Source organism: uncultured Lactobacillus sp., assembly GCF_946477725.1.
Classification (GTDB): domain Bacteria; phylum Bacillota; class Bacilli; order Lactobacillales; family Lactobacillaceae; genus Lactobacillus.
In genome coordinates, this window is record NZ_CAMKZC010000001.1 from 115,343 (window position 1) to 172,373 (window position 57,031).

The 57,031-nt window shown below is 36.2% G+C and carries 64 protein-coding genes (2 of these 64 cut by a window edge); 43 read left to right on the plus strand and 21 right to left on the minus strand.

Translation table 11 applies throughout. The annotated features are described in order from the left end of the window. The 3 genes from Q0R51_RS00555 to pplA all read right to left on the minus strand — a co-directional run. Positions 1-937, minus strand: partial view of a UbiA family prenyltransferase gene (locus tag Q0R51_RS00555; protein ID WP_294755927.1) — the 5' portion only. Its footprint begins 77 nt before the window's first position; the window shows 937 of its 1,014 coding nt (coding positions 1-937); it begins with the start codon at positions 935-937; its stop codon lies off the left edge, out of view. A 45-nt stretch (positions 938-982) separates the two neighbouring features. After that, entirely contained in the window at positions 983-2,068 is a 1,086-nt protein-coding gene (locus Q0R51_RS00560) for an FAD:protein FMN transferase (protein ID WP_294755928.1), read from the minus strand. 69 nt (positions 2,069-2,137) lie between these two features. Continuing rightward, positions 2,138-3,055, minus strand: a complete 918-nt coding sequence (gene pplA / locus Q0R51_RS00565) for an extracellular electron transfer flavoprotein PplA (RefSeq protein WP_294755929.1) — start codon at positions 3,053-3,055, stop codon at positions 2,138-2,140. Positions 3,056-3,299: 244 nt separating this feature from the next. On the opposite strand from pplA, the gene Q0R51_RS00570 reads away from it, so the two are divergent. From Q0R51_RS00570 to Q0R51_RS00585, 4 genes are all read left to right on the plus strand, one after another. Further along, positions 3,300-5,195 carry an FAD-dependent oxidoreductase gene (locus Q0R51_RS00570; RefSeq protein WP_294755931.1) on the plus strand — a complete coding sequence of 632 codons (1,896 nt, stop codon included), beginning with the start codon at positions 3,300-3,302 and terminating at the stop codon, positions 5,193-5,195. A 74-nt stretch (positions 5,196-5,269) separates the two neighbouring features. Continuing rightward, a complete protein-coding gene (locus Q0R51_RS00575) occupies positions 5,270-5,647 on the plus strand; it encodes a NusG domain II-containing protein (RefSeq protein ID WP_294755933.1) in 378 nt (125 codons plus the stop codon). 11 nt (positions 5,648-5,658) lie between these two features. After that, entirely contained in the window at positions 5,659-6,204 is a 546-nt protein-coding gene (locus Q0R51_RS00580) for a Gx transporter family protein (RefSeq protein ID WP_174794822.1), read from the plus strand. 1 nt (position 6,205) lies between these two features. Next, positions 6,206-7,165 (plus strand): polyprenyl synthetase family protein, encoded by a 960-nt coding sequence (locus Q0R51_RS00585; RefSeq protein ID WP_294755935.1) that lies wholly within the window; start codon positions 6,206-6,208, stop codon positions 7,163-7,165. Between the two features lie 124 nt (positions 7,166-7,289). Here Q0R51_RS00585 and Q0R51_RS00590 read toward each other — a convergent pair whose 3' ends face one another. Beyond that, positions 7,290-7,604: a hypothetical protein gene (locus Q0R51_RS00590; RefSeq protein WP_294755936.1), complete on the minus strand. Its 315-nt coding sequence runs from the start codon at positions 7,602-7,604 to the stop codon at positions 7,290-7,292. A 455-nt stretch (positions 7,605-8,059) separates the two neighbouring features. On the opposite strand from Q0R51_RS00590, the gene Q0R51_RS00595 reads away from it, so the two are divergent. From Q0R51_RS00595 to Q0R51_RS00620, 6 genes are all read left to right on the plus strand, one after another. Next, positions 8,060-9,262 carry an ABC transporter substrate-binding protein gene (locus Q0R51_RS00595; protein WP_122037203.1) on the plus strand — a complete coding sequence of 401 codons (1,203 nt, stop codon included), beginning with the start codon at positions 8,060-8,062 and terminating at the stop codon, positions 9,260-9,262. Between the two features lie 25 nt (positions 9,263-9,287). After that, complete coding sequence (locus tag Q0R51_RS00600) at positions 9,288-10,166, plus strand: branched-chain amino acid ABC transporter permease (RefSeq protein ID WP_110445506.1); 879 nt, start codon at positions 9,288-9,290, stop codon at positions 10,164-10,166. An 8-nt stretch (positions 10,167-10,174) separates the two neighbouring features. Continuing rightward, positions 10,175-11,131, plus strand: a complete 957-nt coding sequence (locus tag Q0R51_RS00605; RefSeq protein WP_045927446.1) for a branched-chain amino acid ABC transporter permease — start codon at positions 10,175-10,177, stop codon at positions 11,129-11,131. Between the two features lie 2 nt (positions 11,132-11,133). Beyond that, complete coding sequence (locus Q0R51_RS00610; RefSeq protein ID WP_174794828.1) at positions 11,134-11,916, plus strand: ABC transporter ATP-binding protein; 783 nt, start codon at positions 11,134-11,136, stop codon at positions 11,914-11,916. Next, positions 11,917-12,627 carry an ABC transporter ATP-binding protein gene (locus Q0R51_RS00615; protein WP_294755938.1) on the plus strand — a complete coding sequence of 237 codons (711 nt, stop codon included), beginning with the start codon at positions 11,917-11,919 and terminating at the stop codon, positions 12,625-12,627. Positions 12,628-13,007: 380 nt separating this feature from the next. Continuing rightward, complete coding sequence (locus Q0R51_RS00620; RefSeq protein ID WP_294756148.1) at positions 13,008-14,180, plus strand: ABC transporter substrate-binding protein; 1,173 nt, start codon at positions 13,008-13,010, stop codon at positions 14,178-14,180. 86 nt (positions 14,181-14,266) lie between these two features. Here Q0R51_RS00620 and Q0R51_RS00625 read toward each other — a convergent pair whose 3' ends face one another. From Q0R51_RS00625 to Q0R51_RS00650, 6 genes are all read right to left on the minus strand, one after another. Then, positions 14,267-14,989 (minus strand): GntR family transcriptional regulator, encoded by a 723-nt coding sequence (locus Q0R51_RS00625; RefSeq protein WP_294755939.1) that lies wholly within the window; start codon positions 14,987-14,989, stop codon positions 14,267-14,269. A 94-nt stretch (positions 14,990-15,083) separates the two neighbouring features. Beyond that, positions 15,084-16,511, minus strand: a complete 1,428-nt coding sequence (locus Q0R51_RS00630) for a PTS sugar transporter subunit IIC (RefSeq protein ID WP_294755940.1) — start codon at positions 16,509-16,511, stop codon at positions 15,084-15,086. Continuing rightward, positions 16,511-17,893, minus strand: a complete 1,383-nt coding sequence (locus Q0R51_RS00635; protein WP_294755941.1) for a glycoside hydrolase family 1 protein — start codon at positions 17,891-17,893, stop codon at positions 16,511-16,513. Before Q0R51_RS00635 ends, Q0R51_RS00630 begins: the two co-directional genes overlap by 1 nt. A 152-nt stretch (positions 17,894-18,045) precedes the next feature. Beyond that, positions 18,046-18,900, minus strand: coding sequence for a bifunctional 2-polyprenyl-6-hydroxyphenol methylase/3-demethylubiquinol 3-O-methyltransferase UbiG (locus Q0R51_RS00640; RefSeq protein WP_294755943.1), 855 nt, complete (start codon positions 18,898-18,900; stop codon positions 18,046-18,048). A 28-nt stretch (positions 18,901-18,928) separates the two neighbouring features. Continuing rightward, positions 18,929-19,573: a histidine phosphatase family protein gene (locus Q0R51_RS00645; RefSeq protein ID WP_294755945.1), complete on the minus strand. Its 645-nt coding sequence runs from the start codon at positions 19,571-19,573 to the stop codon at positions 18,929-18,931. 23 nt (positions 19,574-19,596) lie between these two features. Continuing rightward, a complete protein-coding gene (locus Q0R51_RS00650) occupies positions 19,597-20,241 on the minus strand; it encodes a matrixin family metalloprotease (RefSeq protein ID WP_294755947.1) in 645 nt (214 codons plus the stop codon). Positions 20,242-20,451: 210 nt separating this feature from the next. On the opposite strand from Q0R51_RS00650, the gene helD reads away from it, so the two are divergent. Continuing rightward, the gene (gene helD, locus Q0R51_RS00655) at positions 20,452-22,746 is read left to right on the plus strand and encodes an RNA polymerase recycling motor HelD (protein ID WP_294755949.1); all 2,295 of its coding nucleotides are present in this window, start codon (positions 20,452-20,454) and stop codon (positions 22,744-22,746) included. Between the two features lie 8 nt (positions 22,747-22,754). Further along, entirely contained in the window at positions 22,755-23,204 is a 450-nt protein-coding gene (locus Q0R51_RS00660; protein WP_294755950.1) for a GNAT family N-acetyltransferase, read from the plus strand. Between the two features lie 14 nt (positions 23,205-23,218). Here the strand turns inward: Q0R51_RS00660 and Q0R51_RS00665 are convergent, their stop codons facing one another. Beyond that, positions 23,219-23,791 (minus strand): GDSL-type esterase/lipase family protein, encoded by a 573-nt coding sequence (locus tag Q0R51_RS00665; RefSeq protein ID WP_294755951.1) that lies wholly within the window; start codon positions 23,789-23,791, stop codon positions 23,219-23,221. 95 nt (positions 23,792-23,886) lie between these two features. Between Q0R51_RS00665 and coaA the strand changes: the two genes are divergently transcribed. From coaA to Q0R51_RS00700, 7 genes are all read left to right on the plus strand, one after another. Further along, positions 23,887-24,801 carry a type I pantothenate kinase gene (coaA, locus tag Q0R51_RS00670; protein ID WP_294755952.1) on the plus strand — a complete coding sequence of 305 codons (915 nt, stop codon included), beginning with the start codon at positions 23,887-23,889 and terminating at the stop codon, positions 24,799-24,801. 72 nt (positions 24,802-24,873) lie between these two features. Beyond that, entirely contained in the window at positions 24,874-25,863 is a 990-nt protein-coding gene (locus Q0R51_RS00675) for an ornithine cyclodeaminase family protein (protein WP_294755954.1), read from the plus strand. Between the two features lie 181 nt (positions 25,864-26,044). Further along, complete coding sequence (gene efp, locus Q0R51_RS00680) at positions 26,045-26,617, plus strand: elongation factor P (RefSeq protein ID WP_110445521.1); 573 nt, start codon at positions 26,045-26,047, stop codon at positions 26,615-26,617. Between the two features lie 247 nt (positions 26,618-26,864). Then, positions 26,865-27,356 (plus strand): PTS glucose transporter subunit IIA, encoded by a 492-nt coding sequence (locus Q0R51_RS00685; RefSeq protein ID WP_294755957.1) that lies wholly within the window; start codon positions 26,865-26,867, stop codon positions 27,354-27,356. Between the two features lie 19 nt (positions 27,357-27,375). After that, entirely contained in the window at positions 27,376-28,227 is an 852-nt protein-coding gene (locus Q0R51_RS00690) for a PRD domain-containing protein (protein WP_122025579.1), read from the plus strand. Beyond that, entirely contained in the window at positions 28,217-29,632 is a 1,416-nt protein-coding gene (locus Q0R51_RS00695) for a PTS transporter subunit EIIC (protein ID WP_294755959.1), read from the plus strand. Before Q0R51_RS00690 ends, Q0R51_RS00695 begins: the two co-directional genes overlap by 11 nt. A gap of 9 nt (positions 29,633-29,641) precedes the next feature. Then, positions 29,642-30,406, plus strand: a complete 765-nt coding sequence (locus tag Q0R51_RS00700; RefSeq protein WP_294755961.1) for a ChbG/HpnK family deacetylase — start codon at positions 29,642-29,644, stop codon at positions 30,404-30,406. A gap of 200 nt (positions 30,407-30,606) precedes the next feature. Here Q0R51_RS00700 and Q0R51_RS00705 read toward each other — a convergent pair whose 3' ends face one another. Further along, positions 30,607-31,407, minus strand: coding sequence for a MurR/RpiR family transcriptional regulator (locus Q0R51_RS00705; protein WP_294755963.1), 801 nt, complete (start codon positions 31,405-31,407; stop codon positions 30,607-30,609). Positions 31,408-31,573: 166 nt separating this feature from the next. On the opposite strand from Q0R51_RS00705, the gene Q0R51_RS00710 reads away from it, so the two are divergent. Genes Q0R51_RS00710 through Q0R51_RS00730 form a run of 5 tightly spaced genes read left to right on the plus strand, consistent with a single transcriptional unit; the run spans position 31,574 to position 35,224 of the window. Next, a complete protein-coding gene (locus Q0R51_RS00710) occupies positions 31,574-32,665 on the plus strand; it encodes a tyrosine-protein phosphatase (protein WP_294755965.1) in 1,092 nt (363 codons plus the stop codon). Next, on the plus strand, positions 32,655-33,104 hold the full coding sequence (locus tag Q0R51_RS00715; RefSeq protein ID WP_294755966.1) for a PTS sugar transporter subunit IIA: 450 nt from the start codon (positions 32,655-32,657) through the stop codon (positions 33,102-33,104). Before Q0R51_RS00710 ends, Q0R51_RS00715 begins: the two co-directional genes overlap by 11 nt. Beyond that, positions 33,085-33,561: a PTS sugar transporter subunit IIB gene (locus tag Q0R51_RS00720; protein WP_294755967.1), complete on the plus strand. Its 477-nt coding sequence runs from the start codon at positions 33,085-33,087 to the stop codon at positions 33,559-33,561. Before Q0R51_RS00715 ends, Q0R51_RS00720 begins: the two co-directional genes overlap by 20 nt. Continuing rightward, positions 33,558-34,379 (plus strand): PTS sugar transporter subunit IIC, encoded by an 822-nt coding sequence (locus Q0R51_RS00725; RefSeq protein WP_122037219.1) that lies wholly within the window; start codon positions 33,558-33,560, stop codon positions 34,377-34,379. The genes Q0R51_RS00720 and Q0R51_RS00725 overlap by 4 nt, the downstream gene beginning before the upstream one ends. After that, complete coding sequence (locus Q0R51_RS00730; protein ID WP_110445528.1) at positions 34,376-35,224, plus strand: PTS system mannose/fructose/sorbose family transporter subunit IID; 849 nt, start codon at positions 34,376-34,378, stop codon at positions 35,222-35,224. The genes Q0R51_RS00725 and Q0R51_RS00730 overlap by 4 nt, the downstream gene beginning before the upstream one ends. A 131-nt stretch (positions 35,225-35,355) precedes the next feature. Here Q0R51_RS00730 and Q0R51_RS00735 read toward each other — a convergent pair whose 3' ends face one another. Beyond that, positions 35,356-35,937, minus strand: coding sequence for a hypothetical protein (locus Q0R51_RS00735; protein ID WP_294755968.1), 582 nt, complete (start codon positions 35,935-35,937; stop codon positions 35,356-35,358). A gap of 12 nt (positions 35,938-35,949) precedes the next feature. Then, positions 35,950-36,555, minus strand: coding sequence for a hypothetical protein (locus Q0R51_RS00740; RefSeq protein WP_294755983.1), 606 nt, complete (start codon positions 36,553-36,555; stop codon positions 35,950-35,952). Between the two features lie 206 nt (positions 36,556-36,761). Here Q0R51_RS00740 and Q0R51_RS00745 point away from each other — a divergent pair, with 206 nt between their 5' ends. Continuing rightward, entirely contained in the window at positions 36,762-36,980 is a 219-nt protein-coding gene (locus tag Q0R51_RS00745; RefSeq protein ID WP_294755984.1) for a hypothetical protein, read from the plus strand. 198 nt (positions 36,981-37,178) lie between these two features. Here the strand turns inward: Q0R51_RS00745 and Q0R51_RS00750 are convergent, their stop codons facing one another. The 4 genes from Q0R51_RS00750 to Q0R51_RS00765 are packed head-to-tail and all read right to left on the minus strand — an operon-like array spanning position 37,179 to position 41,484. Further along, a complete protein-coding gene (locus Q0R51_RS00750; protein WP_294755985.1) occupies positions 37,179-38,477 on the minus strand; it encodes an ABC transporter substrate-binding protein in 1,299 nt (432 codons plus the stop codon). Next, complete coding sequence (locus tag Q0R51_RS00755; RefSeq protein ID WP_294755986.1) at positions 38,461-39,150, minus strand: response regulator transcription factor; 690 nt, start codon at positions 39,148-39,150, stop codon at positions 38,461-38,463. Before Q0R51_RS00755 ends, Q0R51_RS00750 begins: the two co-directional genes overlap by 17 nt. Further along, a complete protein-coding gene (locus Q0R51_RS00760; protein WP_367178599.1) occupies positions 39,143-40,471 on the minus strand; it encodes a sensor histidine kinase in 1,329 nt (442 codons plus the stop codon). Before Q0R51_RS00760 ends, Q0R51_RS00755 begins: the two co-directional genes overlap by 8 nt. Next, entirely contained in the window at positions 40,471-41,484 is a 1,014-nt protein-coding gene (locus Q0R51_RS00765; protein ID WP_294755989.1) for a sugar ABC transporter substrate-binding protein, read from the minus strand. The genes Q0R51_RS00760 and Q0R51_RS00765 overlap by 1 nt, the downstream gene beginning before the upstream one ends. A 197-nt stretch (positions 41,485-41,681) precedes the next feature. On the opposite strand from Q0R51_RS00765, the gene Q0R51_RS00770 reads away from it, so the two are divergent. Genes Q0R51_RS00770 through Q0R51_RS00790 form a run of 5 tightly spaced genes read left to right on the plus strand, consistent with a single transcriptional unit; the run spans position 41,682 to position 44,731 of the window. After that, positions 41,682-42,122 carry a PTS sugar transporter subunit IIA gene (locus Q0R51_RS00770; RefSeq protein WP_294755991.1) on the plus strand — a complete coding sequence of 147 codons (441 nt, stop codon included), beginning with the start codon at positions 41,682-41,684 and terminating at the stop codon, positions 42,120-42,122. Between the two features lie 17 nt (positions 42,123-42,139). Then, the gene (locus Q0R51_RS00775; protein ID WP_294755993.1) at positions 42,140-42,643 is read left to right on the plus strand and encodes a PTS sugar transporter subunit IIB; all 504 of its coding nucleotides are present in this window, start codon (positions 42,140-42,142) and stop codon (positions 42,641-42,643) included. Between the two features lie 60 nt (positions 42,644-42,703). Beyond that, positions 42,704-43,570, plus strand: coding sequence for a PTS sugar transporter subunit IIC (locus tag Q0R51_RS00780; protein WP_294755997.1), 867 nt, complete (start codon positions 42,704-42,706; stop codon positions 43,568-43,570). Positions 43,571-43,572: 2 nt separating this feature from the next. Then, positions 43,573-44,415, plus strand: a complete 843-nt coding sequence (locus tag Q0R51_RS00785) for a PTS system mannose/fructose/sorbose family transporter subunit IID (RefSeq protein WP_294755999.1) — start codon at positions 43,573-43,575, stop codon at positions 44,413-44,415. Positions 44,416-44,434: 19 nt separating this feature from the next. Beyond that, positions 44,435-44,731 (plus strand): DUF202 domain-containing protein, encoded by a 297-nt coding sequence (locus Q0R51_RS00790; RefSeq protein WP_294756001.1) that lies wholly within the window; start codon positions 44,435-44,437, stop codon positions 44,729-44,731. Positions 44,732-44,798: 67 nt separating this feature from the next. On the opposite strand, the gene Q0R51_RS00795 is transcribed toward Q0R51_RS00790, so the two are convergent. Next, positions 44,799-45,479, minus strand: a complete 681-nt coding sequence (locus Q0R51_RS00795) for a hypothetical protein (RefSeq protein WP_294756003.1) — start codon at positions 45,477-45,479, stop codon at positions 44,799-44,801. 56 nt (positions 45,480-45,535) lie between these two features. On the opposite strand from Q0R51_RS00795, the gene yaaA reads away from it, so the two are divergent. From yaaA to Q0R51_RS00850, 11 genes are all read left to right on the plus strand, one after another. Then, the gene (gene yaaA, locus Q0R51_RS00800; protein WP_294756005.1) at positions 45,536-46,303 is read left to right on the plus strand and encodes a peroxide stress protein YaaA; all 768 of its coding nucleotides are present in this window, start codon (positions 45,536-45,538) and stop codon (positions 46,301-46,303) included. A gap of 50 nt (positions 46,304-46,353) precedes the next feature. Further along, a complete protein-coding gene (locus Q0R51_RS00805) occupies positions 46,354-46,959 on the plus strand; it encodes a histidine phosphatase family protein (protein ID WP_294756008.1) in 606 nt (201 codons plus the stop codon). A gap of 137 nt (positions 46,960-47,096) precedes the next feature. Then, on the plus strand, positions 47,097-47,618 hold the full coding sequence (locus tag Q0R51_RS00810) for a TetR/AcrR family transcriptional regulator (protein ID WP_294756010.1): 522 nt from the start codon (positions 47,097-47,099) through the stop codon (positions 47,616-47,618). Next, positions 47,618-48,679: an ABC transporter permease gene (locus Q0R51_RS00815; RefSeq protein WP_294756012.1), complete on the plus strand. Its 1,062-nt coding sequence runs from the start codon at positions 47,618-47,620 to the stop codon at positions 48,677-48,679. Before Q0R51_RS00810 ends, Q0R51_RS00815 begins: the two co-directional genes overlap by 1 nt. Position 48,680: 1 nt before the next feature. Then, on the plus strand, positions 48,681-49,355 hold the full coding sequence (locus tag Q0R51_RS00820) for an ABC transporter ATP-binding protein (RefSeq protein WP_294756015.1): 675 nt from the start codon (positions 48,681-48,683) through the stop codon (positions 49,353-49,355). 453 nt (positions 49,356-49,808) lie between these two features. After that, positions 49,809-50,030: a hypothetical protein gene (locus Q0R51_RS00825; protein ID WP_046324227.1), complete on the plus strand. Its 222-nt coding sequence runs from the start codon at positions 49,809-49,811 to the stop codon at positions 50,028-50,030. Between the two features lie 105 nt (positions 50,031-50,135). Further along, positions 50,136-50,741, plus strand: coding sequence for a TetR/AcrR family transcriptional regulator (locus Q0R51_RS00830; protein ID WP_122025605.1), 606 nt, complete (start codon positions 50,136-50,138; stop codon positions 50,739-50,741). A gap of 155 nt (positions 50,742-50,896) precedes the next feature. Continuing rightward, entirely contained in the window at positions 50,897-51,436 is a 540-nt protein-coding gene (locus Q0R51_RS00835; RefSeq protein ID WP_046324229.1) for an NADPH-dependent FMN reductase, read from the plus strand. A gap of 11 nt (positions 51,437-51,447) precedes the next feature. Continuing rightward, the gene (locus tag Q0R51_RS00840) at positions 51,448-51,996 is read left to right on the plus strand and encodes an NADPH-dependent FMN reductase (RefSeq protein WP_046324230.1); all 549 of its coding nucleotides are present in this window, start codon (positions 51,448-51,450) and stop codon (positions 51,994-51,996) included. 82 nt (positions 51,997-52,078) lie between these two features. Next, on the plus strand, positions 52,079-52,870 hold the full coding sequence (locus Q0R51_RS00845; RefSeq protein WP_294756020.1) for a tyrosine-protein phosphatase: 792 nt from the start codon (positions 52,079-52,081) through the stop codon (positions 52,868-52,870). 10 nt (positions 52,871-52,880) lie between these two features. After that, complete coding sequence (locus tag Q0R51_RS00850; protein ID WP_294756023.1) at positions 52,881-53,810, plus strand: FAD:protein FMN transferase; 930 nt, start codon at positions 52,881-52,883, stop codon at positions 53,808-53,810. Between the two features lie 61 nt (positions 53,811-53,871). On the opposite strand, the gene Q0R51_RS00855 is transcribed toward Q0R51_RS00850, so the two are convergent. Continuing rightward, positions 53,872-54,942, minus strand: coding sequence for a C39 family peptidase (locus Q0R51_RS00855; RefSeq protein ID WP_294756026.1), 1,071 nt, complete (start codon positions 54,940-54,942; stop codon positions 53,872-53,874). A gap of 228 nt (positions 54,943-55,170) precedes the next feature. Further along, complete coding sequence (locus Q0R51_RS00860) at positions 55,171-55,707, minus strand: CvpA family protein (protein ID WP_110445543.1); 537 nt, start codon at positions 55,705-55,707, stop codon at positions 55,171-55,173. Positions 55,708-55,864: 157 nt separating this feature from the next. Here Q0R51_RS00860 and rsmG point away from each other — a divergent pair, with 157 nt between their 5' ends. After that, positions 55,865-56,587, plus strand: coding sequence for a 16S rRNA (guanine(527)-N(7))-methyltransferase RsmG (gene rsmG, locus Q0R51_RS00865; RefSeq protein ID WP_294756028.1), 723 nt, complete (start codon positions 55,865-55,867; stop codon positions 56,585-56,587). A gap of 15 nt (positions 56,588-56,602) precedes the next feature. Next, positions 56,603-57,031 carry the 5' portion of a nucleoid occlusion protein gene (gene noc / locus Q0R51_RS00870; RefSeq protein ID WP_198202303.1) on the plus strand. Its footprint extends 420 nt past the window's final position, so the window shows 429 of its 849 coding nt (coding positions 1-429); it begins with the start codon at positions 56,603-56,605; its stop codon lies off the right edge, out of view.

Consider the following 57,031-nt stretch of genomic DNA (forward strand, 5'->3'; position numbering starts at 1 on the left):
CAAAAGTTGTGGGCACTCTGTGCTTGATATTATCTTCGTCAACCCAAAAAGCCATATCCTTGGTCTGCTTTTGTCTGAATGCCTGCACGTTTTTGTATAACTTAGGTAAAGTTACAAAAATTAATAGTTGCCAAATGGGTAAAAAGCGAAATATGACACTGATAGCGACTATTGCAAATGGAGCCAAGGTTAAAAAGCTAAATAAGTTTAAGGAATTCTGAACTCCAATGTATGAAGGTAGGGTGTGACGGCCATTAGCCAAGTCCTGCTTCAAATCGCAGGTATTGTCCGCCAGCATCGTTGCTGCGTTAAAGAAAGCTTGTGGTAAAGCTACCCAAAAAATTAATAACAGATTGGCCAAGTTACCTCCAATTATAAAGTGAGGCCAGTCAAAGTTTAAATAGGCTAATTGGGTTACTGGTGAATTGATGTAAACGGCTAAGAACATAATCCCCAGTCCTTCGAATAAACCGGCAAGAATTTCTCCTAATGGTACTCTTGAAAAAGGAATCGGACCATAGGTATAAAATACGGCGACAAAAAGTCCGGGGGCACCGATTAGTAAAATAAAGAGATTAGTTCGGACAGTTAGCCAAATGCCTAAGACCGCCGCAATTAAAAGCAGGCTAAGCATAACCGCCATTGCAGTTGCTGGTGATAAATTACGCTTACCAATTAAATTGTGTTCTTTTTGATAGTCCCGGCTTTTGGCTAAGCGATAATCTTGGACATTGTTAAAGCCAGTAACAAATAAAGCGATTGCTCCTTGAGCAATTAAATATATTAAAGAATTCTGCCAACTAAAAGTATGAAAATAAAAATAAGCAAACAGTATTCCTAATAAATACGGCATTAAACTGTTTAATTTGGTATTAAGCCGCACCAGTTCAAAAAAATCAGTTATTGTGAAATGACTGTACTTCGTTTTAGCTTCCATTGCGTTTCCCTTTCAGAACATCATTTAACAGAGAAAAGTTAATTACTAGTTTTTAAGTTTTGCAAGTCGGTAACCATTACCTGAAAACAATTTGAATTTATTTTTCAAGCCGGAAGTAATATATACTCTTTTCTTTTTGGTGATAAATATTGCTTCTACACCAGGTTTATGCTCTACATAGTCGTAGCCTTTTTTCAAGCCGCGATTAAATACAGCAGTTGAAAGACCATCGCCAGTGGTTGACCGCTTGGCAATAATTGTGACACTTAACAAGTTGTTTTGACAAGGATAACCCGTTTTAGGATTCATTAAGTGGCTATAAACTTTATTACCGACTTTGAGGTATCGTTCATAAATACCTGATGTTACTGCAGTTGCATTCTTTTGCGGTAAAGAGCCGATGGCATCACCACGCGCAGCGCTGGGATCCTGAATACCTACCGTCCAGTTACTGTTATTCGTAGGAGAATTGCCCAGAACATAAACGTTTCCGCCTAAATCAATAATCGCGCTGGTCACACCATTTTTTTGTAAAACTTTCATGACTTCATCAGAAATAAATCCTTTGGCCATGCCACCTAAATCGAGCATCATTTTCTTTTTCTTTAAGAAAACGGTGCGTTTTTGGTCGTTAAAAACCACATTATGGTAATTAACTAATGGTAGCCGTTTTTTGATGGTATTTGCCTTAGGTTTATGGGCATCGGGGAAACCTATTCGCCATAAGCTGGTAATTGGTCCAATTGTTAAGTCGAATGTACCAGCAGAAATTTTGCTGTAATGATAGGCGTCTTTACACATACGGTAAATAGTAGGGGTAACTTTGACCGGTTTAATTCCAGCATATCTGTTAATTTTATCTATTTCACTGCCTTTTTGATTAACGGTAGTTTCAGTGGCTAACTGTTTAATGCGCTTAAAACCCGCTTTTAAGGCTTTTTGCTGATGTTTATTGTAAATTTTAATGGTGCAAACTGTTCCCATTAGAAATTGAGTATCTGAAGTAGGGGTAGTGGTAACAGCGGTTTTGGCCGGCGTTGTGTCTTTACTCTGAGTTGAGCAAGCTGTCAGGTTGAAGCTTGCTAATAGTGATACGAGTATCAGCAAAAACTTGTTTGTTTGCTTCTTCATATAATTTATTTCTCCTAATAAAAAAGAGCGGCTAAATGTCACTCTTTTTGTGATTAACTAATTATCTTTTTATTCCTGGTAAACGATATTGTCAACCTTGATAGTTCCGCTTTTACCTTTTTGAGCGGCATTAATTAGTTGTTCAGCATAAGCAATAAATGAGTAGGAAGACTCTGTTGCTCCGGAAACAGCTTGTACTTTTTCGGTGTTGCCCTTAGCTTTGATGAATTCCTTTTGTAATTTTGGAATGTATTCTTTAGGGCCAATCTTGTTAACCTTCTTCATTTGCTTTTCATAAGAAGCATTTTTGGTCTTGGAAACGCCCTTGTTGTTTACTTGGTCGTAAGTAAAGTCACTGATTTTACCGTTTTTAACTACCATAGTTAAAACTTGGCGATAACCGTGACTATAGTTCTTTTCAGCCAGTTTATACGTACCATCTTTCATCTTCTTATTGTTATTGATGTGAATGGTAGCTGTATCACCTTTTTGTGCAGCCTGAGTCAGCTGGTTGACATAATTCTTTAAAGTGGTGCTGGAACTGGTGGCTCCAGAAACAACTTGAATAGCGCTAGAATTAGCACCATTTGCGGCAAATGATTTTTGTAGTTGTGGAATGTATTCCTTAGGACCAATCTTTGCTTGAGAATACTTCTTCATTTGTGATTCGTATTTAGCATCCTTAGCCTTGGACTTGCCGCTCTTGTCTACATTATCGTAACTGGTATCAGTAACTTTACCATTTTTAACGGTCATAGATACTTTAACACGGTAACCGTTGAAATAGTTGTCTTCTACCAATTTGTAAACACCGTCTTGCAGTTTACCACCGGCAATCTGCTTAGGAGTTTTCTTTTTCTCAACTTTGCTTACCTTTGGCTTAGAATCGCTTGAAGAACTTTTCTTAGCTGTTGTTGAACAAGCACTTAATAAAAGTGTAGAGAGTGCCAGAATGGCAGTACTATATATTAAATTATTCTTTTTCATAATATCTCCCTCAGTAATAATAAAAGATTATAACATTGTGTACGTGTTCACTTACTATAATTATAAGATAGAGCTCTACTTTGTGCAACTACAAAATATGAAAGCGGAAACTTATAATGATAGCAATTAAATCGTATAAGTAAAATATTACGAACATAGTTTGTGAAAGTGACCACTTTACCATAGTCCAAAACACTAGTATAATATAATATAACTAGTATATTCGCATTAAGGAGTGTTAAAAGTGGCTGAAACAAATATTGTAGTTATTGGCGGCGGCTATGGTGGTCTGTATACGACTAAGCACCTTGCCAAGAAATTAAAAAAGCGGCATGATATCAAAATCACGCTGATTGATAAAAATCCTTATATGACTATGATGACTTCACTTCATGAAGTTGCGGCTAACAGGGTAGAAGCCAAAAGTTTGAAATATGATCTGCAACGTTTATTTTCGCGGAGAAAAAATGTTGATGTTGTAACTGACAATGTTACCAAAATTGATCAATCTGCCAAAAAAGTTATTGGCGATAACGGCAGTTATCCCTACGATTATGTCATATTAGCTATTGGTTCGCAGCCTAATGACTTTAATACTCCTGGTGTTAAAGAAAACGGCTTTGTTTTAGGCAATCTGGACGATGCAGAGCAATTACGTGACCACATTGATCTGATGGTTCATTTAGGTTCTAAAGAACGCGATCCTGAAAAGCGGGCACAGTATCTTAACTTTGTCGTTGTTGGTACCGGGTTTACTGGCACTGAAATGGCCGGAGAATTGAATTCTTGGCGTGGTGATTTAGCTAAAAAATATAACCTGCAAAAAGATGATATCAAGATAACCATGATGGAAATGGCACCAACGGTTATGAATATGCTTGATCGTTCTGATGCTGATAAGGCAGAAAAATATCTCTTAAAACAAGGTGTGGAAATTAAAGTCAATACTGGCGTTGTTGGAGTTCATGAAAATTATATTGATCTTAAAGATGGTTCAACATATCCGACCAGAACTTTAATTTGGACTGCTGGTGTTAAAGCTGTTGATACTGCTAAAAACTTTGGTTTTGAGACTGGCAGAGCCGGCAGAATTATAGTTAATGAATATTCCCAAATTCCAACCGATCCCCATGTTTACGTCATAGGAGATGTTGCTCTTTATGATGCTAACGGTAGCGGCCGTGGTGAACCACAAGTGGTTCAGGGAGCTGAATCTGCTGGTAAGTGTGCTCTAAGAAATATTTTGAGTCAGATTAACGGCGGTGAACCCGTTAAGTTTAAAGGCACCTATTCAGGATTTATGGTTTCTTTAGGGCCTGCTTGGGGTGTGGCCTCTCTTGTTAATACTTTTCATCTGAGCGGCTTTTTCGCAATCTTAATGAAAGACATAGTGGACATGATTTACTTTATGGAAATCTATTCTGGTCACTATCTCTTCCATTATATTATGGATGAATGGTTCAGAATTAAGCGCCCAACTTTATGGCGCGGTAATCTTAACCGGTATGGCAATGTCTTATGGACTGTACCTTTGAGAATTTACTTAGGCTTAATGTGGTTAGTAGACTGCTGGTATAAAGTTCAAGGCAGTGGTTCTTGGTTTACCAACAAATTGCAACTGCATTTTCCATGGCTTGTGCAAGCTGCAACCAGTGGCGCTTCACAAAAAGCTGCCGCTACTACAGCAGCAAGTGGCAAGGCAGCGACTTCTGCTGCTCCTGCACTATTTTCCCTAAACTATGACTATGGTCACTCACCAATGGCTGTTTTTGATAAAATGCCAAACTGGGTACAATCAATGACTAAAGTCATGATTCCTAACAAGGATGCGGCATTAGTTGCTCAAAAGACAATGACGTGTTTGGAAATTGCATTAGGAATTATGCTGGTTTTAGGATTATGCACCTGGTTTGCCGGTGGCATGAGCGCAATTTTTGTAGCTATTTTCTGTTTATCAGGAATGAACTATTGGGTAAATGTTTGGATGATATTTGCGGCAATAGCAGTTATGAACGGCTCTGGTAGAGCATTTGGTCTGGACATGTGGTTTGTTCCGTGGCTAGAAAAGAAGCTTACTAAGCTGAGATATGGTGTCTTGAAGCCAATTTATCATGTCGATAAAAACGGAGTAAAGAACTAACAATGGTAACTCTAAAAAGTCCTATGGTTTTATCTGTAAGACTTTTTTAGTTTTAATTGTTAGTGAGGTAATACATGAAAATTTTAAAGAAGCTTAAACTTGGTGATTTTTTAATAATAGTAGTTTTATTAATCATTAGTTTTACTCCTTTTTATATGTTGCACAATCAGGAAAAAGCTGACGATCAAATTATAGGAATCGTCAAAGTTAATAATCGTGAAGTGAAAAGACTTTCTTTGGCTAAAGATCAGAAATGGCATTATCAAAAAAATGGTAGAATTAATATTGTACAAATAAAAAAGCACAAGATTCGGGTAATTGATGCCAATTGTAAGGATCAAGTATGTGTTAAAGAAGGCTGGAAAAGCGAAAGCGGGGATACAATAGTCTGTCTGCCACATAAATTTTTAATTGAGCTAAAAAATAAAAATCAAATTGACGATAATAAATAGATTTAAATATTATGACTGAAACAAATAATTATTTACGCACATATGTGTTTACAGGAATTCTATGCTCACAAGGAATTATTCTTAGTGTTGTTGAGCAAATGTTTCCTTCGCCCTTTTTCTTTGCACCTGGTGCCAGGCTTGGTTTAACTAATATTATAACGATGATCGCATTAATGATTTTACCTTTTAATAATTGTATTTTACTGACATTTTTGCGCCTGGTACTAACTGCTCTGATGACAGGAGGTACTGGTACCTTTTTATTTGCTGCAGCAGGGTCATTTTTAAGTCTGTTTTTAATGAAATTATTTTTACCGCTGGTTCCCAGATTTATCAGCATAATGGGGGTATCAATTCTTGGCGGCGTATGTCATAATTTTGGTCAATTATTAATTGCAGTGCTGCTAGCACATAGTAAATATATTTTATTGTATTTGCCTTTATTGACAGTATTCGGAATTCTTTCTGGAACAATAGTTGGTCTTGTCAGCAGCTACTTATTGCATTATGTTGATGCATTGAGTTTTATCAAAGGAATAATTAATAAAGGTAATTAACATGTCAAGGCTAGAAAAAGAGTTACAGCAAGTCCAAAATACAATTCAAAAAAATATCCGGAGGCCAAAAGGTAAACTGGGAGAAGCAGTTAGATATGCATTTTCTAAGCCTGGCAAGCAATTACGTCCTAGTTTTGTTTTATTATTTGGAGAAATGGGTGAAAGCAACAGGGAACAGAAATTAATTAATATTGCCGGTTCGATTGAAATACTGCACAATGCCACTCTAATTCATGATGATATCATTGATAATTCAAATGTTAGAAGGGGCAGGGCATCGGTTCAGGCTAAATATGGTAAAACTATAGCATTATATGCCGGAGACTTCTTATTTGCTTTGTCATTACAACTGCTAAGTGAAAACACTTCAAAGATAACGAACTTGCGTGCAAACGGCAGCACTATGCAAAAAATACTTGCAGGTGAAACCACTCAGTTTGGTAATGAATATGATATTACAATTACGGAAGAAGAATATCTTGAACAAATTCGGGGCAAAACGGCTAGTTTGTTTGGTTATGCCTGCTATATTGGAGCACTCGAAGGGGGACTTAGTAAAAGACTGGCCAGAAGTGCTCAGCAAGTAGGTGTGCTATTTGGTCAGGCATTTCAACTGCGGGATGATATATTAGATTACACCGCTTCTACTGCTGAATTAAAAAAGCCGGTATTATCAGATGTAGTTAACGGTGTTTATACTGGGCCGCTAATTTTTGCACTGAAAAAAGATTCTTCTGGTAAATTGAAAGATTTAGTGAAGAAGGGTAAGAAACTGAATTCTGCTCAATTGGAGCAAATTGACCTTCTGGTGAGTGAATTAGGTGGAATTAGGCATGCACAAGATTTAGCAAATGACTTTACAAATAGCGCATTGGCGCTACTTGAGAAAAACTTTGCCGAGTATCCTGGATATGAAAAGGTCGCTGATATTGTCCGTAAAATGCTTACCAGAAATTGTTAATTATAAAAAAAGAGGTTGACTTAATGTTTGCTATGACCTCCAAATTAGGAGTCAAAACAGTTCAACCTCTTTTATTTTGATGAAAATATTTAAAAGTTAGCTAAATTAATTGTTAATTTTAGATCTATGCCTTTTTAGGTTTACGAGTGAAACCAAATATGACTTGTAAAATCACCAGAGCGCAGTAAGCCAGCAGCATGTAAACCAAAAGGCTAATGTCTGCTCTAGTGGAAGCAAACCAGTACCACTGATTCCCTTCAGTACTATAGATTAAATCAGCCAGACCTATTAAAGCTAGAATCAAAACATTAATAATTGCAAAAATCCATAAGTTGCCATTTTCATGTTTAGCAACATATATAATCGACCAGGCTGCTGACCATATTCCCCAAAGACCGGTAGCAGCAATTATAATCCAGTAAAAAACCGTAGCAAACATATTTATGCCTCCTCAATAATTCTATTTTACCATAAAGCTCACAAAATCACATGTTTATTTGGCACTATTTATGATGGTGATTAATCAACAATTTTTTCTAAGAATAAATTTAATAGAAAAGTCTTAAAGCTTTGCTAAAAATAATTGTAAATTTATCTTGACATGCTAATGTTCTTTTTTTATAATTCTAAGTATTAAATTAAATTTTGGGAGGTGATTTTAATGAAAGCTAAATATTTAAATATGCGAAGTAATGCTGAAAATATTATTGCCCAAAATTTAATTGCCTTGTTGTTGTCGCGTAGGACTTAGCTTGAATAGATTACTTCTAGTGATTTTACATGTTGAGCCCTTGTTTGCGTCTAATGAATGGGGCTTGACTAATAACTAATTTAAGCCTCATTCATTAAGTGAATGAGGTTTTTGGTTACCAAGCTATTTATAAGGAGAAAATGATGAATAAATTTTCAAAGAGAATGTTGCGTGTCCTGACGTTGGGAATGGCTGGCTTAGCGTTAGCAGGCTGTTCAGTAGCAAAAAGCGGGGGAGGCAAGGGTACACACCAAGATAAAGATACAGTCAAGGTCGGGATTAATATTGAGTTGTCTGGTACTGCTGCCGGCTACGGCAGTGCCGAAAAACAAGGTATAGTTCTAGCTGCCTCCGAAATTAATAAGGCTGGTGGAATTAACGTCAACGGGCATAAAAAGAAGCTTAAGTTGCTTATCCGTGATAACAAGTCCTCAATTGCTACTTCGGCTTCAGTCGCTGCACAATTGGTAACCAAGGATAAAGTGGCTGCAGTTGTAGGGCCAGCTACTACTAACTGCGGTACGGCAGAAATTCCTAATGTTACCAAGGCTTCTGTTCCCTGCGTTAGTCCATCCGCAACTGATCCAAACTACACTAAACAGAAGGACGGCAAAGTGCAACCTTATGCCTTCAGAGCCTGCTTCCAAGATACATTCCAAGGAAAGAGCGCAGCTAAGTTCGTCGACAATAAGCTGAAAGCCAAACGGGTAGCTGTCTATGCTGATAACTCAAGTGATTATGGTACAGGTTTAGCTAAAGCCTTCAAGGAAACTTATAAAGGCAAGATTGTGGACAGTCAAACATATTCTGCCGGTGATAAAGACTTCAACGCTGTTTTAACTTCATTTAAATCTAAGAAGATCGATGCTATTTATGTACCCGGCTATTACACAGAGCTGGGTTTGATCATAAAGCAAGCACGTCAGATGGGTCTTAAAGCTCCAATCGTTGGCGGTGACGGCATGTGTGATCCTAAATTAGTTCAAATAGCAGGTGCTAAAAATGCAACTAATATTTATTACACAACGCCATTTTCAACTAATGTAGCTGCTAAAAACCCAGATTCAAAAGCTGCTAAGTTTATCAAAGCATATAGAGCTCGTTACCATTCAGAAGCGCCAACGTTTTCAGCTTTAGCTTATGATGCAGTTTATTTAGTAAAAGCGGCGATTGAGCAACAAAAATCTGATGATTCCGTTAAAGTTGCTGCAGGTCTGGCTAAGATAAAAGACTTTGATGGTGTTACCGGTAGAATTACCATGGATAAGTTCCATAATCCTGAAATGCCAATCGCTATTGAAAAATTGACTAATGGTAAAGTAAGCGACTCATTTCGTGTTGAGTAAATAAAAATAAAAGGAGTGCTTAAATTTGCAAACAGTTTTACAGCAAATCATTAATGCCTTGTCACTGGGATCAATTTATGCCTTGCTGGCATTAGGCTACAGCATGGTTTATGGCATTATTAACTTAATTAACTTTGCTCATGGCGATATTTATATGTTAGGTGCATTCTTTGCCTACTATGTGATTAATGCTTGGCATTTTAACTTTATTACAGCACTGCTTTCTGCAATGATTATTGGTGCAGTTTCCGGTGTAGTGATTGAATATTTTGCTTATCGACCACTACGTAAATCACCTCGAATAGCAGTATTGATTACGGCTATTGGCGTTTCGTTCTTACTGGAAAATGGTATGTCATATTTTGTAGGTTCAAATGCTCGCAGTTTTCCGCAAGTAATTGAACAGGTTAATTACAATATTGGTGGGGTACAGATTTCAAACGTTCAAATTTTGATTTTGGCTACTGCTTTGATTTTAATGGTTTCATTACAATTGATTATTCAAAAAACTAAGATGGGGCGGGCGATGCGGGCAGTTTCTGTCGATCCTGCTGCAGCTGAATTAGTTGGTGTTAATGTTAATCATACAATATCATTTACCTTCGCTTTAGGTTCTGCCTTAGCTGGTGCTGCAGGTATTTTAATTGGAATGTATTATAACCAAATTGATCCTTTAATGGGAATGACGCCTGGTATTAAGGCGTTTGTGGCTGCCGTTTTAGGTGGAATTGGTTCAGTACCTGGAGCATCTCTTGGTGGCTTCTTAATCGGAATTTTAGAGACATTTTTCCAGTCAATTGGCTTGTCGGCATATAAAGATGCAGTCGTTTATCTGGTATTAATAGTTATTTTGCTTTTCTTACCTGCTGGCATTTTTGGCAAAAATACTAAAGAGAAGGTGTAGGTGGCAAAATGAAATCGAATTGGAAATACATTTTGTCGTGGCTGTTATTAATGGTAGGCGGATTTTACCTAATCAATGCGCTGATAATGGTTGGCGTCATAGATGATTTTATTGAAAACATGCTGGTCACGATTGGAATAAATATTATCTTAGCAACTGGCTTGAACCTGATTATCGGCTTCAGTGGTCAATTTTCTCTTGGTCATGCAGGTTTTATGGCAATAGGAGCATACGCTACTGCAATTATTACTCAGCGTATGAGTAGTGAAGCTGGCTTTTTAATCTCAATGCTCGTAGGTGTGCTGATAGCCATTGTAATTGCTGCGGTTATTGGTACGGCTACCTTCATTCGCTTAAAGGGTGACTATTTAGCAATCGCAACTCTAGGAGCAGCTGAAATTATCCGCAATGTCATTAATAATTTGAAAATTACTGGTGGAGCAGCCGGATTGTACAATATTCCGCAATTATGTTCATGGCCTACTGTTTATATCTTGGTTTGTGTAACTACAATTATCTTGACGAATTTTATTCGTTCGAAAAATGGTCGAGCAATTAAGGCTGTGCGGGAAGATGAAATAGCTGCTGAAGCAATGGGTATTAATACTACCAAATGGAAATTAGCTGCTTTTGTCTTAGGAGGCGCGACAGCTGCAATTGCCGGCAGTCTCCATGCTTCATTCTTACAAACAATCTCACCTTCAAACTTTGGCATTATGGAATCAATCTCTATATTAGTTATTGTTGTTTTGGGTGGTGTTGGCAGTATGACTGGCACATTTGTAGCAGCAATCGTTTTAGGAGTTTTAGACACCGTTTTACAAAGCTTTGGTGCATTAAGAATGGTGATCTATGCTATAGTTTTAATACTAATCATGATTTTCAAGCCATCGGGACTTTTAGGTAATTGGGAATTCTCCCTTAAAAATTTAACCCGCCATTTCGGTAAAAAGGAAAGGAGCTAGATATGCCACACTTATTAGATGTTGACCACGTAGTGCGAAAATTTGGTGGGTTGACTGCCGTTAATGATGTTTCACTCCATCTGGACAAGCACGAACTAGTTGCCTTGATTGGACCTAATGGTGCCGGTAAAACCACACTATTTAATTTGCTAACCGGTATGGTGCAAGTTACTAGCGGAAAGATTAATTTACAAGTTGATGATCAAAACTATGATTTAACCCATAAAAGTGCAGTTCAAATAGCAGATTTAGGACTGTCCCGTACATTTCAAAATATTCGCTTATTTAAAGACTTAACAGTAATGGATAATGTTTTAACTGCAATGACAAATGAATATAAGGAAAACTTTTTAACAACAGTTTTTCGCTTACCGAGTTTCTATAAAACCGAAAAGGAAATGAGGGCAGCCGCACAAAAATTACTGGCAATTTTTGATTTGACAGAGAATGAGCAAACTCTAGCCAAAAACTTGCCCTATGGAACGCAAAGACGTCTAGAGATAGTTCGGGCATTAGCAACACATCCGCAGATTCTTTTCTTGGATGAACCGGCGGCGGGGATGAACCCTGAAGAAACGGCAGATTTAACTAATCTTATTAAGTATATTCAAAAAGAATTTCAAATCACGGTTTTGCTAATTGAACACGATATGTCTTTGGTCATGAACCTGGCGGAAAGGATCTACGTACTTGATCAAGGTGAAATACTGGCTACCGGATCACCTGAAGAAATCAAAGCAAATCCTAAAGTTATAGAAGCATATCTAGGAGAGGGTGATGACTAGATGGCAATGTTAGAAGTTCGTGACCTGTCTGTAAATTATGGTGTTATTCAGGCTGTCAAGAATGTCAGCTTTGAAATTAACCAGGGTGAAATTGTAACCCTGATTGGTGCAAATGGTGCCGGTAAATCAACTATTGTTAAAACCATTTCTGGTTTACTTAAACCTAAAAGCGGTCAAATTTTTTACCTTGGAAAAGAAATAGATCATAAAAGTGCACCACAAATTGTGAGTACAGGCATTTCACAAGTAGCTGAGGGTCGTCATATCTTTGCTGGCATGACTGTAATGGAAAACCTGCAAATGGGTGCATTTTTACAAAAAAATCATGACGAAGTTTCTAAGACGTATAAAGAGATTTTTGAACGTTTCCCAATTTTGCAAAAAAGACGAAGTCAGGATGCTGCCACTTTATCTGGTGGTGAACAGCAAATGTTGGCAATGGGGCGTGCCTTAATGGCTAAGCCTAAATTGTTACTACTTGATGAGCCTTCAATGGGTTTATCACCCTTATATATTCAAGAAATTTTTAAAATTATTAAAGAACTAAACGAAAAAGGTACGACTATTTTGTTAATTGAACAAAATGCTAAACAAGCATTGTCAATTGCAGATCGGGGCTATGTGTTGGCTACCGGTGTAGTGCAATTAAGTGGTACCGGTCAAGAACTATTAGCTAACCCAGAGGTGCAGAAAGTATACTTTGGTGGCTAGTACATAATAAAACTGTTGTAATGACTGTGAGAGTAATTCATTATTAAGTCACACGTTCAAACGCATAAAGTTTACTTAAAATTCTGAGGAGGTAATTTTGATGACAACGAAATATTTAAACAAACAAAACAATATTAATATCTTTCAAACTCAGAATTTAGTTGCCTTGTTGTTGGAGCGCAGGACTTAACGTGTATGAATTACATGATGTAATTTAAAAGCAGTTAAGCCCTAGTTTGCGTGTCAATGATTGGGGTTTAACTAATTAATAATTTAAGCCTCATTCATTGAATTGAATGAGGTTTTTTGTTGGCATTTTAATTAATTTTAGAGAGTAAAGGAACTAAAAGATGGATAATATTAGTGGTATTAAAAAAATAATGAGTGTTGTTGTTACTGGTGTGGCAGCTTTCATGCTGGCAGGCTGTACTGTAGCAAAAAGTAGTGGTAATACTGGTACTAAACAGGATAATAAAACTGTCAAGATTGGCGTTAACATGGAATTGTCTGGAGCTGCAGCTGGTTATGGCAATGCTCAAAAGCAGGGAATTGAACTAGCCGTTAGTGAAATTAATAAAAAAGGCGGCATTGACGTTAACGGTCAAAAGAAGAAAATTAAGCTCATTGTGCGTGATAATAAAACAGCAATTGCCACGTCTGCTTCTGTTGCAGCCCAACTAACTAATAAAGATAAAGTTGCGGCAATCGTGGGACCGGCCACCACCAATGCGGGTACAGCCGAAATACCAAATATTACTAAAGCAAAAGTGCCAAGTGTCAGTCCTTCAGCGACGGATCCGAATTACACTTTACAAAAGAATGGCAAAGTACAGCCATTTGTTTTTAGAGCATGCTACCAAAATAACTTTCAAGGTAGCAGTGCTGCCAAGTTTGTAATGAATAACGTTAAAGCAAAAAGAGTAGCCGTTTACAGTGATAACTCAAGTGATTACGGCAATGGTCTGGCTAAAGCATTTAAGAAAGCATATAAAGGTAAAATTGTTGATAGTCAAACTTTTTCAGAAGGTGACAAGGACTTTAACGCTGTTTTAACTTCGTTTAAAGCAAAGAAGGTTGATGCTATTTATGTTCCTGGTTATTACACTGAAGTGGGTTTAATCATTAAACAAGCACGTCAAATCGGAATTAAAGTGCCAATTATTGGCAGCGATGGCATGGCTGATCCGAAACTGGCTCAGATAGCTGGAGCTAAAAACGCAAGCAGAATCTACTACACAACACCATTTTCAACTCAAGTAGCTGCTAAAGATCCGACAGCTTCTAAATTTATGCAGAATTTTAAGAAGCGTTACCATGAAGAAGCACCAACCTTTTCAGCTTTAGCTTATGATGCTGTATATATGATCAAAGAAGCAATCGAAAATGAAAAATCTGATGATTCAGCCAGAATTGCTAAAGGGTTAAGCAATATCCAAAACTTTACTGGTGTAACTGGCAAAATTAATGTTGATAAAAATCATAATCCTGAAAAGCCACTGGCAGTAGAGGAATTAGTTAATGGTAAAGTAGGAAAAACTTTTAAAACTGAATAATTTTGTTGAAAAAATAATAAAAGGCTCACTGATGTGAACCTTTTTGTTTTTAAAATATTAACCCTATGGAAATTAGTAATTCAGACTTAAAACCTGGTATTTTCAATAATCGTATAATCTCGTTGATCGTATCGGTTGCGACTAATCGAATATTCAATGGGCTTACCATTGGTTAGCCAAACTATTTGTTCTAGTTCAAGCATAGGGTCATCTTTTTTGGCGGCCAGATATTTCTGATCATATTCATCAGATTTGGTAGCCTTGATTTTGCGATACGCATGACCAAATTTTAGCTTTAATTTTTGGTGGATGTAGTTATATATGGATGAATGCAAAATATCAGTATTTAAGTTGGGAACTAAATTGACGGGCATATAAGTATGCTCAATGACAAGAGGATTATTATCTACAAGTCTTAGGCGAATGATATTATAAACCGGTTCAGAGCTAGTCAAATTAAGGTTTTTTTGAATTTGCTTATTAGGGAAACCAACAGAGAACTTAATAATTTTACTTTTAATATCATCTGTTTTCATCAATTCCATTAAGCCGGTAAATACATTGGCCGGGGAATCAATTTTGCTGCGAATAGGGATAGCACTCGATACAAAAGTGCCTAAACCAGACTGCTTATAAATTATCCCTTTTCTCTCTAAGCCGTCTAAAGCTTTTTTGACGGTTAATCGACTAACTCCTAGTTCATTAGCTAATGTTTGTTGATTAGGTAACAAGTCCCCAGGTTGATAGGTGCCAGCTTTAATTCTACTAACAATAGTTTGGACAACTCCTAAATATTTTGCCTTTGCCATTTTTTAGTCACCACTATTCTGCTAAATTTTTTGGATTTTTATTATAAAAAAGATGTCACATATAAGTTTAGCATTATTTGTGACATCTTTTTACTTATTTATTTGATACTTGTTCTTGTTCTTGCATTAATAACATTTTATCGTACTTCTTTGCAAACGGCCAATAGACGGCTGTCGAAATTAATAATGTGCAGGCCTGCCAAATTGCCATTTTCCACCCGCCTATTAAGAATCCGGAAATAATTGCCGGTGTTGTCCACGGTGCGGCTACTCCGTTAAGAGGAGGTACAATTCCCAGTTTGATTACGAAATATGTTGAAGCTGCCACTATTACTGGCGTTAAGAAAAATGGCACTGCCAGCATAGGATTCATCACGATAGGTATACCAAACAAAAATGGTTCATTAATGTTAAAAATACCAGGAACTAGTTCCAGTTTACCAATTGATTTTAGTTGTTCTGATCGTGCTGCTACTAAACAGAATACGATCAAGCCGATTGTTATTCCTGAACCGGTCAGATTAATGAAGTTGTTATAAAACTCATTAGTAACAATATGAGCACCATTAGCAAATGTTAATTTGCCTGCTGCAAATAGTCGAGCATTGTCAGCAGTATTGGCTTGTAGCATTGGTGCAACTAAAGAACCCATGATTAAGCCACCATGAACTCCAAAGAACCAGAAGAACGGAACTAAAAATCCGATTGCTAGTGCTCCACCAAATGAGTCTGATATTCCTTGCAGTGGGATTTGTAATGTGTTGTAAATCCAGTTCAAAAAGTCGGTGTGTGCAAACGAACTAAAGCCAGCGAAAATTAACATTGCTCCAATGAGAATAATCCCAGCTGGAATCATTGCAGTAAACTGATTGGATACTGCGGGTGGGACAGATTCGGGCATCTTGATAGTCCAGCCGGCTTTCATAATTTTGCTGTAAATCCAGCCAACAAGTAATCCGATAATGATAGCGGCAATCATCCCGTCGCCACCGAGCCATTTAGTATTAATAACGCCAGTAACCGGTGACTGCAAAAATGCTTGTAAAGCATGTGGTAATTTATCAATGTTTTCAGTCACAGCCTTACCAGTCATGACTGTGGCATTGCCGTTAGTAATTCCGCCAGCCAAAGCAGCTTTGAGGGGATTATCTATACTTAAATTCTGTAACATGATAAATACAGCTGCAGAAGTTAAGGCAGGTGCTAAAGGTTCAAACTTTTCGTTTTTAACATAGACATAAGCTATACCAATAGCTGCCCATAAACCCATCAACTGAAAAGTAGTGTTATTTGCCTGAGCAAAGAAAGCACCCCAGCCTGATGCATTAATTGCATTAGCAACTGCAGGGATTGGAATATTGCCGAGAATTAAAAATATTGACCCGATAATGATAAACGGTAGTGAATAGACCATACCATTTTGTAAGGCAACTATTGCTTTAGTGTTAACGAATTTCATTATTGGAGGCAATATCTTTTTGTTAATAAAGGCACTGAAACCTGATTTTTCTTGCTTAGCCATTATAATTCATCTCCATTATTTTTAAATGTTTTTTGAAACCAATAAAATGATTTTTTGGGTACTCTTTTTAAATCTTTTAAATCATGATTTGATCTATTGACGTAAACCGCTCCGTAGCGCTTTTCCATATCGCCCTGAGAGCTGGGAATATCTATTAACCCCCAGCCTAAATACCCTAAAACTTGAGCACCATCTATAAAAATTGCATCTTTCATAGCCTTGATGTGCTCTTGGTGATAGTTGATACGTTGATCATCCTGAATCATGTGTTGCCCGTCCCACTTTTCTCTCAGGCCAATGCCATTTTCAATCGGAAAAATCGGAATATGGTAGTGATTGTACATAGTAGTGATCGCATTTCTAAAGCCAAGGGGGTCGATTGCCCAGCCCCATTCATTTGTCTTAACGTATTTTGCCGGTATACCACCTTGTAATAAGTAGCGGTTAGGTGCTTCACCTTTTGGAAGATGTTCACTTGACAATACCCATGAAGAATAATAAGAAAAAGCGAGGAAATCAGCTTGTGCCTTTTTCATATCAGCTATGTCTTCTTCAGTTATGTCCATACTAATGTCATTATTTTTAGCATATTGTAGGACTTCTGGGGAGTACCCCCGACCCGTATCAGCATCATAAATATTAAAATTTAAAAATTCTTGCACTTGTTTAGCTGCCCAAACATCTTCGGGCTTACTGGTCTGCGGGTAAATTTGTTGGTAGGCTAACATCCCGCCAATCTTGACATCAGTATAGTTTTCATGAATATAGTTGGCTAACTTTATATGACACATCATTGTATGATGAAAAATGGTATACATGTCAGATAAGCTTTTATCGCCATTTTGGTATCCAGAAATATTGAAGGCTTGGTCTTGGAAATATAAGTTATGCTCATTGAATACAATCCAATATTTAACGCGATCAGAGAAATGATCAATCATTTTTTTGCCAAATCTGATAAAAGCATTAACAACATGTTTTGAAATAAAACCATTGTATGCTTGAGCTAATTTAAGCGGCATATCAAAATGATAGAGACAAACCATTGGCTCGATTCCTCGCTCCAGCATAGCGTCAATTAAATGATCATAAAATTCTATCCCCTTCTCATTAAATGCACCATCTCCGTCTGGACAAACTCGTGACCATGAAATTTGAATACGATACATATTCATATTCATTTCTTTCATGATGTCGAGGTCTTCTTTATATCTATGGTATTCATCGATTGCTACATGCCAGTCTGACGTGTTGGCAGAAGGCTGGCGAATATCATAGACTGATAAACCTTTTCCATCTTCGTTCCAAGCGCCCTCAGTTTGCATACTTGAAACGGAATTCCCCCAAAAAAAGCTTTTTGGCAACTTTCTTTGTTCTTTCATTCAATCGCACTCCTTTTATGTAAGTGTTTACAAATTACGAATAAAGTATATATCTTTAAAATGATAAAATCAATATTTTATTTATAAAAATATATATTTAAAAGCAAAATAAAAATACTTCGAAAAAATTTCGAAGTATTGAATAGCAGTTATTAAGGCTTTTGTGCTACTACTGAAAAGGTCAATGGCACTTGCGGTAAATTTGTTGGTTGTATCCAGCCTTCTTGGTCTTTATCATAGATTAACGAAGGTAAAGACTGCCAATCACTAACCTGGTGTTCTCCGACATTTTTAATAGTCAAACCAGCATTAATTAATGTATTAATAATTTCTGCAAAATCATGCGCCCAATTATGATTAGTTTGATGTTTAATTTTTCCAGTAGAATTTGAGGTATATGAAGCATCTGATTCGTAGGTATTTTCAGTGCCACTAAAGTAATTTAACTTAATTTCCAGTCCAGCATTATCTAGTGCAAACAGTAGTGGATGATTATCGCGAATCATAAAAATACCACCAGGCGCTAATAATTGCGCAATTGATTGTGCCCAAGACTTTAGTTCAGGTAGCCAGGTAATCGTACCGGCACTGGTTACAATTATATCAAATTTGCCCGTTTTTTCGGGTAAGGCTTTTGCGGCATAACGCGCGTCACCTTCTACATAGGTGATTGGAGTATTAGCCTCATTAGCTAGCTTGCGAGCATATTTTAAAGCGACAGGTGAAAAATCAAGGCCATATACATCTTTAGCACCTAAACGTGCCCAGCTAAGAGTATCATCACCAATGTGGCATTGCAGATGAAGTAGCCGTTTGTTTTTAACCGTATTATGAGATAAGTATGGCTTGAGTACAGCGAGGTCACGCTTAACAGTTGTAGTAACAGCACTCTTATCTTTAACAAACTGAGTGAGATCGCCATAGCCACCATTTGCATGTACAACAGCACGGTCATTCCAGTTGTTTAAATTGTCAGTGATTTCCGAGTGCTCATTTTCTAATTGCATAAATTTTCTCCTATAATTAAAGAAAATACTACAGTTTCAGTTTGTCATATGAAACAATTTTCATTTCTTTATCCGTCATATTCATTATGGTAATTGAAGCGTTACGAGGCCGCTTTTTAATTTCAAAATCACCATAGCGGTCAGCAATGCTGTGGATGGTAAAGCCATGAGTAACAAGTAAGATGTTTTCTGCGCCATCTAACTGGCTGATTAATTTAAAACCCTTATCTAGTCTTTGCCAATACTCATGGGCATTCTCAGCGTCATGAAACGGGTCAGCTTCTTTAATCCAATCTTTAACAGTGTTTAGAGATTCATTTTTAAGCATTTCTGCGTGGCTGGTGTAACCATGTGGGCCGCTAATCATTTGCCAAGCAGCATCCGAATCCATACCTTCAAAATAGCCGTAAAAATGTTCACGGAAAAATGGGCTGGCAATGTGTTGAATTTCATTATGATTAACGTTGTGCTTAATAATTATATCGCAAGTATCACTTGCTCTCTTAAGATCACTTGACAAGGCAATATCAAAAGGAATGTCTTTCAAAACTTTTCCCACTTGTTCGGCTCCCGCAATTCCTTTTTCTGTTAGTGGTGTGTCACACCAGCCCTGCATTTTGTTATAGCGATTAATATAGGTTTCACCGTGACGCACAATATATATTCTTTTCATTTTATTCCTCGCAATTTTTCAACTTATTCCCCGTATAATTTTTCAACCTTGGCAACATCAACGGGTTCAATTGAGTAGAGCGAACCAGTTGGATACATTACCGAAACGCCATTATTATGTTTCAAACCTATTGCATGTCCCAATTCATGTTCAACAGTATTAAGAATGCGTTGATACGTATAATTATATGGTGAGAAATTTTGTAAATAATAAGTGTTTAGCCTGGTTAAAGCAGAGTACATAATCCCGGTTTTAACGTAATAATGAAAGGTAGTATAACCGGCATAGTTTGTGTTGGGACTGTAAATCTGCTCTATCACAATCTTAGCATTTTTCTTGCTTTTGGCTTGGGTAAAAGTAAAAGCTTTAGTATCATTCCATGCTTTAATCGCGTCATTGGTAACGGAAATCAGTTCTTGATTATCATTAAGATCAATGTAGACCGAAGCTGTAGGCTTTTTCCACCGCCAAGAAGCTGTGACAGCGGCATGCTTCTTTTTAGCTTTTTTGTGTTTTTTAGTTTTCTTTTTAGCCTTTTTAGCGTAAACAGTCTGAGAAGGCCAGTTAGTTAAAGGGTTATCAGCAACGGGAGTTATTGCACTTCCAATTGTCAGAATTGCAACTAGTGCACACGCTAATTTAGAGAAAAAATGACGAAAATTTTTCATACTTTAATCACTCCATTATCTTACATTATATAAGAAAAATGGTGAAAGTATCATATTTTACTAACTTTAGCATATTAAATTATAGTCATAAACCGCCTAAATTATCTTAATTGCCCCTATTTTACTGGTTGAAAAAATAAGTGCAGGATTTTAATATAAACCGATTTCATGGTAAAATAGAATGCAAGTTTTGAAAAAATAGGTGAGTTTATGACAAAAGCGATGGATGATAAAGAATTTGAGCAAAAACATCTCGACCGGATTTTGAAAATGATTAGAGCTAAAAAGTCCGAGTTGTCTTCGTCAATTAAGTCCGCTGAAGGTGAGGCCCAAGATCTTAATTCACACTTTTTTGATGATGTAAAACTAGATTATGACGGTTATTCAACGTCAATGGAAACTGCATTGTCTATTCACCAACAGCAGCAACTGCTTGATGAACGTCAAAATGCCTGGCAGCATGCCGCAAAGCAACTGAGTACAGTGCAAAAGTTAGAACAAAGGCCATATTTTGCCAGAGTAGATTTTAAAGAGAACAAGGAGAAACCAGAGACTATTTATATTGGTTTGGGCTCCTTTGCCGATAAGAATAACCATTTTCTGATTTATGATTGGCGGGCACCAATTTCTTCAATTTATTATGATGGGAAAATTGGGAAAGTTTCTTATATGTCTCCTGAGGGTGAAATTACCGTTGATATGACTAAAAAGCGGCAGTTCATGATTAAGGACGGCAAGATCGTTAATATGTTTGATACCAATGAGTCCATTGGCGATCAGATGCTGCTGGAAGTTTTGGGTGAAAAATCCGGCACCCAGATGAAATCAATTGTCACGACTATTCAGCGTGAGCAGAATAAGATCATTAGAAATACCAGCGCTGACCTGCTTTTTGTTCAAGGTGCAGCTGGTTCTGGTAAAACTTCTGCCATCTTGCAAAGAATTGCTTACCTGCTTTATCGCTATCGGGGCAACCTCACTAGTAGTGATGTCATTATGTTCAGTCCAAACCAATTGTTTAACGATTACATCAAGAACGTTTTGCCTGAAATGGGTGAGCAAAACATGGTGCAAATGACCTATTGGCAGTTTGTGGCGAGGAGACTGCCGGGAATGACAGTTGAAAACTTGTTTGACCAATTTGAAGATAGTGCAGCTGATTCTGCTATCAGTCAGTTTAAGGACTCTACCAGCTTCTTTAATCTGTTACATCATTATGCTAAGCACCTTAATAATCGGGGGGTAATTTTTAAAAATATTTACTTCCGCAATAAAAAGAAACCATTTTTTACGAAAGAAAAAATCAGTGAGCTCTACTATTCATTTAATTCCAACTATAATTTAAGTAACAGAATTGATGCTACACGTGAAGAATTAATTAAGTCACTTAATCGCAAAATTAATGGTGAAACTAAAAAAGCATGGGTATCTGACGCTATCCAAAACTTGAGCCAAGAGCAATTGAATGCTTTGTATGATCGACCGGACCAAGAATTTGAATCTGAAGAAAAAGAGGAAAAATTCCTCAGCCGTAAAATCGTTGTCAAAGCACTAGAAAAAGTTTTCCAGCAAATAAGACGCAATAATTTTATTAACATGCGTGCCCAATATCTGAGCTTTTTACGTGTAGTTCCTAAAATGACTGATTTAGCTAAGTGGCAAATTAGCGAAAAAGACTGGGAAAAACATGTTGAAAATGTCAAGCAAAGCTTTATGAAGCATTATATTCATATGAATGATGTTTCAGCTTACTTGTATCTTTATGATTTAATTACGGGTCGTCACGTAGATTATGAAATGCGTTATGCTTTTATTGACGAAATTCAAGATTATACTCCGTTTCAACTTTGTTATCTCAAGTATAATTTTCCCCGTGCCAAATTTACTATGCTGGGTGACTTAAATCAGGCTATTTTTACTAAAGACGAAAGCAGGAGCCTGCTTAAGCAGATTAGTGGTCTATTTGATCCTGAAAAAACTGATGTGGTGCAATTAACCAAATCATATCGTTCAACTAAGCAACTGACAGAATTTACCAAGCAAATTCTGCGTCAAGGTGAAAAAATTGAATCATTTAACCGTCAAGGACCTAAACCAGTTCTGTGGGAGCGGTCCAGTGATACTGCTGCTATGCAGGCACTAGAACAAATTTTAAGTGAAAATGATCAAGCCAAATTGACAACGGCGATCATCACCAAAGATTTAGCCAGCGCAAAAATTGTAGCGCAGAAACTAAAAGAGGATAAGGTGAAGGCGACGCTGATTGCTACTGCCAATCAACGTTTGGTAGATGGTACTCTTGTCATCCCGTCATATTTAGCTAAGGGTCTGGAATTTGACGCAGTCATTATGTGGGCTGCTTCAAAAGAAAATTATCATCGCGCTGATGAAACACAACTTGTCTACACAATTACTTCGCGTGCAATGTACAAGCTTGATATTATTTATACAAATGAAAAGAGTCCACTTCTTGAAGTAGACCCGGAAACTTATGTAGAAAAATAGGTGATGCTATGACTGAAGGGGAAAAATTTACGTTTAAACCAGTTGCGCAAATGACTGGGCGGGAAATGTTTTGCGTTGCTCGTTTGCGGATAGATACATTTGTAACGGAACAGGAAATTACTGTACCCGAGCTGGATGACGAAGATTTGGCTGCCATTCAAGTCTATTTACTGAATGATCAAAAAACTAACGCTCTGGCTGTTTGCCGCATTTTTCAAGAAAAAGGCAAGTGGTTGTTAGGCAGAGTAGCAGTTGCTAAAACGGCTCGCGGGCAAAAACTAGGTACCAAAATGATGACTCAGGTTCATGAATACTTGCGTAATCAGGGAGTTGACCGCCTTTATTGTCATGCACAATGGCAGGCTAAACCCTTCTATGACTTTTTAGGCTACCATACTAAAGGTGAGCCTTTTACGGAAGCTGACATTAAGCATGTAATGATGTATAAGGATTTATAAGATGAAAACTTGCACTATAATTGTGCAAGTTTTTGTTTAATTGCCGCTACTACCAGGTTAATTAAGATTTGATTTCCTGCAGCTGTAAGATGCTGTCCATCTTCTTGGTAATATGAAGATAAATTTTTTAACTGACAAAAATTAGCGATCAAGTTAATGAAAGGAATGTTATATTTGCGGGCACAATCTATAGCGATTTGATTATAAATTGTCATATTTTGGTGATTGTAGTATTGCATAATATACTTATTATTAGGATCCTCATAAGCAGGACCTAAAATAATCATTTTCGAAGCACCAATACTTTTCACCATGTCGTTAAGATTGGCGGCATACTCAGCACTACTGATTCCCCAACCAGTAGACATGTCGTTTGTACCATATTCAAGGACCACTATGGCAGAATCTGTTGGAATTAAGTTTAAACGCTGCTTGCCTTGAGCTGTTGTGGCACCACTTAAAGATAAGTTGCTAATTTGAGCTTGACCAGCAAACTCTTTTTGCACTCCAGTAGTTACTATTTTAGTATCATGACCAGCACGATAACCATTAAACAGGGAGTCACCAAATAAGATTATTTTTTTCATAGTTTTGCCTTTCTGTATGATTAAGGAAATTAATTAAAGAACTTTATGTTTTTATTTTACTATATTATAAGAATTAAAATTCAAGGATATCGAGAATGAAAAATTATTTACAGTTTAATAGAGAAGAATGGCAGTCATTGTCTGCCACTGAACCGGTTAAAATAACTCAAGATGAATTGGCTAAGATTAAATCTTTAGGAGATATTATCAATTTAACTGATGTACAAGAGGTATACGGCAGTTTAATCAAATATCTTTATTTAGTCTATCAAGAAAAGCGGACTTTGCAGCAAAAGCAAGGGCGTTTTTTACACCAAAAAGTTGCAAGCGCCCCCTTTATTATTGGAATTTCAGGTTCCGTAGCAGTGGGGAAGTCAACTACTGCACGGCTTTTGCAAATATTACTTAGTCGTTCATATCCAGGTTTAAAAGTGCATTTAATGACTACAGATGGTTTTATTTATTCCAATCAAGAATTAACCAGGCGCAATTTAACCGACCGCAAAGGTTTTCCCGAAAGTTATAATATGAACTTGCTTATTAATTTTTTACAAGATGTCTTAAGTGGCAAGAATGACATTGTTTACCCCCTATATTCTCAGGAGTTAAGTGATATTGTTCCCGGAAAATATGGTCACGTATGTGAGCCTGATATTTTAATTATTGAGGGAATTAACACGTTGCAACTACCTACCAATGGTCAAATTGTAACCAGCGATTTTTTCGATTTTTCGATTTATATTGATGCACCAGAAGACCTGATTGAAAAATGGTTCATGCAGCGTTTTGTCAGATTGCTGGAGCTAAATAAAAATAATCCACATAACTTTTATTATGAAATGGCTAATGGACCACGGGATGAAGCTCTTAGGTTTGCACAAGAAACTTGGCAAATGGTAAATTTGGTTAATTTGCGGGAATATATTGCCCCTACCAAGCCGCGTGCCAGTTTGATTTTGCATAAAACTGCTGGCCATGTTATTGACAAAATTTATCTCAAACAAATCTAGCGTGTAGCGGGGATAACTTTAATTTATAAGAGGCTTTAAAATAATGATATTGGGAGATAGCAGGAGAAACAAATGTTACTGTTAAACAGAAGTGATATTGAAAAATGTTATTCACTAAAAGATTGTATTGCTGCGGTCAGTGACGCTTTTCGTTACTTTTCTGCCGGCAAAGTAGATGTACCATTAAGAACTCAAATTCTTAAGCAAAATGGTAAGGATACTTTCTTATGTATGCCCGCTTTTTGTGAAGATTACGAAGCTGCCTGCGTGAAAGTATTGAATATGTTTCCTGAAAATATTAGTCAGGGAGTACCTTCTATTAATGCCCAAGTCTTAAATATTGATGCTCAAACCGGTATAGTTAATGCTATATTGGACGGTAATTATGTGACCCAATTGCGCACGGGTTCTGCTGCGGGAGTTGCACTCAAGTACTTGGCAAAAAAGAATTGCAGGAAGGGTGCCTTAATTGTAACAGGCGGACAGGCTGCAACTCAGCTTGAGGCTATGCTGATTGTGCGTCACTTAGATGAGGTGGCCGTGAGTGACCTTGATTTTGAACGTGCTCAAAAGTTTGCTGTGAAAATGCAAAAGGACTTGGCCCAATACCACACTAAAATCACGGCGGTTGAGACTGGTAATGAAGCGGTACAGGATGCAGATGTAGTCATATCTGTCACACCGTCAACTAAACCAGTTTATGACGCTCACTTTATTAAGCAAGGTGCTACTATTTGTGGCGTAGGTGCCTATCAACCACAGATGGAAGAAACACCAGCAGAACTAGTTGCTAAAGCGGATAAAATTTACTTTGATTCTAAAGACGCTGTTTTGGCAGAGTCAGGTGACATAATTATTCCGTTAAATAAAGGCTTGATTTCTAATGCCGACTTTACTGGTGAAATTGGTCAAGTCGTGAGCGGCGAATTACCAGGACGCGAAAATGATAACGAAGTAATTTTCTTTGAAACGGTTGGTATTGCGGCCCAAGACTTGATGGCCGCAAAGTCTATTTATAATAACGCTGTAAAGCATAACGTTGGAACTCAAGTTAACATGTAAGTCTCAACTTTTTAGTTTATTTAAAATGATTGATTTTATGGTGTTGATAAAGTCCAAATTTTGCTATACTAATCATTATGAATGAGATTTATTTATTATTGATAAAAAAGTTTGCTTTACCTCCGGCGTGGTTTCCTGAAGTCAATAATTAATTTAATAAATGGATTTAAAGGAGTAAAAAATGGTACAAGCAATAAACTTAAAAAAAGGTATGGTTTTTAGTCAAGACGGCAAATTAATTCGGGTTTTGAAAGCTAATCACCATAAGCCCGGAAAGGGCAACACCGTTATGCAAATGGATTTGCGCAACGTTGAAAGTGGTGCTGTGGTTCATAAGACTATGCGTCCAACTGAGAAAGTAGATTTAGTTGATATCACTAAGAAAAACGCACAATATCTTTATAATGAGGGTGATATTTATACTTTCATGGATACTGAAACTTACGAACAATATGAAGTTTCAAGTGAACAATTAGGTGATGACAAACTTTATTTGATGCCTAATATTGAAGTTCAGTTGGAATTTGCCAATAACAGTAAATTGCTGGGTGTGGAATTGCCATCAACTGTAACGATGAAAGTAACCCATACTGAACCAGGCATTAAAGGTGCTACTGTTACTGGCTCTGGTAAACCTGCCACAATGGAAACCGGATTAGTGGTTCAAGTTCCCGACTTTATTAAAGAAGGGGAGGAGCTGGTTATTAATACAGCTGAAGGTTCCTATAAGTCGAGAGCTGAAGGAAGTAAATAATTATAGTAAAAGGGTGCAGCCGCAACGACTGCATTTTATTTTTCTTGTTTAACGGTTGTAATTCTGCATACTCTCAAGTATTTTCCAAACATAAAAAGCGCTTGCAGAAAAATATCTAATCGTGTATAATATTTTACATAAATAAAAATGGATTGTTACTCTTTGAGGCATTACCATTAGTCGAAGTATTTTTGAATACTTACTAATTGTTGTGCTTCAAAGAGTTTTTTTTGTTAAGGGGGAAATTGTGTTTAATTTTTTCAAGAAGAAAACTACCAAATTTACTGTTACTGCACCTGTTCCAGGAATATTGAAAAATTTAAGCGAAGTAAAAGATCCAGTCTTTTCACAAAAAATGATGGGAGATGGCTTTGCAATAAGCTTATCTTCCACAGCGACCAGTGTTTTTGCACCAGTGGCCGGAAAAATTGTTTCATTACCTGAAAGTCACCATGCAGTTGGGATAGTTACACAGGATGGGGATGAGGTACTTGTTCATATTGGTATAGACACAGTTAATTTAAATGGACAAGGCTTTTCAGCCGTAGTTGAGCAGAACGAAGAAATAACGCAAGGTCAAGAACTAATTAGACTGAGTCGTGAGTTCCTTGAGAGCAAGGAAGTTGATCTGACTACTATGGTCATCTTTACCAAATTGATCCCAGAGCATCAAGGCTGGAAAATGACTAAAAATTATGGCGATAATGTAACTAATCTGGATATAATAGTCGAAAAATAAGTTTAATGGGAGTATCTAAATGCAGGTTGTTAAACGGATAAATAATAACGTAGCAGTTTGTTTAGATCAAAATCACGACGAATTAGTAGCGTTTGGTAAAGGCATTGGCTATCCAAAAACTCCGTATGAACTAACTGATTTAAGTAAAATCAAAATGACTTTTTACCGAATTGATAGTCGTAATTTCAAACTGATTCAAGAAATTCCGGAAAGTGTTTTAGAGGTTAGTGCCGATATTGTTCAGCAAGCGCAAACTATTTTAAACCAAGACTTAAATCAAAATATTCTTTTTAGCTTAGCAGACCATATTAACTTTGCAATTGAACGCTCAAGAAAAGGAGTACGAATTGACTATCCATTTTCATATGATATTCAGTCCTTTTACCCGCAAGAATGTCAAGTTGGCGAAATTGCTTTAAAGATAATCGAGCAAAAACTGGCTATAAAATTACCCTCAGAAGAAATAATTGCGATAGCGATGCATTTTATTAATTCTCAAGTAGTTACAAAATTACAAATAAGTAAAGAGAGTTTTGACTCAATTGCCGACTTAATCGTAAAAGAGATTGAAAAGCAATTTAAGCTAAAAGTTAATCGTAAATCTTTTATCTATAACAGATTTATTACGCATTTAAGATACTACTTGAAGCGGTTAGAAAATGACGAACAAATTAATGATGGTTCCAGTAAATTACTCAGGAAAAGTTTTAAAGAAAACTATTCAAAAGTGTATCGATGTACAGTCGATATCATTAATCAGATTGATGAAAAACTAAGAACAAATACTACGGATGATGAAGAATTTTACTTAATGATTTATGTTCAAAGAATGATCGCACAATTAAATGATAAGGAAAGCAATGATGAATAAAAAATATCAGGAAATGGCCCGGCAAATTGTTACTGCAGTTGGTGGCAATGAAAATGTTGTTAGTGTAACCCATTGTATGACAAGGTTAAGATTTAATCTTAAGGATATGAGCATACCAAAAGATGATGAGATAAAAAATATTACGGGCGTACTTGGAACTGCAAGATCTGGGGGACAATATCAAATTATTATCGGCCAAACGGTTAATGAAGTTTATGATGCGGTTACTGCCGTGGGTAATTTAACTGAAGCTGCACCAGTGACTGAAAAAAAGGATAACGTAAAAAGTGAATCTAAAAAATTAACGTGGAAATCTGTTGGAAATACAATTTTAAATAAAATTGCTGGCAGTCTAACGCCACTTATTCCCATGTTGATTGCAGCATCAATGTTTAAAATGTTGGTGGCAGTACTTGGTCCAACTATGCTAAATGTTATTTCTGTACATAGTGACTTGTATCAATTATTTAGTTTTGTTGGTGACGCTGGCTTTTACTTCTTCCCCATTGCGATTGGTTATACTGCAGCTAAACAATTTAATACTTCTCCAATTTTAGGGATTTTTCTAGGAGCAATTATGCTTGATCCAGGATTGGTAAAAATTGTTGCAGCGGGAAAGCCGTTTACCGTATATGGTATTCCTATGCATTTGACTAATTATGCCAGTTCGGTTTTGCCAATCTTACTGTCAGCTTGGATAATGTCGTATATCGAGCGCTTCTTTAATAAGCATATTACTGCGTCATTACGGACTATACTTGCACCTACATTAACAATTGCTATTATGCTACCAATAGCTTTATGTGTTCTTGGACCACTTGGAGGATTTGTAGGCGAATATGTTTCTAAGGGAATTATTTCCTTTGGTCAACTGGGTGGTATTGCCGCTATTATTGGCGTAGGACTAATAGGCGCTTTGTGGGAGCTTTTAGTGATCACAGGGATGCACTTAGTGATGATCAGTGCAATGATTACAATTGTAGCACAGACAGGTCATGACAACTTCATTATTCTCGGTTCTCTAGCTGCCAGTTTTGCGGTAGCTGGTATGAGTTTAGGTGCAGCACTACGTTTAAAAGATAAAAAAGAAAAATCACTTGCATTTAGTTACTTTATTGCCAATTTTATTGGCGGTGTTACTGAACCTGGCTTATACGGATTAGCAATTAAATATCGTAGACCATTCATTGGCATGATGATCGGTGGATTTGCCGGTGGTATATACGCTGCCATAATGCATGTCTCTGGCTATGTAATTGTGCCGGTAGCTAATTTCATGTCATTAACTGCTTATGTAGGCGGATCTACGGCTAATCTAATCAATGGTATTGCAAGTGCAGCAATTGCTTTAATAGTTGCAGCAATTGCTACCTATGTTATTGGCGTTGAACCCAAAAATAAATAGGAGGAAAATATGAAAAATATAATTATTCGCGCAGATGATCTTGGTTATTCCAAGGGAGTTAATTACGGAATTTATGAAAGTGTCAAACATGGTCTGATCAATAATGTTGGTGTAATGGTCAATATGAAAGACACACTTCATGGGTTGGACCTATTGAAAGGATTTGATCTTGATATTGGGATGCATACAGTGATTTGTGCAGGTAAGCCATTGACTGATCCAGAAAAAATACCAAGTTTAGTAACATCTGATGGCTCATTTAAGCCATCTAAGGTCTATCGAACTACAGACCACGATGTGGTTGATCTGGATGAAGTGATCGTTGAAATTGAAGCACAATACCAATATTTTTTAAAAATTGTTGGCAAAAAGCCTGATTATTTTGAAGCACACGCTGTTTACAGTGCAAACTTGTTAAAGGGTCTTGAAGTAGTTGCTGAAAGACATAATTTACCATTGTTACCATTCGATTTAGACTTAAATCCTGTTAAGTTTAAAAAGAATACGACAATTACAACTTTTATGGACAGTATGAAACCAAATTATGATCCATATCGTACTTTCGCTCATACTATTGAATTTGCTTTAGCTAATTCGTCTGATAATGTACCAATGATGGTTTGTCATCCAGGATATTTAGACCAGAGTATCATTCAGCAATCCAGTCTAACTACTCCGCGTACTCAAGAAGTGGACTTTTTATGTGATCCGAAGGTAGCACAGGAAATTGCAGACAAAGGATTGCATTTGGCCAGATATACGGAGTTAAACTGAAATAATAGTGAGTCTTAAGGAATAGAAAATAAAAAGTTTTGGTGGTTAAATTTTTCCTGATCAACAAAAAGGCATTGAGTGTTGTTGCTCGATGCTTTTTTTATGCAGCTTTTTAGTGATCTTGATGCATAGTCTAGCATCATGAATCCAAATTGGCTATTGTCTGTTTTTTTAATATGACTAATAGCCAACTTTTATTGCTAAATATCACCCACAGCTTTTCTGGTAGTAAGCATTGAGTCTTGTAAATCAGCTTCTTCTTGCAAGCATGAAGTCAAAATATCAATTAGGTACATATTCGAAAACTGGGAATTAATAAATTTCTCGTTATTAGCAAAGCGCGGATTATATACGTGAAAAATCAGATCACTAAGTTGGGCAACAGGATTTTCGAGATAACTGGTAATCGAAACGATTTTTGCCTGATGTTTCTGCGCTAAGGTCAGTGTTTTAACGATGCAATCTGTTGTACCGCTATTTGATACAGCTAAAAAAAGATCATTGTTTCTAGCAATACTAGCACGCATTTCCATCCAATTAGGATCGCTGAAACTCTGAGCATCAAAACCCATTCGCATAAGTCTCAGACCAAATGTAGCAGCGGAAACACCAGAACTACTGGAACCAATTACAATAATATGGTCTTGCTTTTTTAACAACGCAATAAACTGCTTGATTAGACTTTGATCTATCATTTGCTGAGTATTTTTAATGACTGTTTGATAAAAAGTGAAAACTTCACTCAAAATGTCATCTTTTTGTTTAGGAACAGTATTAATTAAATGATGACCAATGTTAACCTTCATATCGGAGTAACTTTTGCAGCCGATTTTTTTGACAAACCTGGTAATGGTTGAAATAGAGGTTGAAGTGTGACGTGCCAGTTCAGTAATTTTCATATTATTTATTTGAGGGCTGTTTTGTAAAATATAATTGGCGATAACTTTTTCATTTTTGGAAAAATTTAAATAGTTTTTTTGGATTGCTATAAGTGGATTCAAAATAATTTCCTCCCAAGAAAGCCCTAAAGTTTATTGTAAGCGGATAAATTTACTCTTTTTCATTGTACTACTTTTTGTCAGAAATGAAAATAATTTTCTTAAAAAATAAATTGCGAAAAATATTTTCTTGTAGTATTATCATTAATGAAAGGGGTATCAAAAGCTAATGAAAAAGCAACCATACATTTTACCGAACATTTCTATGAAACGTGATGGCGAGCAACTGATAATTAAAATGCAGAATGAGAACAATGGCCCTTATCAGCTTTTAATAGGTGATGTACCAGAACTTGAAAAAATACAAAAGGTTATAGCGGAAAGCTCTAGCGGTGATTTTACAGTTAAAATTCCACGCAAGAATTTGCCAAAATACTATATTATCAAAAACACCGCTTCTCATTTTGTGACGAATATCTTTGCTGAACGAGTTATTCCACTTGAAAATGCCATTAATATTCGGGATATGGGCGGATACGCGGCTAAAGATGGACGCTTTTTAAAATGGGGTGTTTTGTTTCGCGGAGACCAGTTATCAAAGCTTAATGACAGCGATCAGCAAATATTAACAAATTATAACTTACAAACAATTGTTGATTATCGTTCACCACATGAAAGACAGTATCATCCCAATAAATATTTGCCTACAGTTTTACAAATTCTCAATTGTGATCCACAGTCAAGCTTTTCTGAGGCTGCGGCTAATGTAGTTGATTTAAAGGGTGAAAATGAAAAATTGGTACAGTCTTTGGAAAATGGTGAAGTCCCAGAAAGGTATATCAACGATCGGGGCGACAATGTCATTGAAAGTTATGAAGACCTGGTGACCTCACCAATTGCACAAAAAGCATATGGCAGAATGTTAAAAGCTGTTGTGTGCAGAGAAGCTTTGCCGTTGCTTCATCATTGCCGTGGTGGCAAAGATAGAACCGGTTTTGGCTCAATGCTGATATTGCTGCTTTTGAACATCAAAGAAGAAGATATAGTGCGCGATTACATGCTGACTAAGATTATTCGCAAAGAGAGGAATCAGTTAAAGTATGACTTGTACCATAAACTGGTTCAGAAAAAATCATATCTTGATTATTTAATGGCTATGATTGACACGCGCGAAAGTTACATTAAAGCGGCAATCAATAAAATATACGAGCTTTTTGGTACTCCCGAAAACTACTTTCAACAACATTTTAACTTAACTATGGCAGAAATTAACCATGCCAGAGATTTTTATTTAGAAAAGGGGACTGAAAATGGCAGATAAAAATACTCCAGTTGCAGTGATTTTAGCTAGTCACGGCTACTTGGCCGAAGAAGCTTTGCGAAGTGCAGAAATGATTGTAGGTAAGCAAGATAATTGTGCTTATTTGGCTGTGACAGAAAACCTGAACTTGGATCAAGCAAAAGAAAAAATGAATCAAATGTATGATGAACTTGACACCAATAATGGCACCATCATTATATGCGACATTTTAGGGGGAACGCCATCAAATGTCAGTGGTACTTTTTGTTTGGAAAAGGACAATGTTTTGGTATTAAGCGGGTTAAATTTGCCAATGCTGCTAGATTTATTTACCAATCGCAATCGCAGCTTGGCTGAACTAGCAGAATCACTTGAAAAGTCCTACAACATGGGCTTTCAGAATATTTCAGAAAGATTTAAAGAAGAGGAGCAAGACGAAGATGGCAGTGGAATTTTGTAGAATTGATGATCGTTTGATTCACGGACAAGTAGTAACGACTTGGCTTAATGTTAAGCAAATTGAGCAAGTGATCATTGTTGATGATAAGGTTGCCGAGGATAAAATTCAATCGAATGTTCTAAAAATGAGCGTTCCGCGCAATGTTAAATTACATATTTTTTCAACTGAAAAATTTTTAAAAATTGTCCCTCACAATCCGGTTACAAGAAGAACCATGCTTTTGTTTGCCTCTCCATTTACGGTTGAAAAGATTGTTGACAGTGGTTATCAGATACCAAAATTAAATATTGGCGGCATTCGCGGCAATGATGAGCGTAAGCAATATACGAAAGCTGTTTTCTTAACTGATGAAGAAAAGAAAGCATTGGAGAAGTTGCTGGACTTAGGAGTAGATATAGAAATTCAAATGGTTCCAACAGATGGAGCCGTCAAATTAAGTGAGGTTTTACAGAAATGAAAGTCTTTATCTTAACGGCTTTGGCCTTTCTCTTAGGAATTGATAATGTCAGTACAAAGATGTTCAGGCGGCCTTTGTTAATTGCACCAATCGTGGGTATTATACTAGGTAATTTACAAGCTGGACTTATTATTGGCGCAACACTTGAAGTTATGTGGATGGGTATTGGTGATGTTGGTGCCTATATGGCTCCGGATATCATTACCGGTACGATGATTAGTACTTCACTTGCAATAATGGGTAACACCAGTGGCAATATTTCGACAATGGTGGCAACCGCCATTACACTGGCTGTCCCAACTTCAATTTTGGCGCAACAACTACTTGTTTTAATCGAAACAATTAACTGTTCTCTTAATGGTTGGGCTAAACGGCTAGCAGATAATGCTGACGTTAAAGGTACATTTTGGCTGACTTGGCCACCAGCATTTTTATACGGTTTTGCTTGTGCATTTCCTACCTTTTTGGCTTTGCAATTTGGTGCAGGCGCCATTCAACAAGCAATAAATGACCTGCCTAAATTTATCATTAATGGCTTAAGCACGGCAGGTTCCATCATTCCTTCTGTAGGTATTGCATTATTAATGATGACAATGCTTAAAAAAGGCGAATTGTGGATGTTTATTATTTTAGGTTTCGTCTTATCTTCCTATTTAAAATTAGATATCTTACCAATTACGTTGATCGCTTTGGTGTTTGCTTTCTTATACGAAAGAGCAACTCGTGAGCCTAGTGCTAAAGCTCAAGTTTCACCAAGCACGCAATTAAATAATTCAAGCAGCGATGAAGAAGACGATGAGGAGGACTATGACCTATGAGTGAAGAAAAGTTAACTGCGCCTGAACACAAATTGAACAATAGAGATATTTGGCGCATGTTTATGCGACTCAATACTATGCGCATTACCTTAAATTATGAAACGCTGCAAGGTGTAGGATTTATGCGGGCAATCGCACCGGCTCTGGCAAAAATCTATCCTGATAAAAAAGACTTATCAGAAGCTATGAAGCGGCATTTGGTTTTCTATAATTCTCACGTTAACTTCGATGCTGTAATTTTAGGATTATCAGCCGCAATGGAGGAAACAACATCTCCAGATGAAAAAGATGGGATCAATCCATTAAAAACTGGGTTAATGGGACCTTTAGCCGGTTTAGGCGACAGTCTGATTAAATTTACCTGGCTGCCAATCGTTGGTAGTATAGGTGCCTCAATTGCCTTTGGTGGCAGCATCTTTGGCCCAATTTTGATGTTTATTCTCTATAACATAATTAATATGGGAGCAAGATACTATGCTGTTTCATTTGGTTATAAAAAGGGAATTGCTTTTTTAAATAATAACGAACAAAGCGATGTCATCCAGCGTATTTCCACAATGGCTAATGTAGTTGGATTGATGGTTGTTGGTGCTCTGATTTCAACAGTTATTAAAGTCAAAACACCATTAAAAATTGTTGTGCACTCTAATGTATCTAACAAAGTTGGTGGCAATGTCATTAGCTTGCAATCGATGTTTGATAAAATTATGCCGGGTCTGTTAAGCCTACTGGTAACTGTTTTGGTTTACTACATCTTAAAGAAGACTAATGGTAAACATGCGGCAATGTTAATTATTGCAATGATGGTGGTAGTAGTTGGCTTAACTTATTTCAAGATTTTGTAACACAAGTCAAATCTTCAGTTTAAAGCTTTAAGATAATTAAAAAGACTGCTAAATTGCGTTAATAAAACGCTAATTTAGCAGCCTTTTAAGGTATAACCAACTTGCTATTTCTTCCTTATTAAAATATTTTTCTAGGGCTTTTTATTGAGTTCAGAAACATTATTTTTAACGTCTTTGGGATTAATTGGCTCTCCAAATGACAGTGTAGGAATTTTTAGTATAGCCCAAATAATTAAAGGATAAATCCCTATTTTCAGTTGTCCAAATACTGCAAGTACTGTTCCCAGCCATAAGAAGCAGGAACGGACAATTTTTAGATAGTATAACTGGCGGTTAGTTTTGATATCTTTTTGGCTTTTAATTTTAAAATATCTAATTTGTGCTTTTGGTTTACCAGCTGTTGACTGAGGAATATTTTTATTACTATTCATGTTTGCCTCATTTTGATAATTCATTTTACATTGCTTATTAATAGTGCCGGAAGTTGACTTATTTTTACTGGAACTATTGTTAATAAATAATTTGCGAGTATCAAAAGTAGTCTTATTATAAATTGTATTATATATTTTTCTTTTAGGATGGGCCCAACCCATGCCGCGCTTGCCATAGTTGGGAATAATGGCTTTTTTAATAGCTCTCGTCGCTCTGCCTTTTGTTCTGGCAGAGATAGACTTTCTTAAACTGGGTTTTCTAAAACCAAACTTGACCATCATTTATTCTTCTCCCTAATCTTCCCATTTACATAAGGTGTAACCCTCGCTAATAGCTTCTTTTAAAGGCATTTGCGTAATGTTGCCATTTGCCGGACGCAATCCGCGGCAATTAGGATCAAAATGGTAGCGTCTGCCAGAGGTGGGAGCTACGTAAACTGTCCGACTATTGCGGTCATTAGCGGCAGCCTGCTTTGCTTGTGCCTTTTTTTGCGCAAGTAACTGCTTTTTTTGCGCAAGTAACTGCTTTTTTTGCTTTTGCTGTAAAGCCAATTGCCGTTTTTGCGCGCGTCTTCTTTTTTGGGCTAGTTGTCTGGCGCGCTTTTCCCGCCGTTTTTGCGCTAACTGCTTTTTCCTTAATTTTGCTTTTTTAGCTGCCAGCTTTTTAGCTTGGGCTTTTTTTCTTTCAGCGGCTAGTTTTCGCGCTTTTTCTTCTTTTCTTTTTTCAGCTGCTGCCTTTTGCTTACGGCTTTTTTCTACTTTGGCTGAGCGAGCTTCAGTGGAATGGTGTGTACTTTGCGTTTCATTGTTATTGCCAGAACCGAGATTAGTAAAAACAGTGATTACTGCAATAACAAGCCAAAACCACCATTTTTTATAAAAAGGTCTTTTATATTGCATATTTTATACCCCTATATACTAAATAATTATTTAATATAATCATATCGCATATATGCTTAAAATGCACAGCTTTTTTGTATAAATATATACAATATAAAGTAATAGTCACTTTTAACTTATTTGCTATCTAGAATAAAAATGGCTGTTAAAAAGTGCTTCGCTGCCCATCTGTTAAAGGTATAATAATAGCCGGGAGGAAAATGACTATGAGCATAGGACCATTATCTGAGTGGGTAACAGCAGCAGCTGAGATCGCTGCCGTTTGTGTGGCGTTATTCTTGCCGGTTTATGATAAAAAACAGGAAAAACGCAAGAAAACGCGAAATATGAAGGTTATTTTTATGCTTTTAATTAAAAAGGCTTTAGAAGAGAAAGATACTTCAAACTTGGAATCATACTTTAAAATAAGTTATCTTAATTATTGACAGTAATGATGATAAACAAATTTATTCATTGCTGCAGCATGCAATTGAAATTCTAAATAATCAGAATATGCCGGAGGATAAAAAAATAAAATATTGAGCAAGTATTAGAATATTTAAATAAGAAAAAGGACAGAAAAAACAAAGATAGGGAGGTTAAAATGCACTTTTAAATCTTAAAGGTGTATTTTTTTATAACAATTAATTTGTTTCACTTTGATTGACTTGTAATTGAATGTTAAACAACTGAGTCTCTAAATTACCAGCTTTTAATGCATTTTGTATTTTGTAATCTAATTTTTCAGACTTGTCATTGTAATCTTTAAATTTTGGTAGGATTGTACCATCTTTCATTATTAAGTCGAGCTTTTTAATGGTTAGGTTATGAAAGTTAATTACTTTCTCGTCCAGAATTTTTTGAGTTTTTCTATTGTTTACAACAGCAGGTAAAACAGAGCATCCCATATTAGTCTTCATTACTTCTTTTTGCACGGTTTTATTAGTGCAGAGTAATTTCATAAATTCCCAAGCTCCTTTTGTATTTTTAGCTTTACTCGAAATAGCAAACATTGTGGTCTCAATTGGCGTTGCTTTAATTCCTTTGATACTAGGCATTTTGGTGCATTCCCATAAAAACTTATTATTCCGGGTAATATGGAAAGGATAAGAAGTATAAGTACGATACTGGGCAAGCCCCAATGGCATAAAAGCTACCCGACCTTTATCGAACAATTGCGAAGTAACATTAAAAGTAGACTGGTCATTAACAATATTTTCAATTAGCGTAAAAGCGCGTCTGGAACGATCAGATGTTAGCTCAACTTTACCATCATTTGTATTAAATAATTTTGCTCCATAGGCGTATTGAGCATCTTGCCAATTATAATTCATAGTTACACCATAATATTTCTTTTTAGTGTTTGAATAAGTAATTTTACGACATAGTTTATAAAACTTTTGTGGTGTCCAATTATAACTAGGTGTACTCATTTTAAATTTTTCCAGCAATGTCTTATTCATTACCATTAAAGTTGGATTAGCTTCATAAGGCAATGCAAGTTGTTGATTGCCATATTGTCCTGCCTTAAGTGCACTAGCATAAAACGTTGAGGGCTTAATATTATCTTGTGACATAAAGGAAGATAAATCTTTAAATGTACCCTCATTGGCCAAAGCATTAAAATCTCTGTTAGGAACGATAATGAGATCTGGAGTTTTATTCTCAATGATTTTTTCACTTAACCAGTTACGGTAATCATCCTGTTGAATGCCACTTTCATACTTGATTTTGATTTCAGGATGTTCTTGTTTAAATTTACGAATTGCATAATCGATTACTTTATATTGATGGCCATTGGGTACATTCCAACTGCTACTGGTATAAAGTCCGATTGTTAAGGTTTTCTCGTTTTGCTGCAAATGATGGTGCCAATAGAAAATTCCCAAAACAATTAGGGTAACTAAACAAATAAATGTAATAATTTTATTTCTGTGTTTCATTATCGTCCTTAATATTTTCGCTTGTAACTCCAGTTTGAACAGCCCAAATCGCCAATTGTGTACGATCTCTTAACTGTAATTTATCTAAAATTTTTGAAATGTAGTTACGAACAGTTCCTTCTGATAAAAACAATTTGGCTGCAATCTCTTTATTAGAAAGTCCAAAACCAACTTGCTGAATTACCAACCATTCATGTTGAGAAAAATTCTGCGTGTCTTTATCGTTAACTTGAATAGCGTAATTGGCTTGTGCCATTTTTGAAAAAAGACGAAAAACTTTCTCGGTAATATCAGGGTTTATCATTGCGCCACCTTGATATACTGTTTTGATCGCATTATAGAGCTCCTTTGTTGATGCACCTTTTAATAAATAGCCTGAAGCACCATATTTTAAAGCGCTAAAAATAAAATCATCGTCATCAAAAGTAGTTAAAATTATTACCTTAATATTTGGATACTTTTCTTTAACATATTTTGTGCAAACTGTTCCATCCATGACTGGCATCCGTACATCCATTAAAATAATATCGGGTTTTTTCTTTCTAATGCTTTCTAATACTTCTTGTCCATTTGCAACAGTATCTGTAACAGAAAAGTCCTTATTAGCCTCAAGAATAATCTTTAATGAATCTCTTATTAATTGCTGGTCGTCGGCTATCATAATTTTAATCATATGTATCACCCTCTGCTGGAATATCAACTACTATTTTAAAACCATCATGTCCGTCAAAACTGATTTTGCCATTGATAATTGCCACCCTTTCTTTCATTTGCGTAATACCATAGCCTGGTACAATCTTTTTGGCTCCTGTGCCGTTGTCTTTGATTACCATTTGATAAGTATTTTTATTGGGCACAGTACATACAATAGAAACTTGACTTGCATGCCCGTGTCTGAGTGAATTAGTAATTGATTCTTCAATAATGCGAAAAACCACGTCCTCAGTCGTCTTTTCAAAGTCTGCAGATCCCCAATGATAAGAAAAGTCGATTTTAATACGAGAAATGTCTGAATACTCTTTCAGCATTTTTTTTAAGGACTCTTGTAAGGTGTAACGATTTAATGCTCCCGGACGAATACGATTTAGTGCTTTACGCACATCTTTAATTCCTTGCTTAACAGCAATTTGAATTTTCTCTAACTGCTTTTTGGCTTCTTCTTTATTAATATCAATTAAAACTAAAGTAGCATCAATTCCAGCAGCGATACCTGTGAGTGCGTGACCTACAGAATCATGTATATCACGTGCAATGCGTTTTCTTTCACGATCTTTCGCGATATATTCTGACAAAGCAGCGTAATTTTTTAATTCATAGTTGGCTTTGGAAGCTAAAGCCAATTTATTTTGAATATCATTTTCTTGGTTTAACTGGTAAATAGCAAAATAAATTAGAATTAAAATGAATAGGGTTAAATTAAAAATGGTAATAAAGTTTTTCCAAACTAATAATTTTGGCCCGATATTGATGGGTAAGAAATTTAAGTATATTGTTAAATCTGGTAAGGTTATAAAATGGCTAAGAATTGAATAGTCTGTGATTACAAGTAAAAAAAGTAAAAATACCACTACCACTACCCAGACTAAATAGTCACGAAAGTCATATTGATTACGGTTACTAATAATAAAATCTACAAAAATCAATAAAAAGATACCATTATATGTTAGTCGCAGAGATAAGAAAACGAAAATTGCCACAATAAATTCTACGAAAATGATAATGTTATTTAATTTTGTGTCCTGCTTAAAGGCGTAATAATAATGATGAAAAGACATGATAATTGCTAAAACAGAAAAACTAACGATACTTTCCCAAAAAATAGTTTGAGGTGAGTCTGGAATATGATGTAACGACTCCAAAAACTGGTAAGACTGTGAAGTTTTAATGACATAATTTGTGGCGTAAATAAATAATGTAGCATTAAATAAAATGGCGAAGAAATTAAGCCATAACATAGTTCTGCGTAAAAATATCAAGACTTTAAACTTAGGCATCATTGCCACCCTAGCACGTTATAGTGATTAATATTTTTGTTTGTAATTAAATAAACTGGCAAAATTATTTTTTTCGGGACTTTTTTACCAGCGATTAGTTTATAAGCAATTTTGACGGCAGTTTTACCCATATTCAAAGGTGTTTGAGCCGAAGTGGCAATAGCATTGTGATTAACGCCTAAAAGCTTTTTCATGTTTTCTGAACCATCTACGCTATATACATCTATTTGCCGTTTCAATTTTACTTCATCAATTGCAGCTAAGGCGCCAACAGCCGCCTGATCATTTAAAGCCATAATTGTGTTAAATTTAGGACCTTTCTTAAGCGCTCGTTCTACTAATGGAAAAGTTATTTCCGATTGACCATAAGTGTTAATTTTGTCAACAATATGAAAATTTTGGGATTGGGAAGAGTTTTTAATTGTATCAGTAAATCCTTTTATGCGATTATTTGCTGAATAAGCTGAATAGTGTTCCAAAAGCAAAATTTGTGCGGATCTTTTATGTCTTAACAGATGCTGAGCACATAGTTGACCAGCACGATAATTATCTGAAAGAATGGTACAGTCGGCATAACGAGCTGATTTCATCTGTGAGTCGACTACAATAATTTTAATTCCCCTTTTCTTTGCTAAACGAAGTGCATTTTGAATTTTCATACTGTTGCCATCAACCGGATTTATAATAATGGCATCAACACCTTGACGGATGAATGCATGAAGCTCTTCAACCTGTTTATTCACAATTAGTGCTGGGTCCCTATTATAAAGGCGGTCATGGTGGTCTTCAACGTAATTAGCGATTTGTTCATTTAAAACGGGGAAAAAGCTATTATTCATAGTCATATAAGTAGAACCAATTTTTACCTGATCATTCTGACTGGGATATGCAATAAATGTTACATACACTATTGATATAAAAAAAGCAGCAAAAACCAATTCACTCAAGAGCAGGATTCTTGTTTTGTGGTGGAATTTTAAATTATGCTGCTTTTTTTGCTTGGATAAATTCATGTCATCATCTCATTATATTGAAAATTTATTACTTAATAGTAATTATTGCTGAAAAGACTGTTTCATTCAACTATATTTAGGAAAGCGCTTTTAAATAGTGACAATTGTCACACCCTATTTAATGACATTTAGCACTGTTAGCATAAACAGTGCTTGTGCTACTTTTAACATATGTTAGGAAAGAGAGGAATGAGGCATTGAAATATTTAATTTTAGTTTCTCATGGGGAATTCGCTGAGGGAGTAAAAACTTCATTGGAGATGTTTGCTGGAGATGCTATTAAGCATTGCTTTGCATTAGGTCTTCATAATGGTGATTCTGCAGAAGACTTTACTAAGAAAGTTATTGCCTTTTTGCAAAAAGAGGAGTTCAAAAAAGAAGATGAATTCGTCATTATTGCCGATATCATAGGTGGCAGTCCGTTAACTACTTTTTTAAATGTATTTTCTGAGCAAGGTTATTTGGAAAATTCTGTAGTAATCGGCGGAATGAACTTCTCAATGGCACTTACCGCACTAATCTCCTTAGGCACAATGACTAAAGAAGAATTGGTTAAGTCAGCTTTAAGTGAAGGTGAAAAAGCAATAAAACAATATGAAATTCCCCAAAATTCAGTTGATAGCGAAGATGATATTTAAATCTAGGAGGAAAAACAATGACTGTTTCATTGATTAGAGTCGATGACCGGATAATTCATGGTTTAATTACTACGCGCTGGGCAAAAGAACGTCCTTGTGACGGGATTATAGCTGTAAATGACAAGGCAGCTACCAATCCTATCTTAAAATCCGCATATAAATCTGCGGGTGAAGATCAGGGTAAGAAAACTTTTATATGGACAATGAATCATTTTAATGATGTTAAGAATAAAGTATTGAATTCCAAAACGCGGTACTTTTTGATTACCAAGAATCCACAAGATATGAAGCACATTTTGGTCGATCTTGATTTTGTCCCAAGTGACCAAAAAGAGCTGGTTGTGGGTCCAGGTAATGACCGTCCGGGAGCAATTAAATTAGGCAGTAATCAGTCTTTTACACAAGAAGAAGGTGATGCTTTTGAGGCAATTAGCCAAAAAGGATATAAGGTTCACTTTGCTCTGTTACCAGATAAGCAATTAGGCTACTGGGATAAATTCAAAGGAAAATTCGGTTATTGAGATAAATTTACTCAAACGAGTATCTAACCTTAATAATTTTAATAAGAAGAAGGAGAAAAAATGACTATAAGTTGGTTACAAGCCGCCATTTTGGGAGTATTTGCGTGTTTATGTTCAAACTCCTGTATGGCTGGTCAAGCAGTCGGTAATTATACTATTGGACGACCATTAGTTGGTGGATTGGTCTGTGGTATTGTTTTAGGCAATCTTCCTTTGGGAATTGCTTGTGGAGTTGCTACCCAGTTAGTTTACATCGCATTAGTTACACCCGGTGGTACGGTTGCTGCTGATGTGCGGGCAATTTCATATATTGGTATTCCTCTGGCTATGGTTGCTATTTCATCACGTGGACTTAATCCGATGGGTTCAGCAGCTGCAAACATGGCGAAATCTCTTGCCACTCTGGTAGGTACAGTCGGATCTGTCCTATTTTATGCAGTAGCATTCATGAACCTGATTTGGCAGGCATTTGGCTGGAAAGATATTGAAAAAGGTAAGTTAAATCGCCTCTACGGAGTTGATTTTGGCTGGCCTTGGTTATCTCATTTGGTATTTTCGTTCCTGCCTACTCTTTTAATGACACATTTTGGTGCAGAAGCTGTAACAGCTTTGAGAACAGCTTTACCAATGGATGGCATTCCAATGAAAACTTTGTTTACTGTTGGTGCGATGCTGCCATGTGTTGGTATTGCTATCTTGCTGCGCCAAATTATTAATAAAGCGACTGATTTCATTCCATTTTTAGTTGGTTTTACTTTAGCAGCTTCATTACACTTAAACCTTGTTGCTGTGACAGTTATTTCATTATTATTTGCTGTAATTATGTATGAAATTGAAATGGCTAAGGGCTCAGGAAATACAAGTACTAGTTACGCCTCATCAAATGAAGATGCCGTTGGTGACGATGAAGAAGAGGAGGACATCTAAAAATGGATGCAGAAAAAAAGAGAATTAGCCATAAGACCCTGAGTAAGTCTTTTAATATCTGGTTTTGGGGTGCATTAACCTGTTTTTCACAAGAGCACATGCAGACGTTTGGCTATTTATGTTCGATGTTGCCAATTATCAAGGAATTATATCCTAATGATAATGAGACACAGACTAATAACATTAAGGCATATACAGCTTTCTTCAACACCAACCCAATGTTAGGTTCGGTTATCATTGGTGCTACTGCCAGTCTTGAAGAAGCTCGTGCAAACGGTGAAAATATTGATGGTCAAACTATTAATGACATGCGTGCCGGTTTGATGGGACCAATAGCTGGTATTGGTGACTCACTAATTGACGGTACTTTGATTCCGATTTTACTTGGTATCGCTTTGGGTATGTCAAGAAACGGTTCACCAGTTGGTGCTATTTTTTACATCATTGTTTGGGATCTCATTGCATACTTTGGTCAACGCTTCCTATACTTTCGTGGTTACAAACTGGGAGATAAAGCTGTCGGCTTTTTAGTAGGTAAGCAAGGTAAAGCCGTTAGACGTGCGATCTCCATTGTTGGTGGTATGGTTGTTGGTGGAGTTCTGGCTACCTGGGTTAACGTCACTACTTCTTTACAACTTAAAGATAGTACCGGACACGTTTTCCTTGATTTGCAAAAGCAGTTAGATGGTATCTTTCCCGGTATCTTAACAGTAATCGTTACTCTTTTCTGTTGGTGGTTAATGTCCAAAAAGCATGTTTCTGCTATCTGGACAATGATCATTCTGATTGGTGTAGCTTTTGTCGGTGTTGTTCTCGGCGTATTCAATCCAGGACTTAAATACTAGAAGTAAAAACGGTGTAATAATGGACCTTAAGAAAATAACTGCTGGTTATCAAAATGAAGTTAATTATCAAAAAAAGATGCTGCAAAATTTACAGTATTGGCTGCAGACTTTATTGGCAATTGCCGCAATCGGCTTGGTCTTATGCTATTATTTCTATGGCAAAACCACTTGGCTGTTTATTATAGGTCTGATTTTACTAGTAATTGGTGTGCTTTGCGCGGCTATTGTTGCTTATGGTAGGCACCGTGGTAAGCAGAACGTTAAACTGATAATTTCTGATTACGAAAAGAAAATTAACTATTTAAAAAATAAATAAAGAGCAAATCAAATAGGGCTGAAGAAGCAAATTCTTCAGCCCTATTTTTATGTTTGAAAGAATATTTTTAAAACTTTGTTTCTTTAATATCATCTTCTGGCCGATGCCCTTGAATCCTGATCACTTGCCAGGTAAAATCACTTTTAGGTGCATTTTTTAAGTTGATAGTCAATTGGTTATCAGCAAAAGTGAAATCAAGTTCAGTTCTTTGGGCAATCATTTCAACGCGGTTGGGTTCATTGCTCAAGCCGTGAATTTTTATTATTTCAGGCAAAGGGGTTTTGATGAAGACATACTTCTGATAGAGCATGTGTCTATTTTGCAATACAAAGCCATTATCTTCATTAACATTGCTGATAGTAAGATTACACGGCTCGCCTTCATTAAAGGCATGACCAAAAAGATGCATCCAGTTATTGATTTGCGTAAGCAGTGCTTTAGTTTCTGCCAATAAATTGCCGTCATCTGTGACGGGAACAGCAATTATTACTTGTTGTCCTGCTTTGCGCTGCGAAACTAGTTGCTCTACCACATTCGCGGCAGATAATTCATAGTTAGCTTGAATGGGTTCAGTAGTGACTAAAGCAATAGTATACTTTTTGCAGGCTTTCTCAAAGTCAGTTTTAAATGCATTCGTAGCAACAGCTCGAGCACCAATATTGCGTGCAGTTTTTACTAAAAAATCAGCGTCTACACCTTTAGCATTTTTTAGTTTAAAATTTAATACGATGGCAAAATCAGGATTCATTAATTTTTCTCCTCTAGTAAGTATCAGTAATAAGTTTAACCCAAAAGGTGGCAAAGATGAAAATTATTATTTCACCAGCGATGAAGATGATAGTCGACCGCGAATCTTTTCCTGCTAAGTCGCACCCGCAGTTTTTAGCGCAAGCTCAAGCATTAGCTGCTTTTTTAAAAAAGTGCAGCTATCAGGAATTGCAAAAAATCTGGCAGTCAAGTGAACGCACGACCAAGGAAGGTCAAAGACAAATTAAGGAACTTAATTTGCAGCAAAAGGACAATCTAACTCCAGCCGTTATTTCATATTCCGGTATTCAATATCAATACATGGCTGCTGACCTGTTTACTGCCCCTGCTCTATCTTATTTACAAGATAATGTTCGGATATTATCGGGCTTGTATGGTGTTTTACGGCCTTTTGACGGAGTATGGCCTTACCGTTTAGAAATGAAAAATAAAGTTTGGGGATTTAGTCAGCCCAACTTATACCAATTTTGGGGTTCAACAATCGCTGATAATCTTTTTAATGAAGATCAAGTGTTAATTAATTTAGCTTCAAAAGAATATTCGCGCAATATTACGCCCTTTGTAGCAAATAACAGACAAATGATTAGCATTGATTTTCAAGAAAAGAAAAATGGTCAGTGGAAGACAGTTGGTGTACATGCCAAAATGGCACGTGGAGAAATGGTGCGTTATATTGCAGAAAAGCAATTGAGTAAGCCGCAGCAATTGCAGGACTTTCATGATTTTGGCTTTAATTTTGTACCAAATATCAGCACCGACAATACTTATGTATTTCGAACAGAGTATGATTTTAGGCGGCGCTGAAGAATTTAGAGTAAAAGTAAATATTTACAACACGGAAAAGTGAGGTTATTATGGAAATTGTTTTTGTTCGTCATGGTCAAACTGATTTAAATAAAACTGGCCGAATTCAAGGCTCAGTCTATGATCATGATTTGGATGAGGTTGGCCGCGCAAGTGCTGAAAGAGCCGCTGCTAATTTTGATCCTTCTGGTTTTGACGTGGTCTTTTCAAGTCCCTTAAAGAGGTCTTTGACCACCGCTAAAATTTTCACCAAGGGACAAAAAGAAATTAAAATTGATCAGAGGTTAACGGAAATTAATTTTGGCGAGTGGGATGGTGAATTTCTTTCCGAATTAGGACAAAAATATCCTGACGCAATTGATCCTTGGGGTAAGGCAGCTGCTGCTTACATCAAATACGCACCTAGTGGTGAATCATTTACGTCATTAGATGAAAGATGCGGCAGCTTTTTAGCTGATATGAAAAAGAACTATTTAACTAAAAAGATTTTGGTATTTTGCCACGGCACTCTTATCAGAATGATGTTTGCTCATTATTTTACGCAAGGTGATATGAACTTTTTTGAAACTATGGACAATTGTGCGTTAGCGAAAGTTTCTTATCGTGGTGGCATTCCGCGAGTAAACTACTATAATCGCATTTTGACACTAGAATAAAAAGCAATAGACCTCAATAAGAGGTCTTTTTTGATGGCGGCAATTAATTGAGCATTATAATTGACGATTAATCGTCAGTGAATTATTCTTTTTAAGTGACACAGTGTCACCGAGAAGAAGAGGAGATGAATCAGAATATGGCTAAGGCAACTTTTATTAACTTGCCACTAGATAAAAAGCAAAAAATTGAAAGTGCATTACTGAAAGAATTCAGTCAATATCCTTTGGCAAAAGCACAGGTAGCGCGAATAGTTAAGGCGACTGGGATTGCGCGTGGCGCTTTTTATAAGTATTTTACGGATTTAAATGATGCTTATCACTATATATATGATTTAGCTCTAAAAACTGTTCATTCACCAGTGAAAATATTGCCGCAATTTCAAGCCCAGCAGTATTACGATAATGTAACTCATTTCCTAGAAGAAACAAAAGAAAGTACATATGCAGGATTAATTAAAATGCATATTTTGTATAACGAGAATACATTTGATCATCATTTTCCGGCAAAAATACTGTCCGCATTAGATCCGCAAAATTGGAGTGCTATGGTACTTAGTCATGCAGCTATTAGGATGGTTCTTGAGAATCCAGAACAAAAAGCAGCTATTATGAAGCGCTTGAAGGCAAGTTTGGAATTGTTAAACAGAGGGAAAAATTAATGTTTTTAGCAATTAAAGAAATAAAAAGAGAAAAACTTCGTTACGGCTTAATTATTTTAATGATCTTTTTGATTAGCTATCTAATATTTATTTTGTCAGCACTGGCAACAGGTTTGGCCAGTGAAAATACCCAGGCACTAGAATCTTGGAATGCACAGAAAGTAGTTTTAAACAAAAATGCTAATGTCAGTATGAGTCAGTCGATTTTAACAAAAAGTGACTTAAAAAAGGACGCATTAACTAAAGATGAAGCCCTAGTTGGACAAATTCCGGTAGTAGTCAAAAACTCAAAGCGACCACAAATTTCAGCGCAGTTCATCGGAATTAAAAAGGAGCAGTTTATTTATCATGATCAGGAACTGATTGCAGGTAGAAAAGCAAAAAAGAATTATGAAGTAACTGTCGATCAGGCGTTTAAAGCTAAGGGTTACCAGTTAGGCGATAAATTAGCGCTAAACGGATCTACTAAAAAGTACCGCATTGTTGGTTTTGTTAAAAATGCCAAAATCAATATTGCCCCAATTATTTATGGCACGCTGCAGTCTTGGAAAAAATTACGCCAAGGAATGCCAACTTTGCGAGCTGCGGCAATAGTGTCTCGTAATCCAGATTATAACTATAATTATCAGAACTGTAAGACCTACCCCATTAACCAGTTTATTAAAAAACTCCCGGGGTACACTGCCCAAAATATGACTTTTGAATTAATGATTGGTTTTCTATATGTTATTTCATTAATTATAATTGCAGTTTTTCTCTATATTTTAACAATGCAGAAACTGCATAACTATGCGGTTATGCGTGCACAGGGGATTCCCAGCAGTACATTAGTTAAAGCAACTATTAGTCAGGCATTGATATTAGTACTTGCAGGTTTAATTGTCGGATTGATAGCCACAATGATAACAGTCAAGGTTTTACCGCCCGCTGTTCCGATTAGTTTTACACCCCAAATTATTTTGACCGGAACAATCGGCTTATTGGTAACTGCAATTATCGGCAGCTTAATTCCAGTCAGATCAATATTAAAAGTAGATCCAGCACAGGCGATAGGTGAATAACATGGCAATTATTGAATTAAAAAATGTTCAAAAAATTTATGGTACAGGGGCGGCACAAGTCGTCGCACTAAAAAATGTTAATTTTAAGGCAAACCTAGGTGAAGTTGTATTAATTATGGGCCCGTCAGGAGCTGGTAAAAGCACCTTTTTAACAATTGCCGGCTCTTTGCAAAAACCGACTGCGGGCAAAGTTATTGTTGGCGGTCAGGACATTGCGCATATTTCTACTAGAGAAAGTGACCGTTTACGACTAACACAACTTGGTTTTGTATTGCAGGCTTATAATTTAGTACCGTTTCTAAAAATTAAAGAGCAATTTGAATTAGTTAATAAAATAAAAAAAGAGGGCAATATCAGTGCTGCCAAATTGCAAGAATTACTCAAGCAGCTGGGAATTAATTCTTTAATTAATAAGTATCCTAATGAACTTTCAGGTGGGCAACAGCAACGCGCAGCTATTGCCCGTGCTCTTTATGCTAACCCGCAAATTTTGCTGGCCGATGAGCCTACCGCTTCTCTTGACAGTGAGAATGTGGCTGAAGTAGGGCAATTGTTCAAAAAATTAGCCAAAGATTATCACAAAGCCGTCTTGCTGGTCACACATGATCCGCGGCTAGAACAATACGCAGATCATATTTATGAAATGATGGACGGAAAAATCAGGCAAAAGAATTAATTGCTAATTTTCAAGAATAAAATAACTATTAGCAATGTTTTTTTAAAAAATGTCAAAGCAACTAAACTGTTTTATCAATAGTAATTTTTTGTTTGTAATTTTTTTAACTAGTTCTAATTATTGTTATTAATTGAAATCGCTTATTAAAAGTTAGAAAAATCCTTTATTCTTTTGTGTTAGAAAAAAGTACTTTGTCCTTGACAAAGTACTTTTAAATTTACTATTCTTAATGATAGTAAAAAAGATGTTATTTTTAATAAAAATAACAGAAGTAATTAAAAATAAAATTATTAATTTTTAAGCTGTTTGAAGAATTGATTGAGAGATGGATTCTACGTTAAACTGACTAAAATATTTTATTTCATGTTTTTATTTGGCAGGATTTTTGTCTATAGCTTAATAGTGTAATACTAAATTTTTGCTAAATAAAGCTTTTTATCTAGAGGTACAATGATGAACGATATTCCCGAAGACAAATCTATTGAATTAACAACTGACTACCAGAACCATAGCATTAATATGGCTTTTTCAGATAATCTAACAGATGATTCTGAACGTGGCTATATTCTATCAGCTGCTTTCTTTTCATTTTGTGCAGCTCAAGGCTTAAGTAAAGAAGAATTAAGTGATATGGTTTCAACTTACTATGATGAGTTTTTGAATAATGAGGATTAACTGCTCATTACATTTGTGTGCTTAAATATATTTCACCTGTGGCAATACCAGTTCTAGAAGCTGGTCTAAAAAATACGTTTAAAGTTAATCAAGGAAAAAATCAAAATGGCTAGAAAAAAAGAAATAGGAAAAAGTAAGATCTTAAATATTGCTTATAAAATGGTTGTTAAGGATGGAGTTGAAAGCTTAACGGCCCGCAGCATTGCTAAGGCTGGCCATTTTTCTACTCAGCCTTTGTATCTTGAATTCGATAGTATGGACGATTTACGCCAAGAGGTTTTGCGTAAAATTGCAGACAACTTAAAGAATAAAATTTTACAGAAAAGCTATATTGCTGAACCATTGATTGACATGGATTTATCGTATATTGATTTTGCCCAAGAACAAGAGAACCTCTTTAAAGCAATGTTTGTTGAAGGTAAGTGTGGCAATGAAATAATCGCTGATACTTTAATAGATTTTGGAACTGAGAAATTTAAAGAGCAATATCCGGATAGTAAGTATTCTGCAGAAAAAATCAGAAGTATTATTATTGCTAACTGGATAACTACTTGTGGAATTGCTTCATTAATAGTTAATAAAATTGCGACTTTTTCTCAAACACAAATTATCAACGTTTTAAAGGCACAAATTAATGATGCAATTTTAAACGACTGGCTTAGCAAGAAAAGTAATGTTTCTCTGTTTAAGACAGAGGAAAAATACAATTAAAGCCCCGAAATAGTTTTTACTACTTACATAGTGTAAGCAGGATAAGCTATACGAAAGTATTAAATTATTAAAGCTATCTGAAATCAGGAACATGTTAAAAAGATACGGATATGCTATAATTAACAATGAAATTAGTTTCCTGAAAGGTGGTTTTTATGAAAATCCTTGCATTATCTGGCTCAAATGCCAAAAATTCATTTAATGAGGCATTGCTTAAATTTATTTCTAAGCGTTTTGCCGACAGGTATGATTTTAAGCTGACAACAGTTAAAGGGTTGCCAATGTTTAAAGAAGGTGAAGATGCCCCAGAAGCAGTTCAAGCCTTAAGTAAAGAAATTGAAGATGCCGACTTGGTATTAATCGGTTCTCCTGAACAACAACACTCTGTTACCAGTGCTTTAAGTAGCGCGCTTGAGTGGCTATCTTGTGTAACTCACCCATTTAAGGGTAAGCCAGTTGCTATTGTTTCAACTTCACCAATGCCACAAGGTGCTTCTCGTTCACAAAGTCGTTTGAAGAGTCTGTTTTTAGCACCTGGTTTTGGGGCTAAGGTCTTCAATGGTGATGAATTCATGATGGGTGTTGCACCAACTCAATTTGATGATAATGGTGACTTGAAAGATGAAGAAACCGTTAAATTCTTAGATCACTTTTTCGATGAAGTTGATAGTTGGTACGCACAAGTAACTAAATAGGAGGGCTGAGAATGAAAATATTAGCAATTGTTGGTACAAATGCACCCTTTTCATATAATCGCTTTTTAGCACAATTTATTGCCAAGCATTATAGTGATAAAGCAGATATTGAAGTTAAAGAAGTCGACAAATTGACACCTTTCTGCAGAACAGAAATGGCTGATGATACTATCAAGGCTTGGATCGAAGACGTTAAGAGTGCTGATGGTATTGTAATTACTACTCCAGAATATGATCATACAATTCCTGCTGCTTTAAAGAGCAGTCTTGAATGGTTAGGTTCACACGCTGGTCCTAACGTTATGAAGATGAAACCCGTTGCTATTGCTGGTGCATCATATGGTTCACAAGGTACTGGCCGTGCCCAAGAAGATATGCGTGAAATTTTGCTTTCACCTGATATGAGTGCAAATGTTTTACCAGGCAATGAAGTTTTAATTGGTCAAGCTCCAGATAAATTCAACAAAGAAACTGGTGAATTGACTGATGAAGCAACCATCAAGCAATTAGATGGTATGATGGACAACTTCTTTAAGTTTGTTGAGCAAGCACATAAATAAACTTTTGCTAGATTAACTGGCAGAGAGTAAAATAACCGGATAGGGGTATCCTATCCGGTTATTTTTTTGAAAGGAAGTTGGCATGACTGAACCTGTCATTTTACCTGTAAAATCTGTTCGTAATCCGCGTGATTTGGGTGGCTATATTGGCTTTAACGGACATCAGATTAAGTTTCATCGCTTACTACGCACTGGTAACATAAGTAAAATAACGCCAGAAGATGAACAGTTTTTACTTAATTATGGTCTGACTAAAATTATTGATTTGCGCTCTCCGGCAGAATGTAAAGCTAATTCTGATAAAAGCATTCAGGGCGTTGCCCATTATGAATTTCCCTTATCGGCAGATGATAATACCGGTGGTAAAGGTTTGGATATGAGCAGGGAATTTGAGCAATACCGCAAGGATCAATATGCTGGTTTTTATATGATGTGTCAAAGATATCATGATCATATCAGTAATCAATTTTCTCAGAATAATATTCATCAAATTGTCAGTTTAATTGCTGCTACGACTGATGGCGCAGTTTTATATCATTGTTCAGAAGGTAAGGACAGGACGGGATTAGTCACAGTAATACTGCTTTATATTTTAGGCGTGGATTTAGAAACAATTCGCCAAGATTACCTTTATTCCAATATAATGCTCAACGATTACCGTAAAGTTCGCGATGCCCGATTTAAAAAGGCCGGTGAAAATGATAAATTTCGGGCCAACATGCGTATTTTAGGTTCAGTTGCCAACGCGTATTTTGATACCAGCTTGATTACCATCAATGAAGATTTTGGTGGGATTGATTCCTATATTAATAAGCAATTAGGAATTGACCAGCAAATGCAAGAGAAAATAAGAAAGAACTATTTGGAAAATTAGGGATAAAATAATGATTAAAAATTTGGCTTTAGAACAAGAAGTAGGACAGCATCATGCCCTAGGTACAGCAATCACTTTACAGGTTTTTGGTGCTCGTGATAAAAGCGTGATTAATGATTCCTTTGCTTTGATCGACCATTATGAAGACTTATTGACAGTTAATCGTGATGAATCAGAAGTAATGGATGTTAATCATGCTGCAGGTAAGCACCCCGTTCAAGTTTCAAGCGGTACCTATGATTTAGTTAAATTGGCGGTAGAAAAAAGTCGGGAAAATTTTGGCTTCAATGCTCTGATAGGCCCGGTTGTTAAGTTATGGGCAATTGGTTTTAAAAACGCTCACGTTCCTACTGCTGAGCAAATTAAGGAAAGAATGGCACTAATTGATCCGTTTAAAGTTGACCTAGACGATACTGATCAAACTATTTTTTTGCAAAAAGAGGGCATGGAATTAGACTTAGGCGGTATTGCTAAAGGCTGGATTGCCGATCGTATCAAAGATTACTGGCGGGCTTACGGAGTTCATGCCGGAATTATTAATCTGGGTGGTAACATTTTACTTGTTGGCGACTCACCTAAAAGGACTAGTGGTCAGTGGTCAGTAGGAGTACAGGATCCCAAAGAGCCTCGTGGCAATAATATTGCTTCGGTGATGGTACCAGAATGTTCTGCAGTTACCAGCGGAACTTATGAACGTTATTTAGAAGTTGACGGTCATAAATATCACCATTTGATTGATCCGCGAACTGGTTATCCGGTTGAAACTGATTTAGCCGGCGTGACTACTTTTACCAAGTATTCAGTTGAAGCTGAAATCGAATGTAAGAGATTGTTTTTTGCAGGTAAGCCGGTTGCTGGTTGGCATGATGATCCTGACCGCATTGGAGCAGTTTTTGTTTATAACGATGAACACGTTGAGTATGATAACTTTCAAAAGTAATAAAAAAGTGCCTCTAAGGCACTTTTTTAATTACAATTTAAATATTTGTAAGGTAAGTATATTATTTTAACGAGAGAGCTTTATGGCAAAATTCTGCTTGAATAGCACTCTTTGGTACCCAGGCAATTGCACCATGATCATAATTCATGTTCTTGCCACCAGTACCCGCTTTATCAAACTTGGAGTAATAAAGGGGATCATAAACCAAGAACTTGTCTTTCTTGTAGCCGGTGATAACTTTGCAGTGATTGCGCTTGTAATCGCCAGCTTTTTGATATGAAGAAAAGCCATAGTATAACACTGGCTTGCCAGCCTGAATATACATTTTAAGATCATCAACAGTTAGTTTTTTACTGGAAATATTAATAATTTTTTTGCCCTTTTTAAAAGTCCGGGCATATTTAGCTAGGGCACCTGGGCTAATTACGTAGCCAAAACCGACGCCAGTATAAACATTCCCCTTTTGTCCGCCTTTAACTGGTTGCATTGGTAAATTATTTTGAATTTTTGTAAGCAAACTAGTGGTAATTTTCTGTCCCTGAGAACCTAACAGCATCGCAATTGAGGCTCCTGCACAGCCCCACGGGGTTTTAACAGGAACATATTGACTGACATATGGCGTCTTTTCAATTGTTTTAGCTTGCTTAGGAGTAGCTACAGCTTTTTTATTAATGTAGCCAATGGCCTTCATACCCTTTTTGTTAAGCCAATAGTATGTTTTGCCATTGTGGATAAATTTTTTATTGACATTAAATGTTTGGTGAAAATAATTCTTGGCTGCTTTCTTCTTGGTAAAATTATCAAGATAAATACCATAATTCTTTTTAACAATTGCTACTTTGAAAGTTTTGACTTTTTTGGCAGTGGCATTAGCAGGCTTTTTATTCTGAGTCGCGGCAGCCGGGACATTGGTTTCGGTTTTACCTGTTTCTTTGTCTGTCTTTTGGTCTTCTTGCGACTTTTGTGTCTCAGACTCTTTATTTACTTGATTATGGTCCTGCTTTAATTGCTTATTTTGAGATTCTGTTTCTGCGCTAACTGTTTTGGTCAGATTGTTACTGAAAACAGGTGCTGCAAGAATAACAGCTGCAGAAATAGTTGCAATTTTCTTTAAGGTTAATTTACTTTTCAATTTATCCTCCTAATTTTTCTTATTCAAAATACCTTCATAACAAGTTTACTACAACAAATGGCAAATATATGACAAAAAATTATGTGGATTTCTATTATTAGTAGAAGTGTATATAACATAATTACTCAAATTATTTTAGTTAAAGATCGAAGTAAACTTTTGCTAATTGATAAACAAAAACAGCGTCTAAACTAACAAGTTTAAACGCTGATGACTATTTTATTTAATTTAGGCAGCAGTTCTACTGATACTAAAGATACTGTTGAACAACCCGTTGGATAAGCCAGGTGTGTTATAAATGATGAAACGAATAAATGATGAATCTAAAGTTTGCTGGATAAACCACGGATTTTGCAGAGCATTAAGCATTGACAGGATAATGTAAACGAAGAAATAACTGGCAAAAAAAGATACGACAGCACCCAAAACGCTATCTAGTAAATTGCCAAAGTTAGTTGCATGGGGATTTTTATTAGGTACCCAGCCTTTAAAAATCTTAACAACCATTTTGCCAAAAAAGACAATGATAAAAAATGCCAAAAAACGAAAGAGCATTAAGTTGGTTCCAGGAGTTAAAGTGGTTTGAATATTTTGCCCGGTAATCTGACTGTAGAGCCAATTGCCAACAGGATTTTGAAACAGAATAGCTGTAATGAAGACAATGGCAGCAAATATCAGATTAATAATTAATCTAGTGAAGCCCGTTTGAAATCCTTTGTAGGTTTTTAGTGTCAAATAAGCCAGTACAATTAAAGTAACAATCATATTTATCTCCTTTGACGATATTATAGCTTAATTTATGCGTTTAGACTTTGACGACAGTCGAAAAATATTTCATAATTAAAGGGATGCATTGACTTTACATTAAGCCAATTTTAGCGTTAAATTTAAAGGGTGTGAAACAAGGTTTCACGGGTGAAAAATGAATCCTGAACAGTTCGTCCAAGAATTATCAAAACGTAATTTTAAATTAAATGAAAAACAAATCAACCAATTTAACCAATACTTTACCAGTCTGATTGAGACTAATAAAAAAGTTAATCTTACGCGGATAACAGAAAAAGATGAGGTTTATCTAAAGCATTTTTGGGATAGTATCACACCTCTTTTCACCTTTGGTTCAGTATTAAAAGGGGCTGATACTTTATGTGATGTTGGTGCCGGTGCCGGTTTTCCTTCTATTCCTTTAAAGATTATGCTGCCTGAATTAAAGGTTACGATCATCGATTCTCTGGGCAAACGGTTGAATTTTTTACAGAGCTTAATCACCCAGTTAAATTTAGAAAATGTTACCTTGGTTCATGGCCGTGCCGAAGACGTGGGGCAAAATAAACAGTATCGTGAACAATTTGATGTTGTGACTGCCCGTGCTGTTGCTAACATGGCCGTTTTAAGTGAGTATTGTTTGCCGTTAATTAAAGAAAGTGGCAATTTCATTGCTCTCAAGGGACCAAAAGCTGAAGACGAACTGAAATCAGCTCAGAAAGCCTTAAAAGTTTTAGGTGGTAAGGTCATTGCAGTTAAAGAATTACAATTACCTCGAAGTACCGAAGAGCGCACTTTGGTTCTGATAGAAAAAGTACAGGCTACGCCTAAGAAGTATCCGCGGCAGGCAGGAACTCCGCACCGCAAACCAATTCATTAAACAGGGGGACTCAAAATGTCATTATTTTCTTCTTTACGTCATCATGAAGAAATACCTAAAAATAAACAAATTCAGGATATTGAGCTAAGTAAAATAAAACCCAATTCTTTTCAGCCGCGGCACCAGTTTTCTGAAGAATCAATTCATGAATTGGCATCAACCCTTGATAAAGACGGGTTATTGCAACCAATTGTTGTACGTGAAAAAGAGGGCAATTATGAAATTATTGCTGGTGAGCGCAGACTGCGAGCTGCAAAGCAGCTCGCTTGGACAAAAATACCGGCAATAGTTAATAACATGGATGATAGCCAGGCTGCATCATTGGCTTTAATTGAAAACCTGCAAAGGGAAGATTTAAATCCGATTGATGAAGCACAGGCTTATAGTAATCTTATGAAACTAAATAACTTGACTCAAACTACCTTGGCCCAAAATATTGGCAAG

Coding starts and splice junctions, on each gene's coding strand:
- Q0R51_RS00560 (WP_294755928.1), bottom strand. CDS start 2,068: ATGAAGAAGCAAACAAACAAGTTTTTGCTGATACTCGTATCACTATTA.
- pplA (WP_294755929.1), bottom strand. CDS start 3,055: ATGAAAAAGAATAATTTAATATATAGTACTGCCATTCTGGCACTCTCT.
- Q0R51_RS00575 (WP_294755933.1), top strand. CDS start 5,270: ATGAAAATTTTAAAGAAGCTTAAACTTGGTGATTTTTTAATAATAGTA.
- Q0R51_RS00580 (WP_174794822.1), top strand. CDS start 5,659: ATGACTGAAACAAATAATTATTTACGCACATATGTGTTTACAGGAATT.
- Q0R51_RS00585 (WP_294755935.1), top strand. CDS start 6,206: ATGTCAAGGCTAGAAAAAGAGTTACAGCAAGTCCAAAATACAATTCAA.
- Q0R51_RS00590 (WP_294755936.1), bottom strand. CDS start 7,604: ATGTTTGCTACGGTTTTTTACTGGATTATAATTGCTGCTACCGGTCTT.
- Q0R51_RS00595 (WP_122037203.1), top strand. CDS start 8,060: ATGAATAAATTTTCAAAGAGAATGTTGCGTGTCCTGACGTTGGGAATG.
- Q0R51_RS00605 (WP_045927446.1), top strand. CDS start 10,175: ATGAAATCGAATTGGAAATACATTTTGTCGTGGCTGTTATTAATGGTA.
- Q0R51_RS00610 (WP_174794828.1), top strand. CDS start 11,134: ATGCCACACTTATTAGATGTTGACCACGTAGTGCGAAAATTTGGTGGG.
- Q0R51_RS00615 (WP_294755938.1), top strand. CDS start 11,917: ATGGCAATGTTAGAAGTTCGTGACCTGTCTGTAAATTATGGTGTTATT.
- Q0R51_RS00620 (WP_294756148.1), top strand. CDS start 13,008: ATGAGTGTTGTTGTTACTGGTGTGGCAGCTTTCATGCTGGCAGGCTGT.
- Q0R51_RS00625 (WP_294755939.1), bottom strand. CDS start 14,989: ATGGCAAAGGCAAAATATTTAGGAGTTGTCCAAACTATTGTTAGTAGA.
- Q0R51_RS00630 (WP_294755940.1), bottom strand. CDS start 16,511: ATGGCTAAGCAAGAAAAATCAGGTTTCAGTGCCTTTATTAACAAAAAG.
- Q0R51_RS00635 (WP_294755941.1), bottom strand. CDS start 17,893: ATGAAAGAACAAAGAAAGTTGCCAAAAAGCTTTTTTTGGGGGAATTCC.
- Q0R51_RS00640 (WP_294755943.1), bottom strand. CDS start 18,900: ATGCAATTAGAAAATGAGCACTCGGAAATCACTGACAATTTAAACAAC.
- Q0R51_RS00645 (WP_294755945.1), bottom strand. CDS start 19,573: ATGAAAAGAATATATATTGTGCGTCACGGTGAAACCTATATTAATCGC.
- Q0R51_RS00650 (WP_294755947.1), bottom strand. CDS start 20,241: ATGAAAAATTTTCGTCATTTTTTCTCTAAATTAGCGTGTGCACTAGTT.
- helD (WP_294755949.1), top strand. CDS start 20,452: ATGACAAAAGCGATGGATGATAAAGAATTTGAGCAAAAACATCTCGAC.
- Q0R51_RS00660 (WP_294755950.1), top strand. CDS start 22,755: ATGACTGAAGGGGAAAAATTTACGTTTAAACCAGTTGCGCAAATGACT.
- Q0R51_RS00665 (WP_294755951.1), bottom strand. CDS start 23,791: ATGAAAAAAATAATCTTATTTGGTGACTCCCTGTTTAATGGTTATCGT.
- coaA (WP_294755952.1), top strand. CDS start 23,887: ATGAAAAATTATTTACAGTTTAATAGAGAAGAATGGCAGTCATTGTCT.
- Q0R51_RS00675 (WP_294755954.1), top strand. CDS start 24,874: ATGTTACTGTTAAACAGAAGTGATATTGAAAAATGTTATTCACTAAAA.
- efp (WP_110445521.1), top strand. CDS start 26,045: ATGGTACAAGCAATAAACTTAAAAAAAGGTATGGTTTTTAGTCAAGAC.
- Q0R51_RS00690 (WP_122025579.1), top strand. CDS start 27,376: ATGCAGGTTGTTAAACGGATAAATAATAACGTAGCAGTTTGTTTAGAT.
- Q0R51_RS00695 (WP_294755959.1), top strand. CDS start 28,217: ATGATGAATAAAAAATATCAGGAAATGGCCCGGCAAATTGTTACTGCA.
- Q0R51_RS00700 (WP_294755961.1), top strand. CDS start 29,642: ATGAAAAATATAATTATTCGCGCAGATGATCTTGGTTATTCCAAGGGA.
- Q0R51_RS00710 (WP_294755965.1), top strand. CDS start 31,574: ATGAAAAAGCAACCATACATTTTACCGAACATTTCTATGAAACGTGAT.
- Q0R51_RS00715 (WP_294755966.1), top strand. CDS start 32,655: ATGGCAGATAAAAATACTCCAGTTGCAGTGATTTTAGCTAGTCACGGC.
- Q0R51_RS00720 (WP_294755967.1), top strand. CDS start 33,085: ATGGCAGTGGAATTTTGTAGAATTGATGATCGTTTGATTCACGGACAA.
- Q0R51_RS00725 (WP_122037219.1), top strand. CDS start 33,558: ATGAAAGTCTTTATCTTAACGGCTTTGGCCTTTCTCTTAGGAATTGAT.
- Q0R51_RS00730 (WP_110445528.1), top strand. CDS start 34,376: ATGAGTGAAGAAAAGTTAACTGCGCCTGAACACAAATTGAACAATAGA.
- Q0R51_RS00735 (WP_294755968.1), bottom strand. CDS start 35,937: ATGATGGTCAAGTTTGGTTTTAGAAAACCCAGTTTAAGAAAGTCTATC.
- Q0R51_RS00740 (WP_294755983.1), bottom strand. CDS start 36,555: ATGCAATATAAAAGACCTTTTTATAAAAAATGGTGGTTTTGGCTTGTT.
- Q0R51_RS00745 (WP_294755984.1), top strand. CDS start 36,762: ATGAGCATAGGACCATTATCTGAGTGGGTAACAGCAGCAGCTGAGATC.
- Q0R51_RS00750 (WP_294755985.1), bottom strand. CDS start 38,477: ATGAAACACAGAAATAAAATTATTACATTTATTTGTTTAGTTACCCTA.
- Q0R51_RS00755 (WP_294755986.1), bottom strand. CDS start 39,150: ATGATTAAAATTATGATAGCCGACGACCAGCAATTAATAAGAGATTCA.
- Q0R51_RS00760 (WP_367178599.1), bottom strand. CDS start 40,471: ATGCCTAAGTTTAAAGTCTTGATATTTTTACGCAGAACTATGTTATGG.
- Q0R51_RS00765 (WP_294755989.1), bottom strand. CDS start 41,484: ATGAATTTATCCAAGCAAAAAAAGCAGCATAATTTAAAATTCCACCAC.
- Q0R51_RS00775 (WP_294755993.1), top strand. CDS start 42,140: ATGACTGTTTCATTGATTAGAGTCGATGACCGGATAATTCATGGTTTA.
- Q0R51_RS00780 (WP_294755997.1), top strand. CDS start 42,704: ATGACTATAAGTTGGTTACAAGCCGCCATTTTGGGAGTATTTGCGTGT.
- Q0R51_RS00785 (WP_294755999.1), top strand. CDS start 43,573: ATGGATGCAGAAAAAAAGAGAATTAGCCATAAGACCCTGAGTAAGTCT.
- Q0R51_RS00790 (WP_294756001.1), top strand. CDS start 44,435: ATGGACCTTAAGAAAATAACTGCTGGTTATCAAAATGAAGTTAATTAT.
- Q0R51_RS00795 (WP_294756003.1), bottom strand. CDS start 45,479: ATGAATCCTGATTTTGCCATCGTATTAAATTTTAAACTAAAAAATGCT.
- yaaA (WP_294756005.1), top strand. CDS start 45,536: ATGAAAATTATTATTTCACCAGCGATGAAGATGATAGTCGACCGCGAA.
- Q0R51_RS00805 (WP_294756008.1), top strand. CDS start 46,354: ATGGAAATTGTTTTTGTTCGTCATGGTCAAACTGATTTAAATAAAACT.
- Q0R51_RS00810 (WP_294756010.1), top strand. CDS start 47,097: ATGGCTAAGGCAACTTTTATTAACTTGCCACTAGATAAAAAGCAAAAA.
- Q0R51_RS00815 (WP_294756012.1), top strand. CDS start 47,618: ATGTTTTTAGCAATTAAAGAAATAAAAAGAGAAAAACTTCGTTACGGC.
- Q0R51_RS00820 (WP_294756015.1), top strand. CDS start 48,681: ATGGCAATTATTGAATTAAAAAATGTTCAAAAAATTTATGGTACAGGG.
- Q0R51_RS00825 (WP_046324227.1), top strand. CDS start 49,809: ATGAACGATATTCCCGAAGACAAATCTATTGAATTAACAACTGACTAC.
- Q0R51_RS00830 (WP_122025605.1), top strand. CDS start 50,136: ATGGCTAGAAAAAAAGAAATAGGAAAAAGTAAGATCTTAAATATTGCT.
- Q0R51_RS00835 (WP_046324229.1), top strand. CDS start 50,897: ATGAAAATCCTTGCATTATCTGGCTCAAATGCCAAAAATTCATTTAAT.
- Q0R51_RS00840 (WP_046324230.1), top strand. CDS start 51,448: ATGAAAATATTAGCAATTGTTGGTACAAATGCACCCTTTTCATATAAT.
- Q0R51_RS00845 (WP_294756020.1), top strand. CDS start 52,079: ATGACTGAACCTGTCATTTTACCTGTAAAATCTGTTCGTAATCCGCGT.
- Q0R51_RS00850 (WP_294756023.1), top strand. CDS start 52,881: ATGATTAAAAATTTGGCTTTAGAACAAGAAGTAGGACAGCATCATGCC.
- Q0R51_RS00860 (WP_110445543.1), bottom strand. CDS start 55,707: ATGATTGTTACTTTAATTGTACTGGCTTATTTGACACTAAAAACCTAC.
- rsmG (WP_294756028.1), top strand. CDS start 55,865: ATGAATCCTGAACAGTTCGTCCAAGAATTATCAAAACGTAATTTTAAA.